Here is a 55415-nt window from a genome sequence, read left to right as displayed (position 1 = left end):
GCTGCAGGGCACGGTCAACCCGGAGAGCACGATCGCGTACGCCCGGGTCGCCTTCCGGGTGCCGGCCGCCGAGGTGACCGACGTCGACCGGGAAGCGCTGCTGGCCGCCGCGGAGACCGGCCGGGACGCCGGGCTCACCGTGGAGGCGGGCGGCGACGCGCTGCAGAGCGAGCCCGAGCAGGGTCTCAGCGAGGTGATCGGCTTCGGCGTGGCCGCGGTCGTGCTGACCATCACCTTCGGCTCGCTCGTCGCCGCCGGGCTGCCGCTGCTCACCGCGTTCCTGGCGGTGGCGGCCACGATGGCCGGCATCCAGCTGGCGTCCGGCTTCTTCGACCTCAGCAGCAGCACGTCGACCCTGGCCCTGATGCTCGGCATCGCGGTCAGCATCGACTACGCGCTGTTCATCGTCTCCCGGTATCGGCACGAACTGGCCCTGGGCCGGACCGGCGCGGAGGCGGCCGGGCGCGCGGTCGGGACGGCCGGGTCCGCGGTCACGTTCGCCGGGCTCACCGTGCTGGTGGCGCTGACCGCGCTGGCGGTGGTCAACATCCCGGTGCTGACCGAGATGGGCCTGGCGGCGGCGGGCGCGGTCGCGGTGGCCGTGCTCATCGCGCTCACCCTGCTGCCCGCGCTGGTCGGCTTCGCGGGCCGGCGGATCACCGGTCGCGGCGGGCACACCCGGGACCCGGAGGCCGACGGTGACCGGCCGGCCCTGAGCCTGCGGTGGGTCCGGGCGATCACCCGGCGGCCGGTGCTGACCATGCTCACCGCGGTCGCCGCGCTCGGGCTCATCGCCGTACCGGCCCTGGATCTCAGGCTCGGCCTGCCGGGCGACAACATGGCCGCGCCGGACACCACCCAGCGCCAGGCCTACGACCTGGTGACGGCCGGGTTCGGCGCCGGCTACAACGGGCCGCTGCTGGTCGTCGTGGACGCCGCCGGCAGCTCGGACCCGAAGGCGGCGGCCACCGCGGCGGCCGACACGATCACGGCCCTGCCCGGCGTGGTGTCGGTCAGCCCGCCGACGTTCAACCCGGCCGGCGACACCGCGATGCTGCAGGTCGTCCCGGCCGGCGCGCCGGACAGCACCGAGACCACCGATCTCGTGCACGCGATCCGGGACGCCGACGCGGGCCTGCGGACGAGCACCGGCGCGGATCTGTCGGTCACGGGCACGACAGCGGTCACCATCGACATCGCCGCCAAGATGGGCGACGCGCTGCTGCCGTACCTGGGGGTCATCGTCCTCCTGGCCTTCCTGCTGCTCACCGTGCTGTTCCGGTCGGTCCTGGTGCCGCTCAAGGCGATCCTCGGGTTCCTGCTGTCGGTGGTGGCCACGTTCGGCGCGGTGGTGGCGGTCTTCCAGTGGGGCTGGCTGGCTGACGTGTTCGGCGTCGACCAGACGGGCCCGATCGTCAGCCTGCTGCCGGTCATCCTCATCGGCATCGTGTTCGGCCTGGCCATGGACTACGAGGTGTTCCTGGTCAGCCGGATGCGCGAGGAGTTCGTGCACGGCGCGCCGCCGATCCGGGCGGTGATCGTCGGCTACGCGCACAGCGCCCGGGTGGTCACCGCCGCCGCGATCATCATGATCAGCGTGTTCGCCGGGTTCGTCCTGACCCCGGACCCGCTGATCAAGTCGATCGGGTTCGCCCTGGCCGCGGCCATCCTGCTCGACGCGTTCCTGGTCCGGATGACGATCGTGCCGGCGGTGATGGCGCTGCTCGGCCGGCGCGCGTGGGCCCTCCCCCGGTGGCTGGACCGGATGCTGCCGAACGTCGACGTGGAGGGCGAACGGCTGCGCGACGCCGTACCGGACGAACCACCGGCCGTCCCCGAACCGGTCGGCGCCGGTCGCTGAGCGGGGGCCGGCGACCCCCTACAGACATCCGCCGCTGCCTATACTCCGGCGGTAGTCACATCGATCACGGGGGATCGTCGGATGAGAATTGTGCGTGCGTTGGCGCTGGGCACGACGGTCGTCGTCGTGTCCGCGCTGGCCGCCGGCTCGGCTCAGGCTGTCGGCGGCGAAGGGGTGCCGGACGGCACCTACCCTTTCGCGGCGAAGGTGGCGGTCGGCGCCCAGCCGGACGCCCAGGCGTGCAGCGGCGCCCTGGTCGCTCCACAGTGGGTGATCACCGCCCGGAGCTGCTTCGGCCCGGCGCCGGTCCAGCTCGGCGCGCCCGCCCGCGACACCACGGTCACCGTGGGCCGCACCGACCTGGCCGGCTCGGGCGGCCACGTGGCGCCGGTCGTCTGGCTGGTGCCGCACCCCGACCGTGACGTCGTGCTGGCCCGGCTGGCCACCCCGGCGACCGGTGTGACGCCGGTCCGCGCGGCCACGACCGCGCCTGTCGCCGGCGAGACACTGCAGGCCGCGGGCTACGGCCGGACCCGTACCCAGTGGGTGCCCAACCGTTTGCACGCGGCCGACTTCATCGTCGGCGACATCACGGCCGGCACCGTGGGGGTCAGTCCGGCCGCGGACGGCGTGCTCTGCAAGGGCGACGCCGGCGGGCCGGCGCTGCGTCAGACGTCCACCGGCCCGGAGCTCGTGGGCCTGCACCTCTCCTCCGCGTCCGGTGGCTGCCTCGGCGAGACGGGCACCGACGCGACCGCGGTGGAGACCCGGGTCGACGGGCTGGCCGACTGGATCCGGCAGACCACCGTCGCGGACGTGCAGATCTACGGCGCGTTGCCGGACGGCCGGCTGACCTTCTCGGTCATCGACGCGGCGAGCGGTGACCGGCTGACCACGGTCACCTCCACCGCCGCGCTGGGCTTCACACCGCGGGCGATCGCCGCGCTCAACCAGAACACGCTCCTGGTCACGTCCGACCAGAGCGCGCTCTACCGGGTCGACATCACCGGCAACAACCCGGCGCTGACCTTCGCCGCGCCGGTGCAGGTGGCCGCGAGCGGCTGGTCGCACCGGTTGCTCAGCTTCGACGGCGACGGCACCCTGTTCGGCCTCGCCGGTGAATTGATGCGCCGGTACACCATCACGTCGGCCAAGCCGGGCGCAGCCCAGATCATCAACAACAGCGTGGTCATCGAAAAGGGGCTGGGGGCGGTCCAGAACCTGACCGCCACGGGCCCCGACTTCGTGATCGGCTCGACGAACGCGGGCGCCCTGCGGGCCTACCGCATCCCGCGGCTGGACGCGTGGTCGTCGGAGACGCTGACCACGAGTTCCGTGTGGGCCGGGATCAACACCGTGGTCTCGCCCGGCCGCGGGCTCTACTACGGGCGGACAGCCACCGGTGGCCTGCTGCGGTTCTCCGACCCGACGCCGAACGACCTGAACGGCGCCGGCCTGGTGTCCTACCCGAACGACCCGGTCGACACCGCCGGCTGGAACACCGCGATCCTCGCCGCCGTGCCCTTCACCGCGAACCCGCAGAGCCCGGTGGACACGTCGATCTTCGGTCTCACCGGCGACCGGCGGCTGACCTACACCGCGATCGACTCGGTGACCGGCGACCGTAACGGGCCGACCGTCGTCTCCGCGCAGACGTTGCCGTTCACCCCGCGCACCCTGGCGGTGCTGAACTACAACACCCTGCTGGTCAACGACACCTCCGGCATCCTGTACCGGGTGGACATCGTCGCCACCAAGCCGGCGCTCCTGTTCGGCACGCCGGTGAACCTCGACAGCGGCTGGTCCCACCGCCTGCTGACCTTCGACGGCAACGACACCCTGTACGGCATCGCCGGCGCCACCATGCGGCGCTACCGGATCACCAAGACCAAGCCGGCCGTCCGGACCGACATCGCCGACAACGTCGTGGTCGGTGACGGATTCACCCAGAACACCATGGCCGCGCCCCTGCTGGGACACGTGCTGGGCACCACCACCGACGGCCGGCTGCTCAGCTACCCGATCAGCCGTGAGGGCCAGTGGTCCACCCCCCACACGCTGGCCGGCTCCGGCTGGAACTACGCATCGCTGGTCTCGCCCGGCAACGGCGACTACTTCGTCAAGACGAGCACGGGCGCGCTCCTGCGGTTCAAGGACACCGACCCGGCGAACAAGTCGGGCACCGACATCACAGCGTTCCCGAACGACCCGGTGGACAGCGCCGGCTGGACCCAGATCGCCCTGTCGGCCCAGCCCTACATCTCCTGATCACGACCGCGGGGCGTCTCCGGGCGCCCCGCGGTTTCTTTCACACGCGAGTTGTCATCACGCGAAGTTCCAGTCGGCCGGCAGCTCGCTGTCACACAGCGCACAGAGGAAGTCTCCGTCACGCACGACATTGCGCTCCCCGCACGAGGGACAGCGGCGGAAGACCACTTTCTCGGTGAAGTCCCCCGGGTGCGCGATCCCGAGACGGTCGAGCGACCGGCCGACCGCCGGCCAGCAATCGGGGTCGGGGCAGTAGCCGGTCGACTGGTTCGTCACCCCGGCCACCCGCCAGCCGGACCCGTCGCGCGCGAACGTCATCTCCCCGGCGGCGAGCACCTGCCGTCCGCCCGCGACAGCGACGTGCTCAGTACGCCGAGGCGCCAGCCTGAGCCGACCCTCTACCGTGACGACAAAGGTGAACGGCTCGGTGTCACGGCGACCGGTGAGCCGGCTCGCGAGGTCGCCGGGCTCGGCGGTGAAAGCCTGAACCGCGACGGCCTGGTCGCGGATCTGCGCTGGACCCACGTACCGGTAACGCTGAGCACCGACCACCACGTCACGATATCGACAGCTGCGCAGTTCATCGACACCTTTTCGCCGCCCGCCACAGCGGCCGGATTAGGCTCGGCGCATGTCGATCGACAGGTATCGCCTGCTGACCAACCTGCTCGACGCGTTCGACCGGTTCCACGACGGGATGATCGAGGTGACCGACGTGGCGGCTCTGCTGTTCGCGACCAGCCGTGCGCTCGCCACCTGGCCGTACGTCGACGAACTGGTGGCCGTCGAGAAGCAGGTACGACACCTCGCGGAGTCCGGCGGACCGGCCGACCACAGCAGCCAGGTGTCAGACCTGTTGCAGCCACTACGGGAGCGCATCGCCGGTGAGCTGGCAGCCCTTGACCGCAAACCACGCCATGATTCCGACGCTGCGCGGGAGCAGTGAGAAGCACCCTCGACGCGCTCATGAAGGGGACTCAGGAAGCGGCGGTTTCCACGGCTCGGTGATGGCGAAGCTGCGATCGAGCGCGGTCACCAGGGCACCGGTTCGTTGACCGAGGCCCCTGGACTGCCCCCAACGCGCGACCGCGTCCAGGAAACCGGTCAGCTGTCGTTGAACGCCGAGAAGGTGGCTCGGCAACGCGGCGAGCGGGAGGCCGACGTCGTGTTCGGCACAACCTCCACACCGGTGCCGGGATCGGTCACCAGGAGGCCGCCGTTGACGATGAGCACCTCCTCGGCGGCCAGGGCATCCATCACCTGCTCCGGACCGGCCGACGCCGGAGTCTCGATCCGCGACGCCAGCACGGCCACGAACAAGCCGACCTGCTCGCTCGTGCAGCCGGCGTTCAAGATCAGCCAGGACCACGCGTCCGCCGGGGCCACCGGCCACGGCACGGGCGAGTCGTCCAGCGGCTCGACTTCGACCACCGCCTGAAAACTGATCACAACAGCATTGAACAACAGACACGAGAGCCGGCACGGTCCGTCGACCAGCCGGCATGCTGCATCCGGCGCGCCGAGGGGCAGTGTCAGGAAGGCCCGGTTCGGCGGCTGGCTCGGGCTCCGCTGATCGGCTAGGTTCGGTAGCCATGACCACCGGGATGGCGTCGCGCCGCGCACGGATCGGTGACCCGGTGCCTTCCTGAGCGCCGTACGGGCCGGTGCCGGTCCGCCTCCCCCTGAAGCATCCCGCGTTTGCGCGCGGGCGCCTCCTCCGTCGTGTGTTGACCAAGGTCGAGACCTCAACGACGACAGGAGAAGTCATGCTCACCGAGACTGTCTACATACCCACCGCGGACGGCCGGGCCGACGCGTTCGCCGCTTTCCCGGACACCGACGGGCAACGCCCGGCCGTGCTGATGTACCCGGACGGCTTCGGCATCCGGCCCGCTCTGCGGCAGATGGCCTGCGACCTGGCCGGGCACGGGTACTACGTGCTCGTTCCCAACATGTTCTACCGGCACGGCCCGGCACCGGTGGTCGAGCTTCCCGAGCACATCGGAGACGAGGCCCGGGCCGCGATCCTCAACGACCTCCTGCCCATGATCACCGCACACACCGCCGATCGCGCCCGGAGCGACGCGGGCGCTTACCTCGGGTTCCTCGCCGGCCGACCCGAAGTCTGTCCCGGACCCGTCGCGGTGACCGGCTACTGCATCGGTGGTCTCCAGGCGGTACGCACCGCCGCGGCCCAACCCGGGCGGGTGGCTGCTGTCGCCGCTTTCCACGCCCCGGTGGGCGCCGACGGCCCGGACATCCTTTCCCGGATCACTGCTGAGATGCACTTCGGTCACGCCCAGAGCGACCTCACCCCGGCGGCCCTCGGGAAGCTCAACGACACCCTGAGCGCCGCCGGAGCCGGCTACACGTCCGAGATCTATCCCGGCACCGTGCACGGCTTCACCATGTCCGACACCGACGCCTTCGACCCGGCCGCGCTGCAGCGCCACTGGGATCGCCTGCTGCCCCTGCTCGGCCGCACCCTGGCCAACGCCTGACCGTCCGCGTCGACGTGGGGCCGGCCGCCGGGGCGTCGGGCTGACTGTCGAAACAGCGACGCGGCTCTGATCAGGGTGCCGTGGCATAGGCGACGATGCGCTGCAGCGTCTCGAAGCTGTCCAACGCGCGCCTGCCCTCCTCCCGCAGAGAGGCCAGAGCCGGGTCGCGGCCGTCATCGACGGTCGCTACGGCTTCCTCGTAGGCGCCTCGCTCGGCGGCTCGCCACCGCAGCCTCTGCTCCACGACGACGTGGTGAAAACCGGCGCTCTCGAGCTCCCGGCGCAGGTCTAGGTTTCGCAACCGGCTGACGACCCGCGGGTCTCCCGGTGAGGTGGGCTGCCAGGTGGTCAGGGCCAATCGTCCCCCACCGGCGAGGACGCGGCGGAACTCGCTGAGGGCAGCGGCCGGGGGATCGGCGAACTGCACCGAATCCGTGCACATGATCGCGTCGGCTACCCCCGTCGGCAGGTCGAGGTCGGTCAGAACGCCGACCCTGAACTCGGCCCGGCCGGGCCCGAGACGCCGCGCGGCGATCCGCCGGGCGTCCCGGAGCGCGACCGCCGAGAAGTCGACACCGATCAGCCTGGTGCCGCTGCGTTTCGCGATCTCGATGCCGTAGCCACCCCGGCCGCAGGCGACATCGACGAGCAACCCATCCGTGGGCATCCGCAGCGCCTGCGCGATCTCGTCCAGGGCCTCCCAGGGCACGACACCGGCCGACCCGAGATCCGCGGGCAAGTCGAGGTGGCGCCTGAGGATCGCGTCCTTCGCCGGCGAGGCCTCCATCTCCGCGTACCAACGGTCGAAGTACGCGCTGTCGCGTGCCGGCTGTCGTGGTCCTGACTGTTCTGCTCGCACCGCCACATGCTCGCGCAGAAAGGACGGCACCGACAGGGCTGCGGCAGGGCAGCGGCAACCCAGCGGGCATCCGGTCGGGCGAGGCATCGGGCACGATGGGCCCATGGCGGTGCTCCTCGGCGGTCCAGGGCCTCCGGGCGCGGTGGTGCGCGAGCGGGATGGACGACGCCCAGGCCGCCGACACGGTGCTGGACGAGGAACCGACCATCGACCGCTATCTGCTGCAGCTGTGACCGGCCGGTCCCGCGCCGGACGTCGTCGTCCGGCAGACCAGTGACGTCGCCGCCCAATGGCACAGCGAAGCGGCGGAGACTCCGCGTCGGCCACCGGACGAGGACGACGAGGACCCGGCGTTCTCGGCGCCGGACTATGCCTTTCTCAGCCCGGAGGAGTACGAGACGCTCGCCGGAGACCTCGACCGGGGCGCCCTATCGGACTGATCACCGGTCTGCCAGCTTTCTGTCCGGAACCGGCAATCCCCGGCCGAGAGGTTGTCCAGTGATCGGTGGTGCTCGATGCTATGAGTCCACTGTGAACATCTGGATCAAGCCCACGGGGGACTTCATGGCGCATCGTGTCCGTTTTCGGAGCCTGCTCGGCGCGGCGGTCGTCACCGCGCTCGGCCTGACCATTCTGGCGCCGCCCGCGGCGTCGGCGCGGCCGGCGTCGCCCAACGCCGTCCTCGCCTGGAACGTCCACGCCCAGACGGCCATCTTCGAGGTGGCCCGGCAGTCGCCCACGGCCGGCGCCCGCAGCTTCGCGATGGTGCAGGGCGCCGTGTACGACGCGGCCAACGCGATCGCCGGTGTCCCGTACGAGCCGTACCTCGTCGCTCCCCCGGCCCGCCGCGGTGACTCGACTCCGGCGGCGGTGGCCGCGGCGGCCTACCGCGTGCTGCTGTCGCTCTTCCCAGCTCAGGCCGAGGCGTTGCGGGTCCGGTACGACGAGACGCTCGCCGGGGTTCCCGACGGCGCCGCCGAGCAGCGCGGTGTCGGCGTGGGCGAGGTCACGGCCGCGGCGATGATCGCCGAGCGGCAGAACGACGGCGCGTTCGCGGCCGCGACCTGGCCGGTGGGCACCGCTCCGGGCCAGTATCGCCTGACCCCGCCCGGTTTCGTGCAGGCCGGCGCCTGGTTCGCCGCCCTGAAGCCGTTCGCGATCGACCCGGCCGACCACCGCGTGTCCGGGCCGCCCGCCCTGACCAGCGCCGCCTACGCGCGCCAGCTGAACGAGGTCAAGGCGATCGGCTCGGCCACCAGCACGCTGCGCACCCAGGACCAGACCGAGGCGGCGACCTGGTGGGACGACTACCGCCAGGTGGAGTGGTCGATCAAGCGAGACCTGGCGGCCGACCACCGGCTGAGCTCGCTCGAGACGGCGCGCCTGCTGGCGATGGCCGACGTGGCCACGGCCGACGCGATGATCTCGTGCTACGCGCAGAAGCGGCAGTGGAGCTTCTGGCGGCCGGTGGACGCGATCCCGCTGGCCGGCACCGACGGCAACCCGGCGACCGTGGCCGACCCGGCCTGGGCTCCGCTGCGGGTCACCGCGCCGTCGCCCGAGTGGCCGTCCGGGCACGCCTGCTACACGTCGGCGATCATGACGGCGCTGCGGAAGTTCTTCGGCCGCGACAACCTGTCGTTCAGCGCCTACAGCGCCGACTCGGGCACCACCCGGCACTTCGACAGTCTCTCCTCGGCCCGCAACGAGCTGATGGAGGCCCGCATCTGGGCCGGTGTCCACTACCGCGGGGCCGTCGTCCAGGGTGACCGGCTCGGCGCCGCGGTGACCCGGGACGTCCTCGCCCACGAGTTCGGCCGCCGCCGCTGAGGCGGTCGATTGCTCACGCCGACGGGAGGCCGGCGAAGGTGTCGGACACCCAGTCGGCGATGAAGGTGCTCACGTACGGCAGGTGGTCGAGGCCGATGTGCTCGGTCGCTCCTTCCTCGGGCGTGAAGACCCGTAGTTCGCGCTTCGGGCTATTGACCGCCTGTTCGTAGGAGCGGTGGGCGTACTCGAGGGGGATCTGCCGGTCGCCGGCGCCGTGGGCGACGAGGAACGGCACGGTGATCTTGTCGACGACGCCGTCGAGGTGGACCGCGTCGGCGAACTCGATGAACTCGCGTACGTCGGTGTGGCCCCAGACCCACAGGACGTGCTCCCAGTAGTGCGGGACGGGACGTTCGCCCTCGCGATCCCGCCGGCGGCGCTGGACGGCGCCCCAGTTGTGGTTGGCGCCCCAGGCCACGCAGAGCGCGAACCGCTTCTCGAAGGCGGCCGCGCGGGGCGCGTAGTAGCCGCCCAGCGACCATCCCACGATGCCGATCCGGGTCGCGTCGACATCGGCGCGTGTCTCCAGCCAGTCGACCGCCGCCCCGGCCCACACCTCGGCGTCGACGCGGGCGGTCAGGCCGCGCAGCCGCAGCGCCTCGCCGGTGCCGGGCTGGTCGAGCATCAGGCAGGAGATGCCGCGGGCGGCCAGCTCGTGCCAGTGGTTCGACGAGTACATGTGCTCCTTGGTGGAGTCGAGCCCGTTGACCAGCACGACCACCGGGGCCGGGCCGGTCGCGGTGGCGGGGGCGGCGCTGAAGTACGCCGGCAGCGACGTCCCCTCGTACGAGATCTCCACGCGGCTGACCCGCGGGCTGTGCGTCGCGAACGCCCTCTGCGCCAGTTCGAGGAGCCGCTGGTAGGAGGGGATGCGGTCCGGGTCGGAGTGGGCCAGCATGCGTTCGGCCTGGGCCAGATAGTTGGTGGCCCGGAAGTACAACTGGCCGGCCGTGCGGGTGTGCCCGGCCTTCTCGGCTTCCTCGGCCTGACCGACGAGCTGATCGGTCAGCGCCGTCCAGGCCCGCAGGAAGTCCCGCGTGCCCGCGTCCTCCCCCGCGTTCGCCGCCTCCTTGATCGGCCGGCAGGCCCGGTCGACCTCGTCGATCAGCCCCCCGGAGTTGAGCGTGGCGACGACGCTCAGGTTCCAGGTGTACGGCCCGCTCGGGAAGTACTCGAACATGGTGGTCCTCTCAGTGTTGCGGCAAGCGCCGGCGAAGACGGGGGCGGGGGCGGGCCGGTCGCACCGGGGGCAGCTCGAGGCCGGGCACCACCCGGTTGCGGATGGTCCCGATGCCCTCGACGGTCATCTCGACGACGTCGCCGGGCTGCAGCGGGGGCGGGTCGACGGCGCCGCGCCGGCCCCAGAGCTCGGCCAGGCAGCCGCCGTTGCCGCACGTGCCCGAGCCGAGGACGTCGCCGGCGCGGACCCGGGTGCCGCGGGACGCGTACGCGATCAGCTCCTCGAACGGCCAGCCCATGTTGGACAGCAGGTCGTGGCCGATCCCGATGCCGTTGACGGCCACCCGCAGGTCCAGGGCGAGGAAGCCGTCGGCGTCCCGGAACGGCTCCAGCTCGTCGGCCGTGACCAGCCACGGGCCGAGCGTGGTGGCCGAGTCCTTGCCCTTGGCCGGGCCCAGGTTGACCTTCATCTCGCGCCGTTGCAGGTCCCGGGCCGACCAGTCGTTGAGGATCGTGTAGCCGAAGACGTGCTCGCGGGCCTGCGCCGGGCTGAGCGAGGCGCCGTCCCGGCCGATCACCACGGCCACCTCGAGCTCGAAGTCGAGCAGCCGGCTGCCCGGGGGCACCGGCACGTCGTCGTGGGCCCCGACCAGCGCGTACGGGTTGGTGAAGTAGAAGGTCGGCGCCTCGTACCACTCCGGGGCCACGCCGGCTCCGTCGCCGACCGAGGCGACGACGCCCTCCACGTGCTCCTCGAAGGCGACGAAATCGCGGACGGTCGGCGGTTCGAGCGGAGGCAGCAGGCGCACCGACGACAGCGGCACCGCCTCACCGGGCAGGGCGGCCGCGCCGGCGTCGAGCGCGGCCGGCAATCCGGCGCGGACGAGGCCGAGCACGGTCGTGCCGTCGGGCAGCGGGTGCAGGCCGGCGTCGCCGACGACACCGGCGCGCACCGCCCCGCCCGGCCCGGCGTACGAGGCGAACCGCATCAGACCGGCGGAGCCTGGAACAGGCCCTTGTCAGGGTCGTTGAACGACCGCTGGGCGACGAACTCGTTCATGGCGTTCGCGGTCCCCCACTGGTCGCTGACCCCGGGGTCGCTGAAGTCGTAGAGGTGCGGGTGCCAGGTGTCCTCGTCGATCTCCTCGAGCTCGGTGGTGTATTCCATGGTGTTGCCGTTGGGGTCGAGGAAGTAGCTGAAGGTGTTGTTGCCGGCCAGGTGCCGGCCGGGGCCCCAGATCTTCTCCACCCCGGCCCGCAGCACCCGGCCGGTGCCGCGCATGTACTCGTCCAGGCCGCGCAGCTCGAAGCTCGCGTGGTGCAGGGACGGGTGCGGTCCGCGGGCGATGGCCATGCTGTGGTGCCAGGCGTTGACCCGCATGAACCACATCATCTCGCCCATCCGCGGGTGCATGAGCGTGTCCGACAGGGCGAAGGCGAGGTGCTTCTCGTAGAAGGCGCGGGTGCCCTCGGGGTCGGCCGAATTGACGACGACGTGCGACAGGCGCACCGGGACGGACTCGCCCGCCTCGATGCCGCGGTGCCGGCGCACGGCCACGTCGGCGGAGATCTCCACCGTACGGCCCTCGTTGTCGAAAAAGCGGAAGCCGTACCCGCCGCCCGGGGTCTGCAGGGTGCCCGGCTCGGTCACCAGCTCGACCCCGTCGGCGGCCACCCGGGCGGCCAGGGTGTCGACGTCGGCCGGGGTCGCGGCGCCGAAGGCGATCAGGTCGATGCGCTTGTCGGCGGACTCGCGCAGCCGGACGACGTACTGCTCGGGGCTGCCCTCGGCGGCCAGGAAGGTCAAGCCGGAGTCGGTGTGCTCGGGCTTGAGCCCCCAAGTGTGGGTGTAGAAGTCGAGCTGCTTGGCGTAGTCGGGCACGGCCAGATCAACGTGCCGCAGATGGGTGATGAGTCGCTGGGTCATGGAAGTCTCCTGGGAGTCAGGCGGGCCGGCTGACGAGGGCGGCGATGCTCCGCATGAGCCCGGGCACGTCGCCCCGCTCGTGGTCGAGCAGCCACCGGCCGAGCTGGTTGGAGGCGTCGACCACGGTGCGGGCCCGGTCGACGCGGCGGGCGTGGAAGGCGTCCCACAGGTCCTGGTCGAGGGTGTCCCGGTCGATCAGCAACTCGCTCAGCACCGCGGCGTCCTCGAGCGCCTGGGCGCCGCCCTGGGCCAGGGTGGGCGGGCAGGAGTGGGCGGCGTCGCCGATCAGCACGACCCGGCCGCGGTTCCACGGCGCGGGCAGCAGGTGGGTCTCGAACCAGGTGTAGTTGACCTGGCCGGGGTCGTCGAGGCGCTCGCGGATCTCGTCCCACGGCCCGTGGTAGGCCCCGGCCAGGCCCCGCATGGTGGCCAGCCGCTGGTCCGGGGTCAGGGTGGAGCGGTCCTGGGCGGCCTCCACGACGTACGCGTAGAGGGTGCTCTCGCCGGTCGGGCAGTAGCCGGCGATGAAGCTGGGGCCGCCGTAGTACAGATCGGTGCGGGTCACGCTCGCGGGCCGCGGGCCGAACGCCCGCCAGATGCCCATGCCGGTCGACCGGGTCTCCAGCTCGATGCCGAGCATGCGGCGCGTCCACGACCGGATGCCGTCGGCCCCGACCACCAGGTCGTAACGGCCGGCCGAGCCGTCGGCGAAGGACACGTCGACCCCGTCCGCGTCGGCCGACAGCGTCGTGCTGGTGGTGCCGAAGCGGACCTTGACGCCGGCCTCGACCGCCCGGTCGACGAGGATGCGGGCCAGCTCGGGCCGGGGCATGCCGAGCGCGGCGGGCAGGTCGGGGCCGCCGGTCCGGGCGTCCGGGATCTCGGCCACGACCGTCCCGTGCGGGTCGGGGGCGCGGATGCCGGTGACGTCGAAGGCGTACCCGTGCTCGCGCACCCGGTCCCAGACGCCCAGGGTGCGCAGCTCCCGCAAGGCGTTGCCCTGCAACGTGATGCCGGAACCGAGGACGGCGAGGTCGGGCTTGATCTCGACCAGCTCGACGGCGACGCCCCGGGCGGCGAGCCGGATGGCGGTCGCGGTCCCGGCCAGGCCGCTGCCGACCACGAGGACGGTGTTCACGGCGGGCATGTGAGGGGTCCCTTCGTCACTTGACGGCTATGGGGTTGACCGGCGCGCCCACTGCCCCGGTCACGGGCAGCGGGGCGGCGGTGAGCCAGAAGTCGTACCGGCCGTCGGCGGCGCAGTCGGCGGCCAGGGCGTCCAGGTCCCACATCTCGCCGATGAACAGCCCGATGTGCGGGATGGCCACCTGGTGCAGGGGCTGGAAGGCGTCGTCGAACTCGTTCGGCCGCACCTCGAAGCCCCAGGTGTCGGTGGCGATCGCGGCGATCTCGGTGTCGTGCAGCCAATCCGCGGTGGTGAACGACAGGCCCGGCGCGGGGCCGCCCGCGTAGTCGCCCCAGCCTTCCCGGCGGGCCCGGGCCAGCCGGCCGGTGCGGACCAGCAGCAGGTCGCCCCGGCCGACGCGGGCCGACCCGCCCTGGGCGGCGATGGTGGCGGCCAGGTGCTCGGCCGTGATCGAGAAGCCGTCGGGCAGCTCGCCGCCGGGGCCGAGCGCGCGGCCCACGTCGAGCAGCACGCCGCGACCGGCGACGGGGGCGGCCGCGTGCTCGATGCCGGTGACCAGGTCGCCCTCGCTGGTCACCACGTCGCCGGCCCGGCGGCCGTTCCAGGCGGTGCCGTGGTCGAAGATGTGCCCCAGGCCGTCCCACTGGGTCGAGGCCTGCAACGGCATGAAGATGACGTCGTCGGCGCCGCCCAGCCCGTGCGGGAAGCCCTGCCCGCGTTCGGCGTCCAGTCCGGTGTCGAGCATCGTGTGCACCGGGTTGGTGCGTCGCCGCCAGCCCTTCTGCGGCCCGTCGGCGTCGAACGACTGGGCCAGCGAGAAGCTGACGCCGCGCCGGACGAGCCCGGCGCCCTCGACCCGTTTGGCCTCGTCGAGGAAGTTGAGCGTGCCCAGGACGTCGTCGTCGCCCCAGCGGCCCCAGTTGGAGCAGCGCTTCGCCGCGGCGGCGACGGCGCCGGCCGGATCGGCCCGGTCCAGTTCTCGCATGGCCACCACGGTCCGCCAACCATGACGGTCCCGGGAAGACGAGATTTCTGATGTGGGTCATCAACGGCGTGGATACGCTGGCCCGGTGAACCTGGCCGCGCTCGACCTGAACCTGCTCGTCGCGCTGGACGCGCTCCTGACGCAGCGCAGCGTCACCCGCGCGGCCACCCAGATGGGCCTCAGCCAGCCCGCCCTGTCGGCGTCCCTGGCCCGGCTGCGCCGGCACTTCGACGACGAACTGCTGACCCGGGTGGGCAACGATTATCGGCTGACGCCGCTGGCCGTGCAGCTCCGCGACCGTACGCAGGTGGCGCTGTCCAGTGTGGAGCGCGTGTTCACCGCCCAGCAGGACTTCGACGCGGCCTCCTCCACCCGCGAGTTCTCCATGCTGGTCAGCGACTACATGGTCACCCTGATCGGGGACACCGTCGCCCGGCTGCTCGCGCAGGAGGCGCCGCACAGCCGGCTGCGCTTCATCCCGAACACCCCGGAGCGGGTCGACCGGGCCGCCCAGACCCTGCTGAGCACCGACCTTCTGGTGCTGCCGCACGGCTTCGTCACCGACCTGTCGCATCTCGACCTCTACCGCGACGAATGGGTGTGTGTGGTGTCGGCCGACAACAGCGCGGTCGGCCCGCAGCTGTCGCTGACCGACCTCGAGACGATGCCCTGGGTGCTGTCGTACCACGGCCCCACCGCCTCCACCCCGGCCGGACGCCAGATGCGGATGCTCGGCGTCGAACCGCACGTGCAGGTCGTCACCGAGAACTTCCTGACCGTGCCCGGCCTGGTCGCCGGCAGCGAGCGCATCGCCCTGCTGCAGCGGCGGCTGGTCGAGCTGCTGCCGCTCAACAGCGGGATCCGGGCCCTGCCGCCGCCGTTCGACGCCGCGCCGCTGATCGAGGCGATGTGGTGGCATCCCACCTATGACGACGACCCCGGCCACCGCTATCTGCGCGACCTGATCGTGCGGGCCACGGCCATCAGTCTGGTGGATATCGCTGGTCAGAACTAGTGATTTCCGTTGTCCGGAGCCCGGGCCGACACTCGGCGCAGTGACGCCGATCACCGACCTCCGGAGATGCCCGTGTCGAAGTTCCCAGCCCCCGACCGCCCAGCCCCCGATCGCTCAGCCGAGGACCGCCCGGCCGGACCGCTCCAGGCCTCCATCCTGCTGCTGGCCAGCTGTCTGTCGGTGCTCGGCTCCGTGCTGCTGGCCCCGGTGCTCCCGCGCATCGAGGACGCCTTCGCCGGCACGCCCGGCGTCGGCACCCTGACCCCCGTGGTGCTGACCGCGCCCGCGCTGATGATCGGACTGACCGCGGTGGTGGCCGGCCGCGTGGTCGACCGGCTGGGCCGCAAGCGGCTGCTGGTCGGCGCGCTGATCGCGTACGCATTCGTCGGCACCGCGCCGCTCTGGCTGGACTCGCTGCCGATGATCGTGGCCAGCCGGGTGCTGGTCGGCCTGACCGAGGCCGCGATCATGACGTGCTGCACCACCCTGCTGGCCGACTACTTCCACGGCCGCGATCGCGACCGCTACTTCGGCTTGCAGGTCGTCTGCACCACGATCGCCGCCACCGTCTTCTTCGGGCTGGGCGGCGCGCTGGGCGCGCAGAGCTGGCGGGCGCCCTTCTGGCTGTACGCGGTGAGCCTCCCGCTGGCGCTGCTGGCGGCCCGCTATCTGTGGCAGCCGGCCGCGCGGCCCCGCACCGCGACCGCCCTGCCCCCGCTGCCGTGGTCGCGCCTGGCCGCGCCGATCACCGTCACCCTGATCGGCGGCCTCGTCTTCTACGTGCTGATCGTCGAACTGTCGTTCAAGCTCGACGACATCGGCGTCACCTCGACCGCCACCATCGGCCTGGTCAGCGCGATCGCGTCGCTGGGCACGGCCGCCGGCGCCTTCCTGTTCTCCCGGCTGGTGCGCCTGGGCGCCACGACGACGGCCGCGCTGGCCTTCGCCGTCTCGGGCGCCGGTCTGCTCGGCCTGAGTCTCGCCCCCTCGGTGCCGACGGTGGTCCTCGTCGCCGTGGTCACCGGCTTCGGCAACGGCCTGCTGCTGCCCTCGCTGCTGACCTGGGCCCTCGGGCCGCTCACGTTCGAGCAGCGCGGGCGGGGCACCGGGGTGTGGACGTCGGCGCTGTTCCTGGGTCAGTTCCTCTGCCCGCTGATCGTGCTGGGTCTCAGCGGCGCGCTGTCCGGCCTGGACGCGGCCCTGCTCGTCCTCGGTGTCGTCGGGCTCGTGGCCGGTCTGGTCGTCCGCGTCCTCCGCGCCGGGCCGAGCCCCCGGACCGACGTCCGGGCCGCGGGCTGACCGCCCCACGGTCTGCTCAGCCTCGGACCGACGTCCGGACCGCGGAATGACCGCCCCCACGGTCTGCTCAGCCTCGGACCGACGTCCGGACCGCGGAATGACCGGCCCGCGGTCTGCTCAACCCGGACCGACGTCCGAAGCGCGGAATGACCGCCACGGTCCGGTCACCCCCGGCCCAGGCCGACGGCTGCGGCCGAGACCGCCCAGAGGCGCTCGGCGTTCTCCGGGTCCAGGGAGTACGGCGCGACGCTACGCACGAGTTCCTCGACGTCGGCGGGTCGCCGGTCGGTGGGCTGGGCCTCCTGGTTGTCGTTGAAGTAGCGCCCGCCGATGCCCTCCAGCTGCGGCGAGACGGCCAGCAGGACCGACGTGGAGGCGCCCTGTGCGGTGGTCTTCTGCAGATCGGCCGGGGTGGCCAGCTTGCCGCCCACGTGGCGCTGCAACGGAGTGGCGATGGCGCCGGGGTTGGCCGCGTTCACCGTGATGCCGTCGTCGCGCCAGCGCGCGGTGGCGGCCACGGCAAACAGGTTCACCGCGGTTTTCGACTGCGCGTAGGCGAGCGTGGCGTCGTACGGGCGGAACTTGAAGTTGATGTCGTCGAAGACGACCGGCGAGAACAGGTGAGCGGACGAGCTGAGGCTGACCACCCGGGCCCCGCCCGCGGCCGCGAGTGCCGGACGCAGTCGCGTGGTGAGGGCGAAGTGACCGAGGTGGTTGGTCGCGAACTGGAACTCCCAGCCCCGGGGGTCGGGGGTGAGCGACGGCAGCGCCATCACCCCCGCGTTGTTGATCAGCAGGTCCAACGGGCCCTCCCAGCCGGCGGCGAACGCGGTGATCGACGCGTGGTCGGTCAGCTCCAGCGGCCGCACCTCGACGCCCCGGCCGATCTCGTCGGCCACCTTGCGGCCGCGCTCGACGTCGCGCACCGCCAGCGTCACCGACGCGCCGCGCCGGGCCAGCGTGCGGGCCGTCTCGACGCCGATGCCGGAGGCCCCGCCGGTGACGACGGCCCGCCGGCCGGTCAGGTCGATGCCCTCGGAGACCTCGTCGGCCGTCGACGTGGCCCCGTACGGCGTGGTGATGCGCATGGTCTTCTCCTGACGCAGTGCTGCGGATCCGGCTCCGTCGTGGATCGCCGAGCCGCACGACGGCCGCCGGGATCGCCTGCTGAGCCGCAGGTCAACCGTGAGGCTCGCAGGAGGAGCGGCCGGACACCATCGGGTCGGCCGGAATCCCGGTCCGGCCGGCCCGATCGCGTCGCGTTCGCCGCCGGACCGGTGCCGGCTGTTTCGTGGTGGGAACCGCGTCGCGTTCGTCGCCGGACCGGTGCCGGCTGTTTCGTGGTGGGAACCGGGCACCGGCGTGGCCCAGCCGTCGCCTGCCCGCACCGCAACTCGACCCCCAGCACGAAACAGGCGCTGACCTCGAGACGCGCCGATGCGCCGTCACGACCGAAACCCGGTGGCGCGGAGCCAGGAGTCCTCGGCCGCGTAGTCGAACCAGTCGGCCGCCGAGCCGGAGCCGACGCCGGGCGGCGTCCAGGCGGGGTCGTGAGCGGCCCGGTCGAGCATCGACCGGACCGCCTCGGTGACCGTGGTGGCGTAGTCGCCCACCGGCCGGTATCCCAGGGACTCCGCGGCACTGGTGTCCAGGACGATCGGCGGGCGGCGATCCCACGGGTGCCGCCCCAGGCGCGGCGGGGCGTCCTCGTCGAGCAGCACCTCGCGCCGGCGGTGACCGGTCAGCGCGGCGATCGTGCGGGAGATCGTCAAGCCGTCGGGGGCGTCGGGGTCCGCGATGTTGAGGATGCGGCGCCCCGGCTGCTCCGCCACGGTCTCGGCGAGCGCGGCGACATTGGCCGCCGCCGACGGATGATCCGCGCCCCGGCCGTGACCGGCCAGCAGCAGGACCTCCCGGCGGTCCAGGGCCCGCTTCACGAAGTACGACTCCCGGGGCGGGGTGGCGCCTTCACCGTGCACCTTGGACGGACGCAGCACCGTCACCGGCCACCCGCTGTCGAGGAGCGTCTGCTCGGCCGCGACCTTGTTGGGGCCGTACCCGTGGGGTGAGTCGAAGGGCAGGTCGCCCGGCTTCAGGGTCGGTTGCTGCTCGGTCGCCCGCCAGGCCCGCGGCATCGTCGCGTTCGACCGGCCGGAACCGCACGCCGGCGGCTCCCAGATCGGCGGGCATCCGGGCCGGGTCCCGGCCGGTGACCGTGACCTGCCAACCGGCCGGGACGAGCCGGCGCGCCACGGCCCGGCCGATCAACCCCGTACCGCCGACGATCACCGCGGACCGCATCATCGACCTCCCTGTCTCCCCTGCCGTCGTCCTTCGCCGGGGTGCGTTGCCGGGATCATCGGGGGTCGAGGCGGCTGCGCAGGCGTACGGCGATGGCGGTTTCGGTGCGGTCGATGAGTCGCGCCGCGCTGGTCCGGGTGGTCTCGGCGGCCCGGGCGTCCCCGGCGGCGTGCTGCGCCTCGGCCAGGGCGACGAGGGCCTTGGCCTCGTACACCAGGCTGCCGATGGCCCGGAACCTCCCGGCCGCCTCGCGCAGGAGCTCCGCGGCCCGCGCGTGATCGTGCCGGACGGTCGCCACTTCGGCCCGGGCGGTCAGCGCGTGCCCCTCGGCGAGCGCGTCGCCGGCTGTCCCGGCGCGTTCCAGGGCGGCGTCCAGCAGCGCGCCGGCGGTCTCGGCGCGTTCCAGGGCGGCGTCGAGCAGCGCGCCGGCGGTCCCGGTGGCCTCGTCCACGAGCTCGGCCCGGGCCTGTTCGACCAGGATGTGGGCCTCGCCCGAGGTGTCGCCGGCCGCCCGGGCGACCGCGAAAGCCTCCCGCAGGACGTCGAGGGCGGCCGCGCGGTCGCCGGCCTGCAGATGTGCCTGGCCCGTCCGGTACAGCACCTGGGCCAGCACCCGCGGCTTGCGGGCGGCCCGGGCCGGACCGATCGCCTCGGCCAGCAGCGCCTGCGCGGTGGCCGTCTCACCGTGCAGCAGGTGGATCGCGGCCACGATCTGCTGGATATACGCGACCTCGCCGTCGTGCCGCAGTGCCCGGGTCGTCTCCAGGGACCGGGTGAACAGCCGCACCGCCGTGGTGGTCCGGCCGTGCAGGTAGGCGGCGAAGGCCTGGGCCCGGACGGCCACGGCGACGCCCGGCTGATCGTCCAGCTCCCGGAAGAGGGTCTCGGCCCGGGTGAGGTCGCGCAGCGCGCCGTCGTAGTCGTGCACGGCGGCCACGTCGGCGCGCAGGGTGAACAGCATCGCGGCCTCGCCTCGCCGGTCGCCGGTCCGCCGGGCCGCGTCAAGGGCGGCGGTCAGCACGGCCTGGGTGTCGTCGTGGTAGGCGCGCAGGCTCAGGAACGGCTGGACGGCCAGGGCCAGGCCGTGGCCGAGCTCGGACAGCGCGGCCGCCGAGGCCTGGCGCACCGCGGCCACGATGCCCGGGCGTTCGCGTTCCAGCCAGGCCATCGGGTCGGCGGTCACGGCGTCGAGCAGCACCGGCGGCGGCGACCAGCTCGGTGTCCGCTCCCAGCCGGACAGCATCTCGGCCGCCATCTCGGGCCCGGTGGCGGCCCGGGTCAGTGCGAGCACCGCGTCGAGCATGCGGACGAGCGCGGCCCGGGCGATGCCGGGCGGCTCGTCGGCGGCCAGGCGCCCGCGGGCGAAACCGCGTACCAGGTCATGGAAACGGTATTGGGTGAGCAGGCCGTGACCGGGCAGGATCGGCTGGACGAGTTGCGTGTCGACCAGCTCGTCGAGCGACTCCTGAGCCGCGTCGGACGAGGTGCCGAGCAGAGCCGCGGCGGTCCAGCCGGAGAAGGCGTGCGCGTCCGGGATGGCCAGCAGGCGGAACAGTCGCCGGGCCGGTTCGCTGAGCGCGTCGTGGTTGAGGCTGATGCTGGCCCGGATGGCCATCCCGCCGTGCACGAGCTCGTCCAGCCGGCGCTCCTCGTCGACCAGCCGCACGGCCATCTGCTGGACCGTCCAGTGCGGCCGCAGGGCGAGCCGGGCCCCGGCGATGCGCAACGCCAGGGGCAGATAGCCACACTGTTCGGCCAGGGTGCGGGCGACGGCGGTCTCCTGGCCGACCCGGTCGGCGCCGACCACCCGGCCCAGCAGTTCCAGCGACTGCTCGGGGGAGAACCGTCCGAGCTCCACGGTGGCCGCGGCCAGCCCGGCCAGCCGGCGCCGGCTGGTGATCAGGACCCCGCAGGACGTGCTGCCCGGCAGCAGCGGCAGGACGTCCTGCTCACTGCCGACGTCGTCGAGCACGATCAGGGCCCGCCGGTCGGCCAGCAGACTGCGGAACAGCCCGGCCCGTTCGTCGGCGCCGCTCGGGACGTCGCCGCCGTGAACTCCGAGCAGGCGCAGGAAGCGCTCGAGGATCGCGCCCGCGTCGACCGGGTGCGGGCCCCCGGCGTGCAGGCCGGCGAAGAGCTGACCGTCGGGGAACCGGTCGGCCAGCTCGTGGGCGGCCTGCACGGCGAGCGTCGTCTTGCCCATGCCGGCCCGGCCGGCGATCGCCACGATGGGTACGGCGAGCCGGCCTCCGTCGCGGTCCGCGCCCAGAGCGGCCCGGATCGTGGCCAGGTCGGCGTCGCGGCCGGTGAAGTCGGCGACGGTGGCCGGCAGGGTTCTAGGCACCGGCGCCGGCACCGGCGCCGGCGGCCGGGGTTTCGGCACAGCGGCGCTCGGCGCCGGGCGGCGCAGCACGTCCAGATAGGCGGCGGTCAGCACCGGTGAGGGGTCGGCCCCGAGCTCGTCGGCCAGCGTCTGTCGCGCGTCGGCGTACGCGGCCAGCGCCTCGGCCGGACGTCCGGCCCGGGCCAGCGCGGTGACGAGCTGGGCCCGCAGCCGCTCGCGCAGCGCGTGCCCGGCCACCAGCTCGAGCAGCTCGGGCACGAGCGCTCCGGCGTCACCGCGCCGCAGGTCGGCCTCGATGCGGTCCTCCAGGGCGGTGACCCGAAGCTCCTCCAGCCGGACGACGAGCGGCCCGGCGAACGACGCCGCGCCCACGTCGGCCAGCGCGGGCCCGCGCCACAGGGTCAACGCCTCTCGCAGCACCGCGGCGGCCCGGTTGTCGTCACCGGCGTCCAGCGCGCCGCGCCCGGCCCGGGCCAGCCGCTCGAACCGGTGCACGTCGACGTCGTCCGGGGCGCCGCCGAAGCGGTAGCCGACCGGGTCGGGCGCCACCGCGTCACCGACCAGCCCGCGGAGCCGGGTCACCTGCGACCGCAGGGCGTTGACGGCGCCGTCCGGAGGCCGTTCCCCGTACACGCCGTCGATGAGCCGCTCGACGGTGACGGCCTGGCCGGCGTTGGCCAGCAGCAGGGCGAACAGCGCCCGCAACCGGGGGCCTCCGATCGGCACCACCCGGCCGTCGGCGGACCGGGCCAGGGTCGGGCCGAGGATGCCGAACCGTACCGGAGCGCTGACTGTCACTGCTGCATTGTCGCCACCGACCGCGGCCCGTGCCCACCCCGTGCCCGGTTCGTGCTCGACCGGTGCCGGGGCCGCCGCAGGGTGGGGCCACGACCCGCCGCCGGACGTCCCGGCCCGGCGAACCCGATCATCAGGGAGACGCCCATGCGACCCTCGGCCCGCCGGCTCGCCACGTTCGTCCCGATCACCGTCGCCGGTGTTCTGCTGTACCTGCTGGTCCCGCTGGCCGCGACCGGGAAGGTCACCGGCCCCGTGGTCCTGGGCCGGCCGGTCGTGTGGCTCAGCCTGCAACTGCTCAGCTGGGCCACCCTGGCCGCCACGCTCGCCGTCGTCCTGCTGGAACGCCGGCGGCACTCGGCCGACCAGATCCGCCTGGCCGACGAGGCCGAGCGGGTCGATCGGAGCATCCGGGACTGCGCCGTCACGTTCGACCGCTACCGCGCCATCCTGGAGGCCGGGAAGAACCACGACCGCAGTGACCGGTGAGGATCAGAGGAATTCGCTGCGATAGGTCGCGGCCAGGTCGGCGGCGCGGCGGCGCTGGTCGGCGCGTTCCTCGTCGGACAGCTGGGGCGGCGGCGCGTCCCAACCGGCCACGGTGGTGCCGATCCGCTGGAAGTACTCGTCCTGGCCGGCGGGGGTGCACATGCACAGCATGCGGGCCGGTGCGCCGGAGACGTTGCGGAAGAAGTGCGGGGCGTTGGCCGGGATGTTGACCGTGGACCCGGCCGGCACGACGTGCTTCTCACCGCGGAAGGTGAACTCGATCTCGCCTTCGAGGATGGTGAACATCTCTTCGAAGTCGTGCCGGTGCGGCGGCGGGCCACCCCCGTCGGGCACCCGCATGTCGATGAGGCAGTAGCGGCCGTCGGTCTGCTCACCGGTGATCAACATCGCGTACGTGTTGCCGACCAGGGACACGAAGGTCGTCGCCGGGTCATCGGGGTCGGCCACGGTCAGCGACCGGGCCGGGTCGTCGTCGGGAATCATCGCGGGCCTTTCTTCGACGTGGTGGGAGGTTGTCTCAGGCCGCGACGGTCACGGTGATCTTGCCGCTCGGCAGATCGCCGGTGGCCGCCCGGGCGTGCAGGGCCGGCAGGTCGGCCAGCTTGACCCGCTCGGCGATGTCGATGCGCAGCCGGCCGGCGTCGACCTGGCCGACCAGCTGAGCCAGTTGACCGGTGTCGCTGCGGACGTACAGGTCGATGCCCTTGACGCCGCGCTTCTCGTCGGCGGGCGCGGGCATCCACACCGTGGTGTTGACCAGGGTGCCGCCGTCGCGGATCAGCGCGACAAGAGCGCCGAGCCGGGCCGGGTCGATCGGGGCGAGGTTGAGGACGACGTCGACCGGCTCGGTGACGGCGGTCGTGACCTCGGTGGTGGTGTGGTCGATGACCTCGTCGGCGCCCAGTTCCCGGACGCGGCGGGCGCTGCCCGGGCCGGCCGTGGCGATGACGTGGGCGCCGGCGTTCGCGGCCAGCTGGACGGCGTAGCCGCCGACCGCTCCCCCGGCTCCGTTGATCAGGATGCGCTGCCCGGCGGTGAGCTCGGCGTGCTCGAACAGCGCCTGCCAGGCGGTCAGGCCGACCGCCGGCAGCGCGGCGGCGTCGGCGAGCGGAACAGTCGTGGGCGCGGCGGTCAGGACGTCGGCGGGGGCGATCACGTACTCGGCCGCCGCGCCGGGCCCGGCCATGGGCAGGAAGCCGATCACCTGGTCACCGATCGCGACGCTGTCGACGTCCGCGCCGAGCGCGTCGACCGTGCCGGCCACGTCGAAGCCCGGGGTGTGCGGCAGCCCGACCGGGATCGGTCCCTGCATCCGGCCGCCGCGGATGTTCGCGTCGACGCCGTTCAAGCTGGTCGCGGCCACCCGCAGCCGCACCTGTCCGGCGCCGGGAACGGGCTGGTCAGCATCCTCGTAGCGCAGAACCTCGGGACCGCCGAACTCGTGGAAGCGCACTGCCTTCATCACAAACCTCACTTCTCAATTTGCTTCGAGTTCGAAGCTCTTTCCGACCATACCCGTGCTCCGAATTCGAAGCAAGAGTTGGACGTGTGACCCGGCGGACACGTGGCGCCCGTCCGCTCGACCACCCTGCGCCGGACCGCTGCCCGCGCGCCAGCGTGTGCGGTGCTCAGAGATGTCCACCGGTGCTCATGATCCGCTCCGTCATCGCCGCGGAGGGGCCGATCAGGTCATCCGGCGCAGCAGTTCCTCGATGAGCAGCTGCCTGGCCGAGGCGAGCCGGCGGCGGTAGGTGCCGTAGGGCAGACCCAGCCGGCGGGCGGCCGCCTGGTGGGTGCGCGTGGCCGTGACGTACGTGGCGGTGAGCGTCTCGTGCGCCTTCACCCCGGCCGGGTCGACCGGCAGCGCGTCGAGCGCGGCCAGGAGGGCGCCGCGCAGTTCGGCCATGGGGTCGGCCGCACCCGGGGGCACCAGACGCGAGCGCAGCAGCACATTGGTCGCGAACTCGCGGGGAGCGTGCCACGTGCGCAGGGCCTCGACCACGGCCGCTTCGAACGCGGGACGGGGCAGGGCGTCGGTCGAGACGGCGCCGGGCCACCCGGCCGCGGGCACGATCCCCGTGCGGGCCCGGTCCCGCACCCACTGCTCCACCGGCTGCCGCCGCCAGTCCCGGCCGAAGACGTGCTGCTCACGCCGGCCGGCTTCGGCCGTCACGACCTCCCGCAACCCGGCGCTGCCGAGGTAGGCCCGGACCCGCTCGGCGTTCTCCACGACCACGAAACTCATCGCGCGTCCGCGAGCGGTCAGGTCGGCGGCGACCGCCCGCCGGCCGATGAGATCCAGGAACGGCGAGGGCTGCCCGCCGCGACCCGGCTGCACGGCGAAGCGCCGGACACTCAGATGCTCGCCCGGCGCCAGAGGAGCGACCGTCTCGACGAAATCCCACAGGGCGGCGATGACCGGGTCGGCCGCCCGGTCCTCGGCGAGTGGCGCCTCGAGCCGCAGGAACGCCACGAACGCGGCCGGCGCCGGGGAGTCCGCGTAGCGGTAGACCCGGAAGTCCCCGGGCCGGCGGCGTACCCAGTGCTCGACCGCGGCCGCCGTGTCCGGGCCCTCCGACTCCCGCGCCAGGCCCAGCACGGCGGGCACGTCGGCGGGCCACAAGGGGGTGTCCTCGACGTGCGGGTGCGGCCGCCAGTCGTACTGGTCGTCCGGGCCGCAGTCGTCGCGGAAGAGGAACTGCCACTCGGCGACCCGCATCAGCGCGTCGTCCTCCGGAGCGCGTCGCGCCGCGTCCAGGCCGGCGACCGAGACCTGGACGCGCACGTCCTCGTAGCGCTCGGGATCGCGCCAGCGCAGGTCGGCCGCCAGCGTGGACCGGACCGCATCGTGCGGATACAGCCCCTCGGGGCCGGCCTCGACGTAGGGCAGCCGGCGCAGCCACGGGAACACCAGGGCGGCGTCCTGTTCGCCCAGCACCGCGCGCAGCAGCGACTCGCGGGTGACGTACGCCTGGGCGAGGACCTCGAGGGCCCGCCGGTGGACCGGGCCGGGCAGGTCACCCACCAGCCGCTCGACCAGGGTGGTCAGCACCTCGCCGGTCGGCTCCCACGGCGCCCCCGCGGCAACCACCGAGGCGGCGAGCGAGAGCGCGAGCGGGCTCCCGCCGGCGAAGGCCACCAGGGCGTCGCGGCGGTCGGCCGGCACCCCGCGGGCGGCGAGCAACGTGCCCGCCCGGGCCGCGTCGAGCGGCCGCACCGTCAGGTCGGCGAACAGGGGCGCCCAGCCGGGATCCAGCGACCATTCGACGTCCGGGGCGGCCCGCCCGGCCAGCACGACGCGCGCTCCCTCAGCGAGCCGGGGCAGAAAGGTGTCCCGCAGCCAGGCCTCGAGCGGCCGGCACTGCTCGAAGGTGTCGAGGAGCAGGACGCCGGGCTCGACGCACACCAGAGCCGCGGCCTCCTCGACACGGCGCGGATCCTCGTCGAGGTACCGGCCGTCGAGGCGCACGACACGACGACCGGCCAGCTCGGCCTGCCGACCGGCGTAGCGCAGCAACCAGGATTTGCCGATGCCACCGGGGCCGTGAAGGTAGGCGACCACCGGGGCGCCCGCCGCACCCGACACCATCCGGTCCAGAACAGCGCGCTCTGCCTCCCGGCCCACCAGCGCGTCGGCTCGCGCCTCGGCCAGCCGGCCCTCCAGTCCCCTGGTACCCACGCCTCGCCCCTCTCGTCCCGATCATCGTCCCCCGCCGCCGGGAACCGGGAACCGCAGGCCGCCCTGCCGCTGCGACCGTGACGTGGGCCACCGCATGTTGCCTCTCACGTCAGCGTGAGCTTTTACCGTCGTGGTGTCAGCACACGAGGAGGACACACATGAGCCGCGCTTTCGGATACCACGCCTTCGGCGGTCCGGAGACCCACACGTACTTCGATCGGCCCGATCCTCGACCGCAGGAGGGGGAAGTGCTGGTCAGGCTGCGGGCGGCCGGGGTGGCCCGCCTCGACAGCGTGCTCCGGTCGGGAGCGATGTCGGCGATGAACGGTCACCTTCCGTTCCCCCACGTGATGGGCATGGAGGCCGCCGGCGACGTGCTCGCGGTCGGCCCCGGGGTCACCGATCTCGAGGTGGGTGACGCGGTGTTCGGCTTCGCGTTCAGCGGCAGCGGCTCCTACGCCGAGACCACGGTTCTGCCGACGGCCAACACGGCCCGCAAACCCGAGCAGCTTCCGTACGAGTGGGCGGCGGCGATTCCCGTGTCGGGCACCACGGCCCTGGACGTCATCGACGGGCTCGGCCTGCCGGCCGGCGCGACGGTCCTCGTCAACGGTGTCGGCGGAAGCACTGGCCTGGTCACCGCCCAGCTCGCGCAGTCCCGCGGCTTCAAGGTGATCGGCACGGGCAGCGACGGCAAGCGGGCGGTCGCCGAGTCGCTCGGCGTCACCTTCGTCAGCTACACCGCCGGCGATGTGGCCGGCCAGGTCCGCTCGTGGGCCCCGGACGGCGTGGACGGCGTGGTCGACCTGGTCGGCGGCGACTCGATGCGCTCGGTCGCCGGGCTGGTCAAGGACCCGCGTCACCTGATCTCGGCGGTCGACGCGGCGGTGGCCGACCTGGGCGGTCAGTTCGTGGCCCGCCGCCTCGACCGCACCGGCCTGGAGACGGTCGCCGCGCTGATGGCGGCGGGAACGCTCGATCCGCACATCACCCGCGCGTACCCCCTCGACCAGGCCGCCGACGCCGTGGCCGCGGTCGACAGCGGCCACACCACCGGCAAGCTGGTCATCACCTTCCCGGCCTGAGCACCGGGCGCATCGCCCGACCGGCCGGCCGGTCAGGCGGTGCGGTACCGGGAAGCCAGCTCGGGGCTCTGCCCGTTGAACGCGGCCACCTCCGCGGTGAACACCGCGTTCAACAGGCTCGCGTCTTCGACGCCCGGCGCCACCACGACCTCGCCGAGCTCCAGCCCGCGCAGGCTGGCCGTCACGACGTCGTCGGCGCTCATCCGCCGGACCGCGCTGAGATCCATGCCTTGGCGCTCGTGGAACTCGGTGGCCACCACACCGGGGCACAGCACCTGCACCTGGACCCCGGTGCCCTCCAGCTCGGCGGCCAGCGTCTGGGACATGGCCACCGCGAACGCCAGACCACCGGCGTAGACGGCGCGCCGGGGCATCACCGAACTGGGCGCCGGGCCGCTGAACGCGATCATGCCGGCCACGGTGATGATCGCGCCCTCGCCGCGGGCCTGCATGCCGCCGACGACGGCCCGGGTCAGCATCGTCGGCGCCACGACCTTGACGTGGGCCAGCTCGCGGGCCTTGTCCGCCGGCAGCTCGGCCAGCGGCATGTAGTGCGCGACACCGGCGTTGTTGATCAGCAGGGTGATGTCCTCGGTCGCGCACACCTGGGCGACCGCGTCGATCCCCTCGTCGGTGGACAGGTCGGCGGCGATACCCCGCACGGACACCTCGGGATGAGCGGCGGCGAACTCCTTCAGCCGCTCCTCCCGGCGTCCGACGATGATCAGGTCATAGCCCTGTCCGGCCAGCCGTTCCGCGAACGCCCGGCCGATGCCCGACGTGGCCCCGGTGACCAGTGCCAGCTTGCTCATGATCGTTCTTCTCTCTGCTTCGGATCCAACGATGAGAAACCGCCTGCGGACTCAGTTGTCCGCGGCGGGCGGCCGGCGGCGGTCAGCGGCAGGCTGTCCACCAGAGCCGGCAGTCCGCGGGCGCCCTCGTGGGCGCGCGCCACCACCGCGCCGGCGTCCAGGCCGGCCTCGTCCATGGCCGACGCGAACAGATCGACGTCCAGGTCCTCCACGGCGGCCAGATGCCGGACGGTGGCCGGGTTGACCATCTCGCCCAGCAACGTCAGCGCCCGGCTGCTGCCGCTGCCCGCCCGCAGCGCCTCGACCAGACGGTCGGGGTCGGTGCCGCCGGCCGAGGCCAGCCGCACCACCTCGCCGATCGCCGCCTGGTTGAGGCTGAGCAGGACGTTGTTGAACAGTTTGGCCGTCTGCCCGGAGCCGACCGGCCCCATCGGCACGATGTGGCCGGCGAACGAGGCGAAAACCGCCCGGCAACGCTCGACCGCCTCATCGGCCCCACCGGCCAGGACGGTCAGCGAGCGCGCCTCGGCCGCGGGCCGGCCGCCGCTGACCGGCGCGTCGACGTACCCGACACCCGCCGCGGCGCAGACCTCGGCCAGGTGCCGGCTGCCGGCCGGGGTGCCCGTCCCATGGTTGACGACGATGGTTCCCGGCCGTGCGCCGGCGAGCAGGCCGCCGGACCCGGCGATGCCGTCGCCGAGCAGGCTCAGCAGGTCGTCGTCGGTGCTGACGCAGACCGCGATGATGTCGCAGGCGGCGGCCAGCGCGGCCGGGGTGGGATGCACGGTGGCTCGCGCAGGGCCATCCGGGCCGTTGCCCGAGGCGCTGCTGAGGCGCTCGAGCGACGCCGGGCGACGGGCCCAGACGTGCAGGGCGAAGCCGGCCCGGGCGATGGCCAGCGCCATCGGCAGTCCCTGGTCGCCCAGCCCGATGAACCCCACGACGGGGTCCCGGCCCGGGAGTCCCCCGGCCCCGGGCGGGGACGAGGGGGATGCGTCGACCGTCATGGGTCCTCCTGTCGTGACCGTCGCCGGCCGCCGATCAGGCCGGACGGCCGTACCGGACAACAGTCGCGCGCCCAGGCCCGGCCCGGCAGGGCCGAGTTTTTCCTGGTACTGCGATTCCCAGGCTCCGGCCCCTCAGTAGCCGAGGTCGCGCCGCCGCAGCCCCGAGTAACCGCCCGCGAGTCCCACGATCGCGACCAGGCCGAGGACGATGATCGGGGTGACGGTGAACGCTTCGGTCGGCACCGCCGGCGTGTGGGCGAACGGTGACGCCCGCTGAGCCCAGCCCGGCAGACCGAACGAGTCCGCGAACAGCTGGACGACCGCGCAGTAGCCCACCGCCGCCCAGGCCAGCGCGGCCGCCACCCGGGGCAGCCAGCCGACCGCGAGCACGGCCACGCCGACGATGAGCCAGACCGCGGGCAGGTAGGTCAGCGCCACACCGATCACGCGGGGCACCTGGCCGGGGTCGGAGACGGTCACCGCGTACGCCGCTCCCTCGCCGAGCCCGATCGCGAGCAGCACCACGGCGGTGCCGGCCAGGGCGACGCTGAGGTGCCCGGCCAGCCAGGTGAGGCGGCTGGTCCGGGTGGCCAGGACGGACTCGGCCCGGCCGGAGAGCTCCTCGGCCCGCACCCGCAGCACGCTCGTGACCCCGTAGGCGGAGGCGATCAGCGCCGACAGGCTGACGGTCAGCGACAGGTACGCGTCGACGATGCCGGCCGCGCCGCCGGGCAGGAACTCGGCGATCTCCGGGTTGTCGGCGACGTACTGCTCGATGCTGTTGCCGATCGAACCGTAGGCCGCCCCGAGCAGGGCGAGCCCGGCGACCCAGCCGATCAGCGCGCTGCGTTGCAGGCGCCAGGCCAGCCCGTACGCGTTGCCGAGGGCCCGGGAAGCGGCGGGCCGCCCGGGGCGGGCGGCGACCAGACCGGCGCCGAAGTCACGACGTTCCAGCAGCACGACCGCGGTCGCCACCAGGAGCGCGGTCGCGGCCAGCGGCAGCAGCAACGGCCACCACCGGTCGTCGACGTACGGGTAGGTGCGCTGTCCCCACCCGATCGGCGACAGCCAGGACAGCGTCCCGTCGCCGGCGTCACCGGCGGCGCGCAGGGCGTACGCCGCACCGAGGGCGAACCCCACGCTGCCGTACACCGCCCGGGTGCTCTCGAAGAACTGCGCGGCCACCGCGGTGAGCGCCGCGAAGGTCAGCCCGGTCGCGGCGACCGCGGCCCCGAGCAGCACCGACCCACCGGCCGGGAGCCCGGTGCCGATGGCCACGGCGGCGACCAGCGCCCCGGCGGCGACGTCGGCCACCGCGGCCGAAGCGATCGCCGCGGCCAGCGGCGCCCGCCGGCCCACCCGCGCGGAGCGGATCAGCTCGGCCCGCCCGGCCTCCTCGTCGGCGCGGGTCTGCCGGCCGACCAGGAACATGTTCATCAGTCCGACGACGATGGCCAGGAAGCCGAAGATCTCGAACACGACCTCCCCGCCGATCGTCTCGAGCAGCCGGGTGGGCCCGCTCAGGGCCACCACCGCCGTGTTGCCGCCGATCGTCTCGCGCAGCCGGGCCAGGTCGTCGGCCGTGTCGTACAGGCTCTGGCTCTGCGTGGACTGGACCAGCATGAGCAGGGTCACACCCAGCAGCCACCAGGGCAGGCTCCGGCGTTCCCGGCGCAGCATGAAGCGCAGCAGGCCGATCGTGCCGGTCATGACGCGACCCGGGCATCGTCGGCCGCGTCGCCGTAGTGCCGCAGGAACATCTCCTCCAGCGTCGGCGGGGTGCTGGTCAGGCTGCGGACGCCGAGCGGAGCCAACCGGCGGATCACGGCGTCGAGCTCGGCGGTCTCCACGTCGAACCGGGCGATGCGGCCGTCCAGCACGGTGTCGTACACGCCGGGCAACGCGTCGATCCCGGTCAGCGGGTCCGTCGTCTCCACCGTGATCGACGTACGGGTGAGATGGCGCAGCTCCCGCAGGGTGCCGGACTCGACCGTACGGCCGAGCCGCACGATGCTGACCCGGTCGCACAGCGCCTCGACCTCGCCCAGGATGTGGCTGGACAGCAGCACGGTGCGCCCCTCCCGTCGTACGTCTTGGATGCACTGCTGGAAGACGGACTCCATGAGCGGGTCGAGGCCGGAGGTGGGCTCGTCGAGCAGCAGCAGCTCGGCATCCGAGGCCAGGGCGGCGATCAGCGCGACCTTCTGCCGGTTGCCCTTCGAGTAGGTGCGAGCCTTCTTGCGCGGATCGAGGTCGAACCGCTCCACCAGCTCGTCGCGGCGGCGCCGGTCGGTCCCTCCCCGCATCCGGCCGAGCAGGTCGATGACCTCGCCGCCGGTGATACCCGGCCACAGCGTGACGTCACCGGGCACGTACGCCATCCGGCCGTGCAGGGCGACCGCGTCGTGCCACGGGTCGCCACCCAGCAGGCGGACGGCGCCGGCGTCGGCCCGCAGCAGCCCGAGCAGGACGCGGATGGTGGTGGTCTTGCCGCTGCCGTTCGGGCCGAGGAAGCCGTGCACCTCACCGGTGGCCACGGTCAGGTCGAGCCCGTCGAGCGCTTTGGCGCGGCCGTACGACTTGCTGAGGGCGGAGATGGAGATGGCGGTGCCGTCGGACGTGGTCATCGGAACTCCTCGACAGAGCCGGCGCCCGGGAACAGGGGCGCGCGAGGGGAAGCGATGCGGCACGGCGGATCGGGGCCGTTCATGAAGCCTCCATGGCGAAAGAATCGCCGACCAGGCTTCCCGGCACTCCGAGGGTGAGCGTACGCCTGTCCGTCCACTTGCGGCAGACCCTCCGGGCGACACGCTTCGGCCCGGCACGGCAGTGCGCGTCAACAGGGCGTCAACATCGGCGGACCCGGCGTATCGGACGCGTCAACAGCCCTGGAGACGGGACGGACGGCGCGCTCTCATGGAGGGCGAGGCCGGCTCGAGTCCGGCGACGGCAAGTGAGGGAGCCACGGTGCGTACAGGGCCGGACAAGAACTCGATGCTCGGGTTCGGGACAGCGGGGGGATGCGTCGCTGTCGTGGTGGCGGCGCTGGGGGCGGCGGCGCTCACCGGGCCGCAGGAGCTGGCGACGCGCCTGCTGATCCTGGCCGTGACCGCGGGCGTTCTGGCCCGGTTCCTGGCCGACTGGCGGGCCGGCGCCGCGGTGACCGTCTTCGCCGCGCTGACCTTCGTCGGATTTCTCGCCCACCAGCAGGGCGATCTTGTCAGCGACGTCTCGCCGTGGCCGTACACCGTGCTCATCGGCTTCGCGGCGGTGCTCGGGCGGGGCCAGCGGTGGATGCACGAGCCGCCCCGGGCGGCCGGTCTGCCACGCCGGTGACGGTGGTGCGATCCTCGGCACGCTGCGATGAGGCCGCCCTTCCAGTAGGGTAAACCGCGGTGTGCCGGGAAGCCTGGTCGGCGATTCTTTTGCCGACCCCGGAAGAAGCCGATGCAGCCCAAGAACTCCAACAGTCTGTTCAGTCGCGGCACCTGGCCCGAGGCCAGCCGCATCGCCGACATTCTGCGCACCGAGACCACCGGTGGCGTGCTCCTGCTGGTGGCCGCGGTGGCCGCCCTCGCCTGGGCCAACTCCCCCTGGTCGGACGTCTACCGCGACCTCGCCGCCGTCCGGATCGGCCCGAGCGCCTGGCACCTCGACCTGTCCCTGTCCACCTGGGCGGCCGACGGGTTGCTGGCCATCTTCTTCTTCGTCGCCGGTCTCGAGCTCAAACGGGAGTTCGTCGCCGGTGACCTGCGCGAACCGCGCCGCGCCGCCCTTCCGGTGGCCGCCGCCGTCGGGGGCATGGCGCTGCCCGCCCTGCTGTACGCCGCCGTCAACCTGACCTCGGCCGACGGCGCGCCCGAGGGGTGGGCGATCCCCACCGCCACCGACATCGCGTTCGCCCTGGCCGTGCTCGGCGTGATCAGCACCAGCCTGCCGTCCGCGATGCGCACGTTCCTGCTCACCCTGGCGGTCGTCGACGACCTGCTCGCGATCACCATCATCGCGGTCTTCTACACCAGCTCGCTGCACCTGGTGCCGCTGGCGCTGGCCCTCATCCCGCTGGCCCTGTTCGGGTTTCTCGTGCAGCGGCGGGTCCGCTCCTGGTGGATCCTGCTGCCGCTCGCGCTGCTGACCTGGGGGCTGGTGCACGAGTCGGGCATCCACGCCACCGTGGCCGGCGTCCTGCTGGCCTTCACCGTCCCGGTGATCCGGCGCAAGGAGGGGCCCGGACCGGGCCTGGCCGAGCACTTCGAGCACCGGTGGCGCCCGTTGTCCGCCGGCGTGGCTGTGCCGGTCTTCGCGTTCTTCGCCGCCGGGGTGTCGGTGGCCGGCTCGGGCGGGTTCGGCGCGAGCCTGCGCGACCCGGTGGCCGTGGGCGTCGTCGTCGGGCTGGTGGCCGGCAAGGCGATCGGGATCACCGCGGCGACCTGGCTGGTGCAACGCTTCACCCGGGCCCAGCTGGCCGAGGGGCTGAGCTGGTGGGACGTGGTCGGGCTGGCCATGCTCGGCGGTGTCGGCTTCACCGTCTCGCTGCTCATCGGGGAGCTGGCCTTCGGCCCCGGCAGCCCCCGCGACGAGCACGCCAAGCTCGGGATCCTGCTCGGCTCGTTGATCGCCGCCGTGCTGGCCGCGGTCATCCTGCGCATCCGGGACCGCCACTACCGCCGGATCCTCGCCGAGGAGAGCGCCGACGACGACGCCGACGGCATCCCGGACGTCTACCAGGCCGACCGGCCGGGCCCGGCCTGACGCACCGGACGAGAGGTTTCTCGACGATGAGTGTCACCGCCCGGGTACGCCGCATGGCCGGGGGCGGTCAGCGCCCCCGTACGGACCGGACCCTGCGCCTCGATCACCGCATCCGTACCGTCCTGGCCACCGAGACCCGCGGCGCCGCGGCACTGCTGGTCGCGACCGTGCTGGCGCTGATCTGGGCCAACCTGCCGGGCGCGGGCTACGAGACGGTCTGGGACACGGAGTTCACGGTCGGGTTCGGCGGCTCGGCGATCACCGAGGATCTGCGGCACTGGGTCAACGACGGGCTGATGGTGTTCTTCTTCCTGCTCGCCGGCATGGAGATCCGCCGGGAGCTCACCCTGGGCGACCTGCGGGACCGTCGCGCGGCGATCGTGCCCATCGTGGCGGCGGCCGGTGGCATGGTGGTGCCCGCGGTCATCTTCGCGACGGTCACCATGGGAAGCACCGCCCAGTCGGCCTGGGGCATGGCCATGGCCACCGACATCGCGTTCGCGCTCGGTGTGCTCGCGCTGGTCGGCCCGCGCTGCCCGGCCAACGTCCGGGTCTTCCTGCTGACCCTGGCCGTGGTCGACGACATCGGGGCGATCCTGGTCATCGCCGTGGTCTACACCGAGGCCGTGCACCTGATCCCGTTGCTCGTCGCGGCCGCGCTGATCGGGGTGGCGCTGGTCATGCGCATGCTCGGCGTCTGGCGGGCCACGCCCTACCTGGTCGTCGGGGTCGCGCTGTGGGTCGCCACCTACGAGTCGGGGCTGCACCCGACCATCGTGGGGGTCGTGTTCGGGCTGCTCACCCCGGCGTTCGTACCGCGCCGCGCCGACCTCGACCGGCTCGACCGGTTGCTCGGGCGGCTGCGGCGCGAACCCGGTCCGGAAGCCGCCCGGCTGCTGTCGATCGGCGCGCAGGGCGCGGTGTCGGCCAACGACCGCCTGCAGTACCTGCTGCGCCCGTGGACCAGCTTCCTCGTCGTGCCGCTGTTCGCCCTGGCCAACGCGGGCGTGGCCCTCAGCCCCGAGCTGCTGTCCCGGGCGGTGACCTCGCCGGTGACCCTCGGGGTGTTCGCCGGCCTGGTCGCCGGTAAGACGCTGGGCATCTGGGGCGCCTCGGCGATCGTGGTCCGTACCCGACTGGGCCGGTTGCCGAACGGCGTGGGCCTGCCTCAGGTGCTGTCCGTGGGCGCGGTGGCCGGTATCGGCTTCACCGTGTCGCTGTTCGTCGCCGAACTCGCCATCGCCGACGAGACCGTCCGCGACGAGGCGAAGATCGGCATCCTGGCCGCCGCCGTGGTCGCGACCGGGCTCGGCTGGGTGCTGTTCCATCTGCCCGGTGGGCAGTCCGCTCCCGGCGAGCCGTCCGCTCTGACGCCCGCGGTCGAAGAGTCGGGCGAGCACAGCCGGGGCCCGGCGGACGCGCCGGTCGTGCTGGTGCAGTTCGGCGACTACGAGTGCCCGTACTGCCGCGACGCCGCCCCGGCGGTGGCCGCGCTCGTCGCCCGGCATCCCGACCGGCTCCGCTATGTGTGGCGGCACCTGCCGCTCGACGAGTTCCACCCGGACGCGCGCCGGGCCGCGCAGGCCGCCGAGGCCGCTGCCGTCCAGGGCGCCTTCTGGCCGATGCACGAGCGGCTGCTGGCCGCCGACGAACTCGACGACGAGTCCCTGACCGAGGCGGCCCGGTCGGCCGGTCTGGATGTGCCGCGCTTCCTGTCCGACCTCGAGTCGGCGGCGGTGGACGTCCAGGTCGAGGCCGACGTGCGCAGCGCCCAGGACAGCGGGGCGGACGGCACCCCGACGTTCTTCCTCGACGGCGTACGGGTGGACGGCTCCCTCGACGAGGTGGTCGCGGCGGTGGAGCAGGCCCTCGAGGTGGCACCAGCCTGACGCGAGCCCGACCGCTACCGCGCGAGCCCGGCCGGACCATCACCCGATCAGGCTCCAGATGAAGGCGCGCCCACCGGTTTCCTCGCTCACCCGAATGGACACTCGCACCCGTCGCAGCGCCACCGAAAAGGTCCGATGAATAGGCGCAGGAATCGAAGGAAAAGAATGAATGGACTGATCCTGTCGGGTGACCGTAACTGATTGATGCGCGACTTTCCCCTTGTCGATCGCCCGGGGCGGACGGAGTGTGAATTCCCGACGAAGGGGCCGGTGAACGACCATGGGACGAATGCGGGAGACGATTGCCGCCGCCGCGGCCACAGGCCTTTTCCTGGGCGGATGCGGGGGCGCGGACCCGCTCTCGCCGCGGGGCGAGACGCTTCCGGCCCCTTCCCCGGTCCCGGCGGCCTCGGGCGGCGCGCCCACCTCCACCGCTACCAGCAATTCGGCGAAGTCGGTGGATTCCGGCGGCTCCGGCCCGCAGGTGCCGGGCGCACCCCGGCCGGGCACAGATGATGACAACAACGCGAAGAACGGCAAAAACGACCACGACAATGGCGACAACGACGCCAGTGGCGAAGACCAGCAGAGCGGCGGCCAGGGCGACGGCAACGGCGGCGCGCGCGGGAAACCCGATCCACCGCGCGGAAAGCACGCACCCGGCGCCCCGATTCGCATCCCCGCGAAGGTCACGGATCAGGGCGCGCCTCTCGACGGGATCCTCGGCGTGATCAGAGCCGGCATCCGGGAACAGTGCGGCGGCAAGCTCTGCCTGACCGTGAAGGTCCGCTACACCCAGGACGGGTTGGCCCGTTGCGACTTCTGGGAGACCATCCCGCCGCAGCGCTCCACCGTGCCCCGCGGGTCGACCGTCATCGTGGTGGCCGGCCGAGATCCGTGCGGGACACCGCCGGCCACCGCCACGACTCCGGACGCACCGTCGCCGACCCCGGACGACGATCCGCCGGCGTCCGGCGGCGACGACAGCCAGCCGTGACCGCCGCCGAACCGGCCCCGGCTGAGCCGGCCCCAGCGCCGGCCCCTTCCGGCCCGGCTGTCGTGGAGATCCCCCCGGCGCGCGGCCTGCCGCAGGTCAACCGGGCCTTCGGCGTGGTGCTCACCTCGACCACCGTGGTGACCGCGATCCTGTTCTACTTCGGCTGGTCCCGGGCCTACTACTTCTACGACTACTTCGGGGTGGACACGTCACTGCTCGGGCTGACCACCACCGACTACCTTCAGCTCAGCGTCGACGGCCTGTTCGTCCCCCTGGCCATCGCCGCCTGCGCCGTCCTGGCCGTGTTGTGGATCGGCGTCCGGCTCCCGACCGGCCGGCTGCGGGCGTCACGTTTCCTCACCTACGCGGTGCCGGCCGCCGGCGTCCTGCTCCTGGCCAACGGCCTCTCCGCCATCGTGTGGCAGACCCCGTTCAACCGGCGCCTGGCCGTGGCCCCGCTCTGCCTGGCCGCCGGCGCCGTGCTGCTGGTCCTCGCCGTCCGCCGCACCCGCACCGACGCGTCCGACGGGATCGCCGCCCTCGACTGGGCGGTCGTCTTCGTCCTGGTCGGCCTGGCCCTGTTCTGGGCCGCGAACGACTACTCGGCGGCGGTGGGCCGGTCGCGGGCCGAGCAGCTGGTCGGCCAGCTCCCCACCTTCCCCGACGCGACGCTCTACAGCGCCGCGAGCCTGAGCTTCGCCGATCCCCGCGTCCGCGAGACCACCTGTGAAGATCCCAAAGCCACGTACGGCTTTCGCTACGACAACCTCAAGCTCGTCCTGCAGTCCGGGGGCCAGTACCTGCTGCTGCCCACCGGCTGGTCCCCACGCGACGGCACCGCGATCCTGCTCCCCCGCACCGACTCCACCCGGTTCGACTTCACCCGGGCCGATGCGACCGTCGAACCACCGCCGACGTGCTGACCCACCCACCGCCGGGTCGCGGTATGCGAGGTCAGACAGTGGCTCGCCGTCGCCCGGCACCTCGCTCTTCGAGCTCGGCCACCCGGTTGCGGAGACGGTCCAGCTCGGCCGGCTCGGCGGCGTTCAGGCCGGGCATCCCGGTGGCTGCGGGCAGCGACTCCGGCTGAAGGTCCAGGCCCAGCTCGTACGTGGCGACGGGCCGGCCGCCACGCCGGCGCTTGGCGTGGTACATGGCGAGGTCGGCCTCGTGCAGCAGTCGCTGGGCTTCGGCCGGCGTACCGGCCTCGGTGACGCTGAGGCCGATGCTGACCCCGATCGTGACCGGCTCCCCGGCCACCGGGAACGGGGTGTCGCAGGCCGCCGCGATGGTGTCGGCGATCCGCCGGGCGGTCCCGGTGTCACCCACTTCGGGCAGGATCAGCACGAATTCGTCCCCGCCGAGCCGCCCGGCGGTGTCACCGGGCCGCACGGCGGCCCGCAGCACGCCGGCGAAGGCGACCAGCAGCTCGTCACCGGCCTGATGGCCGAGACGATCGTTGACCGGCTTGAAGCCGTCCAGGTCGATCAGCAGCACCGCCGTGGGGTGACCGGCGCCGTTGCTGCGCTCCACCGCGCGGCGCAGCCGGTCGTAGACGGCGACGCGGCTGCTCAGACCGGTCAGCGCGTCCCGGACGATGAGGTGGTGGTTCTCGCGCAGGGCCAGGATCTGACGGCCGGCCACCGCGCCGGACATCACCAGGGCACCCGCGACCAGACCGGCCCACGGGTTCGGACCGTGCCTCACGGCCGCGGCCACCAGCACGCCGAAGCCGATCGCCAGAGCGATGTACGGCAGCAGCGTGGGACGCCGGTGACCCGCCGCGGGCGTCGTGACCGCGCCGCGCCCGACGCCACGGTGCTGCATCACGGCGGCCGCGATGATCAGCAGAAGAGCGTTGTGGAAGAGCAGGTCGATGCCGGGAAGGTTGACGGCGACGCTGGAGCGGGCGAGCACATACCCGAGGGCGGTCGTGGCCGCGACCAGCCCGGCGTTCCCGAGCAGCAGGAAGGTCAGCGGGTGACGCACGGTCGCCACGCCACCGCGCATCATCACCGCGCTGACCGCGAAGACCACCACCAGGCCGAGCACCGGCTGGATGATCGTGATCATGCGGGACGAACCGAGATTCGCGTCCAGGGCCGGAGCCAGCACCAGATACCACAACACGACGAAGCCACCGCCGCACACCGTGGTCAGATCGAGGGCGAACCGCATCCGCTGCGGCCGGGTCATCGGCCGGGCCGGGAAGGACAGCAGGCAGGCGAACGGTGGTGGAACAGGTTGTCGACGACCCGGACAGCCTCGCCGGTCTCGCCGCAGACGCGGGCAATGCCCGCGCGCCGTGGTTCGGCGAGTTCCTGACGGAGGCGCACATCGCGGTCAGCGGGGTCTGGCCGCCCGAGTGCTACCCGGACGAGCCGGAGAAGCTGACCGGTGAGCATCGGGATCTCGCCGACCGGTCCGTCGTCCAGCAGTGGTTCCCCCGTCTGGCCGCTTTCCGGCGGGACGACCCCGACGTCGGCGAGCCCGAGCTGCGCTGATCTGCCGGTGCGACCACACCGGGCGGCCGCCGTGGCGGTTTCACCAGCCCATCGTGCCCGGGGCGCCCTTGAACGGGCCGGTGATGTCGTCGGTGATCCAGCCGCCGTAGAAGTCGCCCTCCTGGGGCCGGACCAGCTCCCCGGCGACCCGGCACTCGTCGACCCGGCTCGGGTAGAAGGCCACGGCCCCGGCCAGCTGCGTGTAGCCGGAGGTGGGGCGCTCGTAGGACCAGCCGGCCCGGGACACCCGGGTGTCACCGCGCACGAGGTCCCAGTACGTCGCCTGGCCCTTGAACTCGCAGTACGAGCCGCCCGTGGCCGGCTCGAGCGCGCCGGCCGCGATGTCGTCGCGCGGCACGTAGTAGACCGGCGGGTGGGAGGTCTCCAGCACCCGCCAGCAGCGATCGCTGTCGACGATCACCTCTCCCGCGTGGACCACCGTCACCCGGGCCGAGGTGCGCTCCAACCGCGGCGGACGCGGGTAATCCCAGACCGATTCCATCCTGCCAGCCTCGCACCCCGCGCTCATCAGTGGTCAACCCGGTCCGGCGCCCGGCAGGGGCAGGACGACCCGCACGGTCGTGCCCACGCCGGCGGTGGTGGTCAGCCTCAGGGTGCCGTCGAGGGCGTCGACCCGGTCGGACAGGCCGGTCAGGCCCGAGCCGCGGCGGGGATCGGCGCCGCCGGCGCCGTCGTCGCTGATCTCCACCTCCAGGCGGCCGGCGCCGGCGCTGACGGTGAGCCGCGCCCGGGTCGCGTTCGCGTGCTTGACCACGTTGGTCAGGGCCTCGGCGATGACGAAGTACGCGGTCACCTCGACCTCGCCCGGCAACCGCTCGAGGGGCTGGGTGGTCAGGTCGACGTCCACGGGGATCGTGACCGCGGTGAGCAGCGACTCGATCCCGGCGCGCAGGCCGCCCCGGGCCAGCGCCATCGGGAGGATCCCGTGCACGATGTCGCGCAGTTCCACCGTCGCCCGCTCGGCGTTCTCGAGGGCCTCGCGCATGAGACCGACGGTGTCCTCGCCCCGGGCGGCCGCGTCGAGGGCGAGTTTCAGGGACAGCACTGTCTGGACCAGCCGCTGCTGGGCGCCGTCGTGCACGTCGCGCTGCAGCCGCTGCCGTACCTCGTCGGCCGTTGCCACCACTCTGGCCCGGGAGGTCCGCAGCTTCTCCTTGTTCTCGGCGTTCGCGATGGCGGCGGCGGCGAGTTTGGCGAATTCGGTGAGGCGGTCCTCGGCGTCGGGCGGCGGCGGGTCCCCCGGCGTGGTCGTCGACAGCCCGCCCCACAGCTGCCCTTCGACGAAGATGGGCACGGCCACCAGGGCTCCGACGTCGAAGTCGCGGGTCAGGCGGGCCGAGTCGGTACCGGCCAGGGTCGGTAACCGGCACGACCCCCCGGTCCACCTCACCCGGCCGTCGGCCTGGCTGCGGTACCCGACCGGTATCGAACTGCGGGACGTGGCGACGACCGTGTAGTGGGCGCCGTCGTGCCGGAAGAGGTTCGCGGCCGACTCGCCGAGGATGTTCGAGGCTTCCGTCGCGACCGCGTCGAAGACCTCGCCGAGAGCCGACCCGGCGGCCACGAGCTCGGCCACCCGCCGCAGGGCGGCCTGCCGGGCGGCGAAACGCTGCAGTTCGGCATGCGCCTCGACGTTGGCCAGGGCCGAGGCGACGAGCTCGGCGAACTTGCCCAGGCGGGTCTCGGTGCCGGCCGGCAGCCGCCGGCCCTCGTTCAGGGTGCCCAGGGCTCCCCACAGCCGGCCGTTGACGATGATCGGCACCGAGACGCTCGACCCGACGCCGAAGTCCCGGCTCGAGTACGTCCGGTCGGCGACCAGGTCGTAGCGGTCCAGCCGGGCCGGCCGCAACGTGCGCATCATCTCGTCGAGGGTGCCGGCGTCACCGGCGGGCACGGTGACCCTGGTGCCGACCGGCGCCGGGCCGTTGCGGTGAGCGAGCACCATGAAGGTCCGGTCGCCTTCGTACCGGACCAGCGTGGTGGGTTCGTCGTGGATGAGACCGGCCGCCCCGGTGGCGACCGCCTCGAAGATCTCGGTCTCGCCGGCCCGGCGGGCGACCAGCGCCGCCACCCGGAGCAACGCCGCCTGCTCGGCGGCCAGGTCGTGCAGGCTCTCCCGGGCGGCCGCGCTCACCACCGCGGCCGCGACGATCGCCGCGAACAGCGCCAGCCGCTCCTCGGTGCCGGCCGGCAGCGGATCACCCCGTGAGCTCAGGCTCAGGGTGCCCCAGAGGCTGCCGTCCACCGTTACGGGGACGGCCACGACGGCCCGTACGCCGAGGCCCGCCGCCATCGTGGCGGCGATGACCGAGTAGTCGTCGATGCGCTCGGGCCGGCCCGACCGCCACAGCCGGGTGGCGATGCCGTCGCCGGTCAGGTGCAGCCGCGCGCCGACGGCGACGTGCCCACCGGTCTGGGCGACGACGACGGAGTCGGTTCCGCCGCCCTCGTATCTCGTCAGCGCGACGAGCCCGCCGTCCAGCAGCGCCGAGACCTCGGTGGTGACGGCCTCGAACACGGCCCGGGGCGGTTCGCCGGCGGCGGCGATCGCGGTCACCCGGCGCAGAGCCGCCTGACCCTCCAGGAGACGGCGCGTTCCCCCGGCGACGCGGGCCTCGGCCAGCGCCAGGAGCGCCATCCGTACGTATCTCGGGGCCCTCACGAGGGCGGCCCCCACGACGCGGCCGGGCCGCGGCGCGACCGGCCCGGGCTCATCGCCGGTGATCGCCGGCGCGCAGATAGGTCAGGACGGCCTGGACGCGGCGGTGCTCGCTGTCCGTCGGGGTGATGCGCAGCTTGCGGAAGATGGCCGTCACATGTTTCTCGACCGAGGCGTGACTGATCAGCAGGCTCTCGGCCACCCCCGAGTTGGACAAGCCCTCGGCCATCGCCCCGAGCACCTCCAGCTCGCGGGGCGTCAGCAGCCGCAGCGGTCCCTCCTTGGTGCGGCGGCCGAGCATCCGGCCGACCACTTCGGGGTCCAGGGCGCTGCCGCCGGCCGCCACCCGCGTGACCGCGTCGACGAACGCCGTGACGTCTCCGACCCGTTCCTTGAGCAGGTAGCCGACCCCTTCGGGCCGGTCGCCGACCAGGTCCATCACGTACGCGGGCTCGCAGAACTGGGAGAGGATGAGCACCCCGATCCCGGGTGAGCGGCGGCGCAGCTCCATCGCCGCCCGCAGGCCGTCGTCCTGACGCCGGGGCGGCATCTGCACGTCGGCGATGACGACGTCCGGGCGATAGGCGAGCGTGCGTTGCAGCAGGTCGTCGGCGTCACCGGACAGGGCGACGACGTCGAGCCCGGCGCCGGTCAGGATGCGGGCGACGCCTTCGCGGAGCAGCACGTCGTCCTCGCCGATGGCCACCCGCAGCGGGCGGGCGGTGTCATTGTCCGTCATCGGACCGCTCCTCGATGAGTCGTTGCAGAGCGGGGCTCAACAGCTCGTCCTTCGGAAAGAAGCCGATCGCCCCGGCCCGGGCGGCGGCCGCCCGGTTGGACGGGTCGGCGTCGGAGGAGAACAGGACGACGCGGATCGCCGCCCGCCCGGACACGAGCTGCCGGGTGAGCGAGAACCCGTCGCCGTCGGGCAGCCCGATGTCGACCAGCGCGAGGCCGGGCGGCTCGGCCCGCGCGTGGGCGAGGGCCTCGGCCACCGACCCGGCCTCGCTGATCACCGCGTGGCCCCAGCTCCGCAGGATCCGCACGACGAGCCCCCGGACGGACGCGTCGTCGTCGACGACAAGGATCGGGCCTGGCATCCGGTCATCCTCTCAGCGCGCCACCGTGATGGCGGTAGGGCTGACCGGAAATCATTCCCGGCCGTCGATCCGGCGGCCCGGCTCAACCGGTGGGCGACGTCCGCTGTCGCGCCCGGTCGTCCAGGCGCAGGGCCAGGACGGCGACCGCGAGCACCAGGGCGGCGCACACCAACCAGACCGTCATGTAGCCGGCTTCGGTCGTCACCGGCCGGGCGGCGCCGGCGGGCCGGGTCACCATCGCCGCCATGACCGCCGCGAAGGCGGCGCCCGAGACCGCGCCGCCGACCGTCCGCGCGGTGTTGAGCAGGCCCGAGCTGATCCCGACGGCGTCGGCCGGGGCGTGCGTCACCACGTAGCCCGACAGCACGGCCAGTACCAGGCCGTTGCCCACCCCGACCAGCACCTGCCAGGCCACGAACACGCCCACCGTGTCATGGGCCAGGGCCGTCAGGACGTAGCCGGCGGCGCTCAGGATCGCCCCGAGGATCAGCGTGGGCCGGGTGCCGGACCGCTCGGCGAGCCGGGGAGCCAACCAGGTGCCGACGAACGCGGCCAGGCCGAACACCACCAGCACGAGCCCGAGCTGCCCGGCGCTCAGCCCCAGGCCGACCCCGGTGCTCGCCGGCAGGCCCAGGAACAGCGCGCCGGCCGCCTGGCTGCCGAACAGCTCGGCGCCGGCGAAGAACCCGGCCAGCACCGGTGGGCCCAGCTTGCCCCGCAGGACCAGCGACACGTCGACGAACGGCTGCGCCACCCGTAGTTCGAGCACGACCCAGACGGCCAGCACGACCAGACCGCCGGCGATCCCCCCGGTCGCCCGCCAGCTCGTCCAGCCCCAGGCGCCGCCGTTGCCGACCGCGACCAGCAGCAGCACCAGGCCGAGGCTCAGCAGCCCGGCCCCGGCCCAGTCGACGCGACCGGGCGTGCGCAGCGTCGTCTCGGGGACGAGCATCGCCGCGACCGGCACCATGACGATCATCAGCACGGCCGGCACCCACAGCGTCGTGGACAAGCTCAGGTGCTGGCGCGTCTGCCCGGCGAGCAGCAGTCCGACGCTGCCGCCGAGGGCCAGCGAGCCGACCAGCAGCCCGACCGCCCGGCCGGCCCACGGCCCGGCCCGCTCCCGGACGATCGCGAACTCCAGCGACAGGAACGCCAGCAGCGGCCCCTGCAGCGCCCGTCCGAGCAGCAGGACGCCGAAGCTGGGAGCCACGGCGACCAGCACCGAGCCGACCGCCACCGAAGCGGCGGCCACGGTCAGCAGTCGCCGGTGTCCGAACAGGTCACCGAGTTTGGACAGCAGCGGCACACACACGGCCGACGACAACAGGAAGACCGCGTTGACCCAGTTCAGGTTGGCCGCGGTCGTGTCGTACCGCTGCAGGATGCTCGGCAGCAGCGGCGAGAGCCAGCCCTGGGTGAGCCCGGAGGCGAACTCGATCACCAGCAGGAAGCCGACGATCGACGCCGTGCCGGGCCGGGGCTTTGCCAGGCCCGGGGCGAGCCCCGGCGCGCTGTGATGGAACGGCATTGGTCGTCACCTTCCCGCGGCGGTACGTCAGAGGCATCGTGCGGCACATCACCGGCGACCACGTTCGGGTTGACCGGAAACAACGGGGGGCCGGCCCGGTGTCCCGGCTCGTCAACCCGCCCGGACGGCCGGCGCCGGGTGGCCGGCCGCCGCGACCGGCAGATAGGTGCCCCGGGCCAGACGCCGGACGGTGGGGACGGTCAGCGCCGCGATGCCCAGCGTGAGCACGGCGAGCAGCACCGCCGTCCAGCCACCGGCCCCCGGCACGCGCCCGGCGCCCAGCCAGTTGACGGCCAAAGTGAAGGCGGCGGCGTAGGAGAACGAGAACGCCCACCACCCGGGGCCGAACGGGACACGCCGGTAGACCGGGATCAGGCGGATCTGCACCAGGACCATGAGGATCGCGTAACCGGCGAGCCCGGCGGCGACCGCGTCGATCCGGCCACCGTCGAGCAGGAACCAGGCGTTGCCCGCGACCACCGGGGGCGCGACCTCGATGGCTATGGTCGGGCGCAACGGCACCGGCAACGCGGGCGCGGTGACCAGCCGGGCCAGGATGATCGCGCCGAGCAGGAGCCAGCAGATCACCCCGTAACCGAACATGGTCATCGCCAGGGTGCGGTGGCCCAGGGCCGCGCTGCCGCCGGCGCCGATCAGCCCACCGCCGACCGTGGGCAGGAAGTACCCGGGATGCCAGTGCGCGAGCTGAAAATCCGCGATGATCCACTCCCCGGCCAGCCAGGCGCCGATCGCCACGGTCAGCGCCAGGGCGATGCCGAAGACGATCTCCCCGGTACGGCGGGCGTGGCCGGCCAGGGCGACGCCGAGGAACATCGGCACGATCGCGATGACCGCGGTGAACGGGGCGAAAACCGCATCCTTGAGCTCGGTGCGCAGCCGTCCACCGTGGACGACGTCGCGGCCGTACCAGATCAGCGACGCCACCCAGACGACCGCCGTGACGATCCACAGCGTGGAGGCCGGCCACTGCGGCGTGCCCGAGACGGCGTGGGCCGTGGTCCAGCACTGGGCCAGCCCGCAGAACCCGAGGGGAACGGCGAACACGTTCGGGGTGACCCGGCGGCTGCCGGCGCCGTTCGACGTCATGGCGTCCTCCTCGGACTCGCGATCGTAGGGCGGGCTCAGCGGATGAAGGACAGCAGTTCGGAGTTGAACTTGTCCCTCTCGTCGACGTAGACGGCGTGCCCGGCCGTGGCGAAGGTGACCAGCCGGGCGCCGCGGATGCCCGCGGCCACGGCCTGGCCGTGGTCCAGCGGCAGGATCTTGTCGTTGATCGCGTGGAACACCCGGGTCGGCACCTTGATGCGGGCCAGGTCGGCCGTCAGGTCGTCGTCGCGCAACGCGATCAGGCCGGCCCGGCTGGCCGGCAACGAGGCCTGGTCCAGGCATTGCCGTTCGAAGAACTGCAGGAACGGATCGGTGGCCACGTCGGTGTGGGTGGCGAAGAAGTTCTTCGTCAGGTCGCGGACCGGCACCGTACGGTCGGCGGCGTAGCCGGAGATCAGGGCCTGGAGGCCCGCGGCCAGGCCGGCCGACTGCGGGCCGTAGACGAAGCGTGGCGCCGCCGGTTCGGCGACCACCAGCTTGCCGATGCGGTTGCCGAAGCGGGAGGCGTGGCGCAGCGCGACCGCGCCGCCCATGGAGTGGCCGACGAGCGTGACGTCCCGCAGGGACAACGCCTCCAGAACCGTCTGGATGTCACGGGCCCAGACGTCGTAGCCGTACGGGCCGTACGGGGCGTCGGACAGCCCGAAGCCGCGCTGGTCCAGGGCGATGGCCCGGTAGCCCTGATCGGCCAGGAAGAGCAGGTTGTACTCCAGGGCCGTGGAGGCCAGCGGCCAGCCGGGCACGAAGACCACCGTGCCGCGCCGGCCGCCGTTCAGGTCGGCGATGTTGACCTCCACCCCCGGCGCCACCGGGATGCGGGTGCCGCCGGAGCCGGAGCCGGAGCGAGGCGCGGCGGCCGCCGGCGCCGCCCCGGCCCCGGCGACGGCCGCCGCGCCCAGCGCGGCCCCCGTCCCGGCGGCCAGCACCGTCCGGCGCGAGGTCCCGCGCCGCCCGGTCGTGTCGTTCTCGTCGTTCGCCTGCTGGTTCATGTGATCTGCTGCCCTTCGTCGTCGGGTACGTCGGTCGTGGATCAGGCGCCCGCGAGCTCGGGGCTGCGCGCGGCCTCGAGGATGAGCCGCGCGGTCTCGGCCGGATGCGAGATGCCGACCACGTGCGAGGCGCCCGCGATCTCGACCGTGCTGCGGGCCTCGGCCCGGGCGGCCATGATCCGGTGGGCGCCGGCCGGGATGTTGTGGTCGAGCTCGCCGAACAGGAACCAGCTCGGCACCGAACGCCACAGCGGGTCGGCGCCCGACGGTTCGTTCAGGGCGCTGTCGGTGACCGGGCGCTGCGTGACCGCCATCAGCCGGGCCTGCTCGGCGGGCAGGTCGGCGGCGAACTGGTGGTGGTACTTCTCCCCGGCGATGTAGGTGTCGGCGCCGCCCGCGGTCAGCGGCACGGGTACGAGGGTCTCGGCCAGCGTCGATCCCGGCGCCAGGGACGAGGCGGCGGCGCAGCTCTCACCGGCCTCGAGGGCGAAGCCGGCGATGTAGACGGCCGCGGTCACCTGGCCCGGGGCTGCGGTGACGTTGGTGAGGACCGCGCCGCCGTAGGAGTGCCCGGCCAGCACCACCGGCCCCGGCACCGAGCGCAGCAGGTCGCTGAGCAGCGCCGCGTCGGTGGCCACCCCTCGCAGCGGGGTGGCGAAGGCGATCACCCGGTGCCCCGCGGTCGTCAGCGGTTCCAGCACCCCGTTCCAGCTGGACGACTCGGCGTACGCACCGTGGACGAGGATCACCGTCGGCTTCATCTGTTGTCCCTCCATCACTGCCGCCACCACGACGGACCAGCCGAGACTCGCAAGCAGTGGGGGCGGGAGCGATCGGGCCGGCCCGACTTCTCTTCCGGTCAGCACCCCCCTGTTCTCGGGTCGACCGGCCTGTCCGGCGCCCGCGGCCTTTGCCAGGTTGGGAGCACACCGAGAACCGAGGAGCGCACATGGCCACCATCACCGTCGGCACGGAGAACACGACCTCGATCGACCTCTACTACGAGGACCACGGAAGCGGGCCGGCCGTGGTCCTGATCAGCGGCTGGCCGTTCGACAGCCGCTCCTGGGAGCCGCAGGTCCAGACGCTGCTGGAGGCCGGCCACCGGGTCATCACGTACGACCGGCGGGGTTTCGGGCGGTCCAGCCGGCCGGCCGGCGGCTACGATTTCGACACGCTGGCCGCGGATCTCGACAAGCTGCTGACCACTCTCGACCTGCGGGAGGTCACCCTGGTCGGGCTGTCGCTGGGCACCGGAGAGGTCGCCCGCTACATCGGTGTCAACGGGACCGAACGGCTCAAGGCCTGCGTGTTCATCGAGAGCCTGGCTCCCTCGTTCGCCAAGTCGGCGGACAATCCGAACGGTGTCGACCAGGCCGGCGTCGACGGCGTCCAGCAGGCCATCCGGCACGACCGGCCGGCCTGGCTGACCGGGCTCATCGGCGACATGCTGAACCTCGACGAGTTGCTCGGCAAGCGCGTCAGCGAGGAGGCCGTCCGGAACCTGTGGAACGCCGGCGCCGACGCCTCCCCGGTGGCGACCTGGGCCTGCCCGGTGACCTGGCTCGACGACTTCCGCACCGACCTCGAGCGGATCGACGTCCCGGCGCTGGTGCTGCACGGCACGGCCGACCGGATCCTGTCGATCGAGGGTCAGGGACGCCGCATGCACGCGGCCCTGCCCGCCGCCCACTACGTCGAGATCGAGGGCGGGCCGCACCTCATGGTTCTCAGCCACGCCGACGAGGTCAACGCCGAACTGCTGGCCTTCCTCGCGAAATAGCCATCCCGAAGGCAACAGCCATCCCGAAAGAACAGGAGCGTCATGTTCGACGGCTTCGCGCAGCACGGCCTGCGCACCGCCCGGGGGCAGATCTACGCCCGGGTCGGCGGGCAGGGTCCGCCGCTGCTGCTTCTCCACGGCTATCCGCAGACCCACGTCATGTGGCACTCGGTGGCCGACCGGCTGGCCGACCGGTTCACCGTCGTCGTGGCCGACCTGCCCGGGTACGGGGCGTCCTTCCGCCCGGTGCCCGGGCCCGGCCACGTGCCCCACTCGAAGCGGGTCCTGGCCGAGGACCTCGTCCAGGCGATGGGTCTGCTCGGTCACGACCGGTTCGCGGTGGCCGGGCACGACCGGGGCGGCCGGGTCGCGTACCGGATGGCTCTGGACCACCCCGACCGGGTCGACGCCGTCGCGGTCATCGACGTGGTGCCCACCGGCGACGTGTGGGCCCGCGCCGACGCCCAGCTCGCCCTCGGCTACTGGCACTGGGCTTTCCTGGCTCAGCCCTCGCCGTTGCCCGAGCGGCTCATCGCCGGCGACCCGGACGCCTTCTTCGACTTCCACGTCCGGGCCCTCGGCCTGGGCCGGGCGAAGGACCGGTACCCGGCCGAGCTGATGGCCGGTTACCGGGCCCTGCTCGACGACGTGAGCACCGTCCGGGCCATCTGCGAGGACTACCGGGCCGGGGCGACGGTGGACCGCCTCCACGACGACGCCGACCGGGGCGTACGGAAGATCAGTTGCCCGCTGCTGGCGCTGTGGAGCGCCGGCGGGGCCCTGCCGCGCTTCTACGGCGACGTGCTCGACGTGTGGCGGCCGTGGGCCGAGGACGTCACCGGCCAGGCCATGCCGACCAGCCACTTCGTCGTCGAGGACGAGCCCGGGGCGACCGCGGGCGCGCTGTCCGCGTTCCTCGGGCGCCGCCCGACGGCGTTCCCGATTTCTTGACCTCAGGAGGTTGTTCATGTCCGCCGACGCTGTCGACAACGCACGGGCCGACGAGCTCGCCGCCACCCTCAAGCGCACGGAGACCCTGCGCCGGAGCTCGTCCATCCCCGGCCGCGAGATCGTCCAGGTACGCACGGAGATCCCGGCCGGCGTGCAGTCCGGATGGCACATCCACCCCGGCGAGGAGGTCGGTTACATCGTCGCCGGGACGGTCCGGATGGAGATCCGCGACCAGGAGACGCTGACCCTGCACCCCGGTGACGGCTTCCTGATCCCGCCCCGGACCCCGCACAACGCCACCGATCTGGGCCCCGACACCGGCCTGATGCTCTCGACGTACATCGTCGAGATCGGACAGTCGCTGGCCACGTTCACGCACTGAGCCGCCGGCCGGCACCGGCGATGCGCCCGAGGGGTCGACCCCTCGGGCGCATCGCCGTGCTGCTCAGACCTGGTTGGCGCCGCCGTCGACGAACAGCTCGATGCCGTTGACGAAGCTGCTCTGGTCGCCGGCCAGGAACAGCGCGGCCGAGGCGATCTCGTCGGGGTGGCCCATCCGGCCCAGCGGCACCCCACCGGCGAGCGCGCTCCTGAGCTGGTCGGCCCCGTCGGCGTCCGGGGCCAGACCGGTGATGCCGGGCGTGTCGGTCGGGCCCGGCGTGAGGGTGTTCACCCTTATCCGGCGACCCTTGAGCTCGTTGGCCCACGTGCGGGCGAAGGCGCGCACCGCGGCCTTGGAGGCGCCGTACACCCCGAAGGCCTCGTTGCCCGTGCTGGCGCTGGTCGAGCCGGTCAGAATGATCGAAGCGCCGTCGTTGAGCAGCGGCAGCGCCTTCTGCACGGTGAACAGCAGCCCCTTGACGTTGGTGCCGAAGATCTCGTCGAAGTGCTGCTCGTCGACCTGCTCGAGACGCCGGAACGAACCGCCGCCCGCGTTGGCGAACAGCACGTCGATGCGCCGGCCCTGCTGGGCGACCGCCGCGAAGAGCCGGTCGAGGTCGGCCAGATCCGAGACGTCGCCCCGGATGCCGGTGCTGTCCGCGCCGATCTCGGCGATCGCCGCGTCGAGCGCGTCCTTGCGCCGGCCGGTGATGAACACGTGCGCCCCCTCGGCCGCGAACCGGCTGGCCGCCGCCAGTCCGATGCCGCTGGTCGCCCCGGTGACCACCGCGGTCCTGCCGTCGAGCTGTTTCATGCCGCACCCACTCCCGATGAGGTCGCCGGCCCGGCTTGCCCGCTGCCGCCGACGGATGACGACGCGGGCGAGGTGCCGCGTCTGTCACCCGACGCTATGGAGCGCCGGCGCCGGCTCCCACCGGGTCGTCCCGACGTCTCCGAGGAACTCCGGCGGGCGATATCCGGCCGGCCGGATGGACATCCTCAGGGCTCGTCGCGCCGGCGGGCCGGACGGCGGCGGATCTCGGCGGCCCGCTCGGTGACCGCGTCGATCTGGGCGGCCAGTTCCGGATGGCGGGGAAGGTGCGGCTGGGCCTCGGCGAGCAGGCCGGGAAGGGCCGCGGCGTCCGCGTCGCCGAGGGCGTCGTGCAGCCGGCCGAGGGTCTCGGTGGCCGCCCCGCCCAGGTCGGTCAGGGCGGTGACCTGGCCGGCCAGCCGCCTCAGGTCGGCGGTGTGGTCGTTGGCCCACCGGGTGACGGCCCGGTGCGCCGCACGGCGGTCACGTTCGGCCTGGACCCGGGCGTCACGGGTGGCGTCCGGGCGATCCGGGTCGGCGGAGGTGCTGCGCAGATAGCGACGCTCGGCGGCCTGGCGGCTGGCCACCCCGAGCGCGGGGGCCAGGCTCTGCCAGGAGACGCCGGCGGCCCGGGCGGCCGCGATCAGCACCGGTTCGACGGCGGCCAGCTCGGATTGGGCCCAGCGCAGCAGGACCAGGGAGTCCAGCAGGTGCGCCGGGCTGATCGGGGGGTCGTCGGTGGCCGCCTGCTCGATGGATGCGGCGGTGGCGACCAGGGCCGCGGTGACCGCGGCCAGATCACGCCGGTCCGCTCCGGTGTCCGATGTCATTTTGTCATCGTACAGACGACGTCTCGCTTGTCATCGTCTCGATGACGTGGTACAAAAGCTGTATCGCGCATTGACGACACAGTCGAGATTGCGGGAGGTGGATCCATGTTGATGCGCAGCGAACCCTTCACCGAGGTCAACCGGCTCGCCCAGCAGCTGTTCGGGGCCACGCAGGCCGGCACCTGGACCCGTCCGACGACGATGCCCGTCGACGCCGTCCGCAACGGCGACGAGCTCGTGATCGCGTTCGACCTTCCCGGTGTGAACGCCGACGGCATCGACATCGACGTGGAACGCAACGTTCTCACCGTGCGGGCCGAACGCCGCCCCATCGAGCTCGGCGACCAGGCTGTCACCCAGCTGTCCGAGCGGCCGCTCGGCGTGTTCTCGCGGCAGCTGTTCCTCGGCGAAGCCCTCGACACCGAGCACATCGACGCCGCGTACGAGAACGGGGTCCTGGTGGTGCGGATCCCGATCGCCGAGAAGGCCAAGCCGCGCAAGGTCGCAGTGGCGGCCGGCCGGACCGGCGAGCAGAAGGTGATCACCGGCTGACCCGGTGGCCCGGACGACGAAGGCGGGTGGTGAGAGATGCTCGACAATCTCGTGGCGCGGGCCCGGACAGCGTTGTCGCCGGAGTGGGACCACGGATTCGACGAGGCGTTCACGGAGCTCGTCAGCAGCGACCCCGACCTGGTTCAGGCGGAGTTCGACGACCTGATCGCCGCGTCGTGGCCGGACCCGGCCGGCTCCGCGCCGCCACCCGGCCCGCCGGCCCCGCGCACATCCTGTCCGGATCCGCCGCCGGACCCTGCGGCGGCGGACCCGGCAGCCGCACCACCGGACGAGGCGACCGGCACCGACCATCGGGGCCCACCGCCCTGACCGTCCGACAGGCTCGCCGGCTGGTTCAGCCGGCGAGCCTCGCCGCGGCGCCGCCCACGTTCAGCCGGCGAGCCTCGCCGCGGTGCCGCCCGCGGCCGGCGAGACGGCCGGGTCGATGAGCGCCGGGATGGCCGAGAAGACCTCATACGGGTCGTACCGGCGCTTGAGCTCGAGCAGACGGCCGAGGTTGGCGCCGAACGACTCGCGGGCCCGCGGGTCGTCGTCCGGGCCGAGCAGGTTGGGATAGCCGCCGGGCAGCGCCACCGGATCGAGCGCCTCGGCGATCGAGTCGGCCCACTCCCGATGCCGCTCAGGCCTGTCGTCCGGCGGCCACGCGGCGATGATCTCGACCGGGTGGTGCGGCGCGCGATGGGCGAACGCCGTCGCGGCCGGGTCGCGCCGGGCCGCCGCACCGTGGAAGTGGTTGACCACCAGGGCCGAGAAGGGCGAGGTCACCCGGTACGCGCCGTCGGTCAGCGCCGCGGCCGCGCCCGGTGACACGTCGGCCAGCCAGCGGCTGCGCAGCAGGTAGTGGTTGCCCGGCACGGTGCTCGCGTCGAACATCTGCAGCGCCGCCGCGTACGGCATGGGCCCGATCCGGTCGAGGACCGGGTGTCCCAGCGACCGCATCGGGGCGATCGCGCGCTCCCCCGCGGCCGGGTCGTCGCCGCACCAAAACGGGCAGAGGAAAGCCATCGGACCGTCCGGCCCGGGCAGGAAGCCGGTCAGGACGGTCAGCTCGTCCGGCGCGGTCGCCACGATCCCGGCGTAACCGTCCAGCACGGCCCGCCCCTCGGCCGCCGGGAACAGGAGGATGCCGGCCAGCACCGTACGAACCTCGTGCAGGCGCAGCCGCAGGGCGGTCACCACACCGAAGTTGCCCCCACCGCCGCGCAGCGCCCACCACAGGTCGGCGTCGTCGTCCGGCCCGGCCACCACCGTACGACCGTCGGCCAGCACCACGTCAGCGCCGAGCAGATTGTCCGCGGCCAGCCCGTAGCGGCCGATCAGCGGCCCGTACCCGCCGCCGGTGGTCAGCCCGGCCAGGCCGACACCGCCGACCACCCCGGTCACCGCGACCAGCCCGTGCGGCGCCGCGGCGGCCACCACCTCGGCGCTCAGAGCGCCGCCCTGGGCGACGGCCGTGCGACCGTCCACGTCGAGGGTGACCTGGCGCAGACCGGTCAGGTCGACCACCAGCCCACCGTCGCGCACGGCCCGCCCGGCCCAGTCATGACCGCCGGCCCGCACCGACAGCGGCAGGCCTTCCCCGTGCGCGATCCGGACGACGGCGCTCACCTCGGCGGCGTCCCCGCACCGGGCGATCAGGGCCGGCCGCCGGTCCACGTCGGCGTTCCACACCCGGCGGGCGGCCGGAAAACCGTCGCCCTCGGGCGTGAGCAGCCGCTCCCCCAGCATCGCGCGCAACGCCCGTACGGCGTCGGTGACCGTCATGGCCGGAGACGTTAGCCGTCAGTCACCCGTCGTGCCGTCACGAACACGACAGGCGACCGACGGTGAGCCGCTCAGGCGGCGGGGCGCAGGAGGACCTTCGTCCAGCCGGCGTCCCGGTTGTCGAAGTGCTGATAGCCGTCGGCCGCGTCGGTCAGCGGCAGCTCGTGCGAGACCAGGAACGACGGCTGGGCCCGCCCGGCGATGATGAGGTCCCGCAGGTGGCGGTTGTAGCGCATCACCGGGCACTGGCCGGTCCCCATGTGCTGGCCCTTGCTGAAGAACGTGCCGTAGTCGAAGGCGACCCGGCCCTGCTTGGCCTGTTCGGTCGCCGCCCCCGGGTCCTGGGGCAGGTAGACCCCGACGACACCGATGCCGCCGGTCGAGCGGACGACCTTGACCAGGTTGTCCAGGACCAGCTCCGGGTGCTCCTGCCCGGACGGGTCATGCGCCTGGTACCCGACGGCCTCGACGCCGCAGTCGGCGCCCCGCCCACCGGTGGCGTCCAGGATCTGCTCGACCGGGTCACCCGCGGAGAAGTCGACCGGCGTCGCGCCGATCTTGCCGGCCAGATCCAGCCGGTCCGTCTCCTTGTCGACCACGAACACCTGCGACGCGCCACGGATCATCGCGCTGTGCGCCGCCATCAGACCCACCGGTCCCGCGCCGAAGACCGCCACCCGGTCGCCCGGCTGCAGGCCGGCCAGTTCGGTGCCGTGCCAGCCGGTCGGGAAGATGTCCGACAGCATCGTGAAGTCGTTCTCGTGCTCGGTGCCCGGCGGCAACTCGAGCAGATTGACATCGGCGTACGGCACCCGCAGGAACTCGGCCTGACCCCCGTCGTACGGGCCCATGTTGGCGTAGCCGTAGGCGGCGCCGTCCATCCCCTCGGTCGGGTTGGTCCGCAGGCAGAAGCTCGTCCACCCGGTCAGGCAGTTGCGGCACGTTCCGCACGCGATGTTGAACGGCACGGAGACCCGGTCGCCGACCTTGATCCGGTCGACGGCGTCACCGACCGCCTCGACGATGCCCATGTTCTCGTGGCCCAGGATCTTGCCCTGCTCGACCGACGTCCGACCTTCGTACATGTGCAGGTCCGACCCGCAGATGTTGGTCGTGGTGATCCGCACGATGGCATCGTTGGGCGACTGGATCGACGGATCCGGCACGTCCTTGACGGTGACCTCGCGCGGACCCTGATACACGACGGCTTTCATGAATGTCCTCCCCGATCGCTGATCACCGCGTCTACCCCCGCCCCGGACGTCCTAACGGCGGTGGGCACGGGCAGTCCCGATCTGATAGGCGTTGAGGATGTCCAATGCTCTGGTGGTCCGCGGTGGCTGGGAAG

The 55415-nt window shown here is 73.0% G+C and carries 53 protein-coding genes (2 of these 53 cut by a window edge); 22 read left to right on the top strand and 31 right to left on the bottom strand.

What is annotated here, in order from left to right:
- Positions 1-1861, top strand: partial view of an MMPL family transporter gene (locus HJC40_RS04525; RefSeq protein WP_249998393.1) — the 3' portion only. 338 nt of this gene lie to the left of the window's left edge; only the last 1861 of its 2199 coding nucleotides appear in the window; its start codon lies beyond the left edge, outside the window; it ends in the stop codon at positions 1859-1861.
- A gap of 81 nt (positions 1862-1942) precedes the next feature.
- Positions 1943-4129, top strand: a complete 2187-nt coding sequence (locus HJC40_RS04520; RefSeq protein WP_249998391.1) for a S1 family peptidase — start codon at positions 1943-1945, stop codon at positions 4127-4129.
- Between the two features lie 57 nt (positions 4130-4186).
- Here the strand turns inward: HJC40_RS04520 and HJC40_RS04515 are convergent, their stop codons facing one another.
- Positions 4187-4681, bottom strand: a complete 495-nt coding sequence (locus tag HJC40_RS04515; protein ID WP_249998389.1) for a hypothetical protein — start codon at positions 4679-4681, stop codon at positions 4187-4189.
- Positions 4682-4760: 79 nt separating this feature from the next.
- On the opposite strand from HJC40_RS04515, the gene HJC40_RS04510 reads away from it, so the two are divergent.
- Positions 4761-5075, top strand: a complete 315-nt coding sequence (locus tag HJC40_RS04510; protein WP_249998387.1) for a hypothetical protein — start codon at positions 4761-4763, stop codon at positions 5073-5075.
- A 158-nt stretch (positions 5076-5233) separates the two neighbouring features.
- Here HJC40_RS04510 and HJC40_RS04505 read toward each other — a convergent pair whose 3' ends face one another.
- The gene (locus HJC40_RS04505) at positions 5234-5752 is read right to left on the bottom strand and encodes a hypothetical protein (protein WP_249998386.1); all 519 of its coding nucleotides are present in this window, start codon (positions 5750-5752) and stop codon (positions 5234-5236) included.
- Positions 5753-5895: 143 nt separating this feature from the next.
- Here HJC40_RS04505 and HJC40_RS04500 point away from each other — a divergent pair, with 143 nt between their 5' ends.
- Positions 5896-6630: a dienelactone hydrolase family protein gene (locus HJC40_RS04500; protein WP_249998385.1), complete on the top strand. Its 735-nt coding sequence runs from the start codon at positions 5896-5898 to the stop codon at positions 6628-6630.
- Between the two features lie 70 nt (positions 6631-6700).
- Here HJC40_RS04500 and HJC40_RS04495 read toward each other — a convergent pair whose 3' ends face one another.
- Positions 6701-7489 carry a class I SAM-dependent methyltransferase gene (locus HJC40_RS04495; RefSeq protein WP_249998383.1) on the bottom strand — a complete coding sequence of 263 codons (789 nt, stop codon included), beginning with the start codon at positions 7487-7489 and terminating at the stop codon, positions 6701-6703.
- A 95-nt stretch (positions 7490-7584) separates the two neighbouring features.
- On the opposite strand from HJC40_RS04495, the gene HJC40_RS04490 reads away from it, so the two are divergent.
- On the top strand, positions 7585-7722 hold the full coding sequence (locus tag HJC40_RS04490) for a hypothetical protein (RefSeq protein WP_249998381.1): 138 nt from the start codon (positions 7585-7587) through the stop codon (positions 7720-7722).
- Between the two features lie 298 nt (positions 7723-8020).
- Entirely contained in the window at positions 8021-9319 is a 1299-nt protein-coding gene (locus HJC40_RS04485; RefSeq protein WP_249998378.1) for a vanadium-dependent haloperoxidase, read from the top strand.
- Between the two features lie 13 nt (positions 9320-9332).
- Here HJC40_RS04485 and HJC40_RS04480 read toward each other — a convergent pair whose 3' ends face one another.
- The 5 genes from HJC40_RS04480 to HJC40_RS04460 are packed head-to-tail and all read right to left on the bottom strand — an operon-like array spanning position 9333 to position 14557.
- Positions 9333-10499 (bottom strand): S9 family peptidase, encoded by a 1167-nt coding sequence (locus HJC40_RS04480; protein WP_249998376.1) that lies wholly within the window; start codon positions 10497-10499, stop codon positions 9333-9335.
- Positions 10500-10509: 10 nt separating this feature from the next.
- Positions 10510-11487, bottom strand: coding sequence for a fumarylacetoacetate hydrolase family protein (locus HJC40_RS04475; RefSeq protein ID WP_249998374.1), 978 nt, complete (start codon positions 11485-11487; stop codon positions 10510-10512).
- Positions 11487-12425: a VOC family protein gene (locus tag HJC40_RS04470; RefSeq protein ID WP_249998373.1), complete on the bottom strand. Its 939-nt coding sequence runs from the start codon at positions 12423-12425 to the stop codon at positions 11487-11489. Before HJC40_RS04470 ends, HJC40_RS04475 begins: the two co-directional genes overlap by 1 nt.
- A 16-nt stretch (positions 12426-12441) precedes the next feature.
- Complete coding sequence (locus tag HJC40_RS04465) at positions 12442-13572, bottom strand: FAD-dependent oxidoreductase (RefSeq protein ID WP_249998371.1); 1131 nt, start codon at positions 13570-13572, stop codon at positions 12442-12444.
- Positions 13573-13588: 16 nt separating this feature from the next.
- On the bottom strand, positions 13589-14557 hold the full coding sequence (locus tag HJC40_RS04460) for a cyclase family protein (RefSeq protein ID WP_249998370.1): 969 nt from the start codon (positions 14555-14557) through the stop codon (positions 13589-13591).
- 85 nt (positions 14558-14642) lie between these two features.
- On the opposite strand from HJC40_RS04460, the gene HJC40_RS04455 reads away from it, so the two are divergent.
- Positions 14643-15572, top strand: a complete 930-nt coding sequence (locus tag HJC40_RS04455; protein ID WP_249998368.1) for a LysR family transcriptional regulator — start codon at positions 14643-14645, stop codon at positions 15570-15572.
- 72 nt (positions 15573-15644) lie between these two features.
- Positions 15645-16871, top strand: coding sequence for an MFS transporter (locus tag HJC40_RS04450; protein ID WP_249998367.1), 1227 nt, complete (start codon positions 15645-15647; stop codon positions 16869-16871).
- A gap of 164 nt (positions 16872-17035) precedes the next feature.
- Here HJC40_RS04450 and HJC40_RS04445 read toward each other — a convergent pair whose 3' ends face one another.
- The 3 genes from HJC40_RS04445 to HJC40_RS45080 form a co-directional block, all read right to left on the bottom strand.
- Complete coding sequence (locus tag HJC40_RS04445; RefSeq protein ID WP_249998366.1) at positions 17036-17959, bottom strand: SDR family NAD(P)-dependent oxidoreductase; 924 nt, start codon at positions 17957-17959, stop codon at positions 17036-17038.
- Positions 17960-18316: 357 nt separating this feature from the next.
- The gene (locus HJC40_RS04440) at positions 18317-19006 is read right to left on the bottom strand and encodes a hypothetical protein (protein ID WP_249998365.1); all 690 of its coding nucleotides are present in this window, start codon (positions 19004-19006) and stop codon (positions 18317-18319) included.
- 221 nt (positions 19007-19227) lie between these two features.
- A complete protein-coding gene (locus HJC40_RS45080) occupies positions 19228-22314 on the bottom strand; it encodes a BTAD domain-containing putative transcriptional regulator (RefSeq protein ID WP_308200838.1) in 3087 nt (1028 codons plus the stop codon).
- 144 nt (positions 22315-22458) lie between these two features.
- Here HJC40_RS45080 and HJC40_RS04430 point away from each other — a divergent pair, with 144 nt between their 5' ends.
- The gene (locus HJC40_RS04430; RefSeq protein WP_249998364.1) at positions 22459-22800 is read left to right on the top strand and encodes a hypothetical protein; all 342 of its coding nucleotides are present in this window, start codon (positions 22459-22461) and stop codon (positions 22798-22800) included.
- A 3-nt stretch (positions 22801-22803) separates the two neighbouring features.
- On the opposite strand, the gene HJC40_RS04425 is transcribed toward HJC40_RS04430, so the two are convergent.
- The 3 genes from HJC40_RS04425 to HJC40_RS04415 form a co-directional block, all read right to left on the bottom strand.
- Complete coding sequence (locus HJC40_RS04425; RefSeq protein WP_249998362.1) at positions 22804-23304, bottom strand: cupin domain-containing protein; 501 nt, start codon at positions 23302-23304, stop codon at positions 22804-22806.
- Positions 23305-23338: 34 nt separating this feature from the next.
- A complete protein-coding gene (locus HJC40_RS04420) occupies positions 23339-24283 on the bottom strand; it encodes an NADP-dependent oxidoreductase (RefSeq protein WP_249998361.1) in 945 nt (314 codons plus the stop codon).
- A gap of 222 nt (positions 24284-24505) precedes the next feature.
- A complete protein-coding gene (locus tag HJC40_RS04415) occupies positions 24506-26500 on the bottom strand; it encodes an ATP-binding protein (protein WP_249998360.1) in 1995 nt (664 codons plus the stop codon).
- 158 nt (positions 26501-26658) lie between these two features.
- Between HJC40_RS04415 and HJC40_RS04410 the strand changes: the two genes are divergently transcribed.
- Complete coding sequence (locus HJC40_RS04410; protein WP_249998359.1) at positions 26659-27585, top strand: NADP-dependent oxidoreductase; 927 nt, start codon at positions 26659-26661, stop codon at positions 27583-27585.
- A 32-nt stretch (positions 27586-27617) separates the two neighbouring features.
- Here HJC40_RS04410 and HJC40_RS04405 read toward each other — a convergent pair whose 3' ends face one another.
- The 4 genes from HJC40_RS04405 to HJC40_RS04390 all read right to left on the bottom strand — a co-directional run bounded on the left by HJC40_RS04405 (position 27618) and on the right by HJC40_RS04390 (position 32031).
- A complete protein-coding gene (locus tag HJC40_RS04405) occupies positions 27618-28397 on the bottom strand; it encodes an SDR family oxidoreductase (RefSeq protein ID WP_249998358.1) in 780 nt (259 codons plus the stop codon).
- Positions 28394-29404, bottom strand: coding sequence for an NAD(P)-dependent oxidoreductase (locus tag HJC40_RS04400; protein WP_249998357.1), 1011 nt, complete (start codon positions 29402-29404; stop codon positions 28394-28396). The genes HJC40_RS04405 and HJC40_RS04400 overlap by 4 nt, the downstream gene beginning before the upstream one ends.
- 132 nt (positions 29405-29536) lie before the next feature.
- Positions 29537-31114, bottom strand: a complete 1578-nt coding sequence (locus HJC40_RS04395) for an ABC transporter permease (RefSeq protein WP_249998356.1) — start codon at positions 31112-31114, stop codon at positions 29537-29539.
- The gene (locus HJC40_RS04390; RefSeq protein WP_249998355.1) at positions 31111-32031 is read right to left on the bottom strand and encodes an ABC transporter ATP-binding protein; all 921 of its coding nucleotides are present in this window, start codon (positions 32029-32031) and stop codon (positions 31111-31113) included. The genes HJC40_RS04395 and HJC40_RS04390 overlap by 4 nt, the downstream gene beginning before the upstream one ends.
- Before the next feature lie 340 nt (positions 32032-32371).
- Here HJC40_RS04390 and HJC40_RS04385 point away from each other — a divergent pair, with 340 nt between their 5' ends.
- From HJC40_RS04385 to HJC40_RS04365, 5 genes are all read left to right on the top strand, one after another.
- Complete coding sequence (locus HJC40_RS04385) at positions 32372-32740, top strand: hypothetical protein (protein WP_249998354.1); 369 nt, start codon at positions 32372-32374, stop codon at positions 32738-32740.
- A 111-nt stretch (positions 32741-32851) separates the two neighbouring features.
- Positions 32852-34156, top strand: a complete 1305-nt coding sequence (nhaA, locus tag HJC40_RS04380; protein ID WP_249998353.1) for a Na+/H+ antiporter NhaA — start codon at positions 32852-32854, stop codon at positions 34154-34156.
- 26 nt (positions 34157-34182) lie between these two features.
- Entirely contained in the window at positions 34183-36045 is a 1863-nt protein-coding gene (gene nhaA, locus HJC40_RS04375; protein WP_249998352.1) for a Na+/H+ antiporter NhaA, read from the top strand.
- Positions 36046-36334: 289 nt separating this feature from the next.
- Positions 36335-37042, top strand: coding sequence for a hypothetical protein (locus tag HJC40_RS04370; RefSeq protein WP_249998351.1), 708 nt, complete (start codon positions 36335-36337; stop codon positions 37040-37042).
- Between the two features lie 62 nt (positions 37043-37104).
- Positions 37105-37965 carry a hypothetical protein gene (locus HJC40_RS04365; RefSeq protein WP_249998350.1) on the top strand — a complete coding sequence of 287 codons (861 nt, stop codon included), beginning with the start codon at positions 37105-37107 and terminating at the stop codon, positions 37963-37965.
- A gap of 31 nt (positions 37966-37996) precedes the next feature.
- On the opposite strand, the gene HJC40_RS04360 is transcribed toward HJC40_RS04365, so the two are convergent.
- Positions 37997-39238, bottom strand: a complete 1242-nt coding sequence (locus HJC40_RS04360; RefSeq protein ID WP_249998349.1) for a diguanylate cyclase domain-containing protein — start codon at positions 39236-39238, stop codon at positions 37997-37999.
- A 35-nt stretch (positions 39239-39273) separates the two neighbouring features.
- Between HJC40_RS04360 and HJC40_RS04355 the strand changes: the two genes are divergently transcribed.
- A complete protein-coding gene (locus HJC40_RS04355) occupies positions 39274-39546 on the top strand; it encodes a hypothetical protein (RefSeq protein WP_249998348.1) in 273 nt (90 codons plus the stop codon).
- Between the two features lie 40 nt (positions 39547-39586).
- Here HJC40_RS04355 and HJC40_RS04350 read toward each other — a convergent pair whose 3' ends face one another.
- The 8 genes from HJC40_RS04350 to HJC40_RS04315 all read right to left on the bottom strand — a co-directional run bounded on the left by HJC40_RS04350 (position 39587) and on the right by HJC40_RS04315 (position 47735).
- On the bottom strand, positions 39587-40048 hold the full coding sequence (locus tag HJC40_RS04350; RefSeq protein WP_249998347.1) for a DUF427 domain-containing protein: 462 nt from the start codon (positions 40046-40048) through the stop codon (positions 39587-39589).
- Positions 40049-40081: 33 nt separating this feature from the next.
- On the bottom strand, positions 40082-42205 hold the full coding sequence (locus HJC40_RS04345) for a GAF domain-containing protein (RefSeq protein WP_249998346.1): 2124 nt from the start codon (positions 42203-42205) through the stop codon (positions 40082-40084).
- A 73-nt stretch (positions 42206-42278) separates the two neighbouring features.
- A complete protein-coding gene (locus tag HJC40_RS04340) occupies positions 42279-42938 on the bottom strand; it encodes a response regulator transcription factor (protein ID WP_284042748.1) in 660 nt (219 codons plus the stop codon).
- A gap of 13 nt (positions 42939-42951) precedes the next feature.
- Positions 42952-43326: a response regulator gene (locus HJC40_RS04335; protein ID WP_249998344.1), complete on the bottom strand. Its 375-nt coding sequence runs from the start codon at positions 43324-43326 to the stop codon at positions 42952-42954.
- Between the two features lie 82 nt (positions 43327-43408).
- Positions 43409-44857 (bottom strand): MFS transporter, encoded by a 1449-nt coding sequence (locus HJC40_RS04330; RefSeq protein WP_249998343.1) that lies wholly within the window; start codon positions 44855-44857, stop codon positions 43409-43411.
- 111 nt (positions 44858-44968) lie between these two features.
- Positions 44969-45964, bottom strand: coding sequence for a hypothetical protein (locus HJC40_RS04325; RefSeq protein ID WP_249998342.1), 996 nt, complete (start codon positions 45962-45964; stop codon positions 44969-44971).
- A gap of 35 nt (positions 45965-45999) precedes the next feature.
- Positions 46000-46974 carry an alpha/beta fold hydrolase gene (locus HJC40_RS04320; protein WP_249998341.1) on the bottom strand — a complete coding sequence of 325 codons (975 nt, stop codon included), beginning with the start codon at positions 46972-46974 and terminating at the stop codon, positions 46000-46002.
- A gap of 41 nt (positions 46975-47015) precedes the next feature.
- Complete coding sequence (locus tag HJC40_RS04315; protein ID WP_249998340.1) at positions 47016-47735, bottom strand: alpha/beta fold hydrolase; 720 nt, start codon at positions 47733-47735, stop codon at positions 47016-47018.
- A gap of 188 nt (positions 47736-47923) precedes the next feature.
- Here HJC40_RS04315 and HJC40_RS04310 point away from each other — a divergent pair, with 188 nt between their 5' ends.
- Genes HJC40_RS04310 through HJC40_RS04300 form a run of 3 tightly spaced genes read left to right on the top strand, consistent with a single transcriptional unit; the run spans position 47924 to position 50090 of the window.
- Positions 47924-48757, top strand: a complete 834-nt coding sequence (locus tag HJC40_RS04310; protein ID WP_249998339.1) for an alpha/beta fold hydrolase — start codon at positions 47924-47926, stop codon at positions 48755-48757.
- 42 nt (positions 48758-48799) lie between these two features.
- Positions 48800-49708, top strand: coding sequence for an alpha/beta hydrolase (locus tag HJC40_RS04305; protein WP_249998338.1), 909 nt, complete (start codon positions 48800-48802; stop codon positions 49706-49708).
- 16 nt (positions 49709-49724) lie between these two features.
- Positions 49725-50090 (top strand): cupin domain-containing protein, encoded by a 366-nt coding sequence (locus tag HJC40_RS04300; RefSeq protein WP_249998337.1) that lies wholly within the window; start codon positions 49725-49727, stop codon positions 50088-50090.
- 63 nt (positions 50091-50153) lie between these two features.
- On the opposite strand, the gene HJC40_RS04295 is transcribed toward HJC40_RS04300, so the two are convergent.
- Positions 50154-50903, bottom strand: a complete 750-nt coding sequence (locus tag HJC40_RS04295) for an SDR family oxidoreductase (RefSeq protein WP_249998336.1) — start codon at positions 50901-50903, stop codon at positions 50154-50156.
- 185 nt (positions 50904-51088) lie between these two features.
- Positions 51089-51730 carry a hypothetical protein gene (locus HJC40_RS04290; RefSeq protein WP_249998335.1) on the bottom strand — a complete coding sequence of 214 codons (642 nt, stop codon included), beginning with the start codon at positions 51728-51730 and terminating at the stop codon, positions 51089-51091.
- A 105-nt stretch (positions 51731-51835) separates the two neighbouring features.
- On the opposite strand from HJC40_RS04290, the gene HJC40_RS04285 reads away from it, so the two are divergent.
- Positions 51836-52282, top strand: coding sequence for an Hsp20/alpha crystallin family protein (locus HJC40_RS04285; RefSeq protein WP_249998334.1), 447 nt, complete (start codon positions 51836-51838; stop codon positions 52280-52282).
- A gap of 36 nt (positions 52283-52318) precedes the next feature.
- The gene (locus HJC40_RS04280) at positions 52319-52612 is read left to right on the top strand and encodes a hypothetical protein (RefSeq protein ID WP_249998333.1); all 294 of its coding nucleotides are present in this window, start codon (positions 52319-52321) and stop codon (positions 52610-52612) included.
- Positions 52613-52672: 60 nt separating this feature from the next.
- On the opposite strand, the gene HJC40_RS04275 is transcribed toward HJC40_RS04280, so the two are convergent.
- On the bottom strand, positions 52673-54067 hold the full coding sequence (locus HJC40_RS04275; RefSeq protein ID WP_249998332.1) for an FAD-binding oxidoreductase: 1395 nt from the start codon (positions 54065-54067) through the stop codon (positions 52673-52675).
- Between the two features lie 71 nt (positions 54068-54138).
- Complete coding sequence (locus HJC40_RS04270; protein ID WP_249998331.1) at positions 54139-55281, bottom strand: glutathione-independent formaldehyde dehydrogenase; 1143 nt, start codon at positions 55279-55281, stop codon at positions 54139-54141.
- Between the two features lie 97 nt (positions 55282-55378).
- Between HJC40_RS04270 and HJC40_RS04265 the strand changes: the two genes are divergently transcribed.
- Positions 55379-55415, top strand: partial view of a ThuA domain-containing protein gene (locus tag HJC40_RS04265; protein ID WP_249998330.1) — the 5' portion only. Its footprint extends 668 nt past the window's final position; the window shows 37 of its 705 coding nt (coding positions 1-37); its start codon is at positions 55379-55381; its stop codon lies off the right edge, out of view.

This window comes from Actinoplanes sp. M2I2, from assembly GCF_023544445.1.
In the GTDB taxonomy this organism is placed as follows: domain Bacteria; phylum Actinomycetota; class Actinomycetes; order Mycobacteriales; family Micromonosporaceae; genus Actinoplanes.
The sequence above is the reverse complement of the archived record's forward strand: the minus strand, read 5'-3'. Positions and strand labels throughout refer to the sequence as shown.

What these genes read in the sequence shown, in the direction of transcription:
- HJC40_RS04305 (WP_249998338.1), top strand. Translation starts at nt 48,800, where the DNA reads ATGTTCGACGGCTTCGCGCAGCACGGCCTGCGCACCGCCCGGGGGCAG.
- HJC40_RS04270 (WP_249998331.1), bottom strand. Translation starts at nt 55,281, where the DNA reads ATGAAAGCCGTCGTGTATCAGGGTCCGCGCGAGGTCACCGTCAAGGAC.
- HJC40_RS04410 (WP_249998359.1), top strand. Translation starts at nt 26,659, where the DNA reads ATGAGCCGCGCTTTCGGATACCACGCCTTCGGCGGTCCGGAGACCCAC.
- HJC40_RS04280 (WP_249998333.1), top strand. Translation starts at nt 52,319, where the DNA reads ATGCTCGACAATCTCGTGGCGCGGGCCCGGACAGCGTTGTCGCCGGAG.
- HJC40_RS04320 (WP_249998341.1), bottom strand. Translation starts at nt 46,974, where the DNA reads ATGAACCAGCAGGCGAACGACGAGAACGACACGACCGGGCGGCGCGGG.
- HJC40_RS04500 (WP_249998385.1), top strand. Translation starts at nt 5,896, where the DNA reads ATGCTCACCGAGACTGTCTACATACCCACCGCGGACGGCCGGGCCGAC.
- HJC40_RS04325 (WP_249998342.1), bottom strand. Translation starts at nt 45,964, where the DNA reads ATGACGTCGAACGGCGCCGGCAGCCGCCGGGTCACCCCGAACGTGTTC.
- HJC40_RS04350 (WP_249998347.1), bottom strand. Translation starts at nt 40,048, where the DNA reads ATGGAATCGGTCTGGGATTACCCGCGTCCGCCGCGGTTGGAGCGCACC.
- nhaA (WP_249998353.1), top strand. Translation starts at nt 32,852, where the DNA reads ATGCAGCCCAAGAACTCCAACAGTCTGTTCAGTCGCGGCACCTGGCCC.
- HJC40_RS04400 (WP_249998357.1), bottom strand. Translation starts at nt 29,404, where the DNA reads ATGACGGTCGACGCATCCCCCTCGTCCCCGCCCGGGGCCGGGGGACTC.
- HJC40_RS04395 (WP_249998356.1), bottom strand. Translation starts at nt 31,114, where the DNA reads ATGACCGGCACGATCGGCCTGCTGCGCTTCATGCTGCGCCGGGAACGC.
- HJC40_RS04315 (WP_249998340.1), bottom strand. Translation starts at nt 47,735, where the DNA reads ATGAAGCCGACGGTGATCCTCGTCCACGGTGCGTACGCCGAGTCGTCC.
- HJC40_RS04345 (WP_249998346.1), bottom strand. Translation starts at nt 42,205, where the DNA reads ATGGCGCTCCTGGCGCTGGCCGAGGCCCGCGTCGCCGGGGGAACGCGC.
- HJC40_RS04470 (WP_249998373.1), bottom strand. Translation starts at nt 12,425, where the DNA reads ATGACCCAGCGACTCATCACCCATCTGCGGCACGTTGATCTGGCCGTG.
- HJC40_RS04275 (WP_249998332.1), bottom strand. Translation starts at nt 54,067, where the DNA reads ATGACGGTCACCGACGCCGTACGGGCGTTGCGCGCGATGCTGGGGGAG.
- HJC40_RS04465 (WP_249998371.1), bottom strand. Translation starts at nt 13,572, where the DNA reads ATGCCCGCCGTGAACACCGTCCTCGTGGTCGGCAGCGGCCTGGCCGGG.
- HJC40_RS04490 (WP_249998381.1), top strand. Translation starts at nt 7,585, where the DNA reads ATGGGCCCATGGCGGTGCTCCTCGGCGGTCCAGGGCCTCCGGGCGCGG.
- HJC40_RS04445 (WP_249998366.1), bottom strand. Translation starts at nt 17,959, where the DNA reads ATGCGCATCACCACGCCGTACGGGGCCACGTCGACGGCCGACGAGGTC.
- HJC40_RS04335 (WP_249998344.1), bottom strand. Translation starts at nt 43,326, where the DNA reads ATGCCAGGCCCGATCCTTGTCGTCGACGACGACGCGTCCGTCCGGGGG.
- HJC40_RS04300 (WP_249998337.1), top strand. Translation starts at nt 49,725, where the DNA reads ATGTCCGCCGACGCTGTCGACAACGCACGGGCCGACGAGCTCGCCGCC.
- HJC40_RS04390 (WP_249998355.1), bottom strand. Translation starts at nt 32,031, where the DNA reads ATGACCACGTCCGACGGCACCGCCATCTCCATCTCCGCCCTCAGCAAG.
- HJC40_RS04475 (WP_249998374.1), bottom strand. Translation starts at nt 11,487, where the DNA reads ATGCGGTTCGCCTCGTACGCCGGGCCGGGCGGGGCGGTGCGCGCCGGT.
- HJC40_RS04440 (WP_249998365.1), bottom strand. Translation starts at nt 19,006, where the DNA reads ATGCCGCGGGCCTGGCGGGCGACCGAGCAGCAACCGACCCTGAAGCCG.
- HJC40_RS04420 (WP_249998361.1), bottom strand. Translation starts at nt 24,283, where the DNA reads ATGAAGGCAGTGCGCTTCCACGAGTTCGGCGGTCCCGAGGTTCTGCGC.
- HJC40_RS04405 (WP_249998358.1), bottom strand. Translation starts at nt 28,397, where the DNA reads ATGAGCAAGCTGGCACTGGTCACCGGGGCCACGTCGGGCATCGGCCGG.
- HJC40_RS04480 (WP_249998376.1), bottom strand. Translation starts at nt 10,499, where the DNA reads ATGTTCGAGTACTTCCCGAGCGGGCCGTACACCTGGAACCTGAGCGTC.
- HJC40_RS04370 (WP_249998351.1), top strand. Translation starts at nt 36,335, where the DNA reads ATGCGGGAGACGATTGCCGCCGCCGCGGCCACAGGCCTTTTCCTGGGC.
- nhaA (WP_249998352.1), top strand. Translation starts at nt 34,183, where the DNA reads ATGAGTGTCACCGCCCGGGTACGCCGCATGGCCGGGGGCGGTCAGCGC.
- HJC40_RS04520 (WP_249998391.1), top strand. Translation starts at nt 1,943, where the DNA reads ATGAGAATTGTGCGTGCGTTGGCGCTGGGCACGACGGTCGTCGTCGTG.
- HJC40_RS04425 (WP_249998362.1), bottom strand. Translation starts at nt 23,304, where the DNA reads ATGATTCCCGACGACGACCCGGCCCGGTCGCTGACCGTGGCCGACCCC.
- HJC40_RS04330 (WP_249998343.1), bottom strand. Translation starts at nt 44,857, where the DNA reads ATGCCGTTCCATCACAGCGCGCCGGGGCTCGCCCCGGGCCTGGCAAAG.
- HJC40_RS04285 (WP_249998334.1), top strand. Translation starts at nt 51,836, where the DNA reads ATGTTGATGCGCAGCGAACCCTTCACCGAGGTCAACCGGCTCGCCCAG.
- HJC40_RS04510 (WP_249998387.1), top strand. Translation starts at nt 4,761, where the DNA reads ATGTCGATCGACAGGTATCGCCTGCTGACCAACCTGCTCGACGCGTTC.
- HJC40_RS04295 (WP_249998336.1), bottom strand. Translation starts at nt 50,903, where the DNA reads ATGAAACAGCTCGACGGCAGGACCGCGGTGGTCACCGGGGCGACCAGC.
- HJC40_RS04460 (WP_249998370.1), bottom strand. Translation starts at nt 14,557, where the DNA reads ATGCGAGAACTGGACCGGGCCGATCCGGCCGGCGCCGTCGCCGCCGCG.
- HJC40_RS04430 (WP_249998364.1), top strand. Translation starts at nt 22,459, where the DNA reads ATGCGACCCTCGGCCCGCCGGCTCGCCACGTTCGTCCCGATCACCGTC.
- HJC40_RS04360 (WP_249998349.1), bottom strand. Translation starts at nt 39,238, where the DNA reads ATGACCCGGCCGCAGCGGATGCGGTTCGCCCTCGATCTGACCACGGTG.
- HJC40_RS04290 (WP_249998335.1), bottom strand. Translation starts at nt 51,730, where the DNA reads ATGACATCGGACACCGGAGCGGACCGGCGTGATCTGGCCGCGGTCACC.
- HJC40_RS04310 (WP_249998339.1), top strand. Translation starts at nt 47,924, where the DNA reads ATGGCCACCATCACCGTCGGCACGGAGAACACGACCTCGATCGACCTC.